Origin of the sequence: Caulobacter sp. BK020 (assembly GCF_004342605.1) — a bacterium.
In the GTDB taxonomy this organism is placed as follows: Bacteria; Pseudomonadota; Alphaproteobacteria; order Caulobacterales; family Caulobacteraceae; genus Caulobacter.
In genome coordinates this window covers 1-45,691 of the sequence record NZ_SLZL01000027.1, presented here as the reverse complement: position 1 = coordinate 45,691, position 45,691 = coordinate 1, and the positions used below count along the sequence as shown (strand labels likewise).

The following is a 45,691-nucleotide window of genomic DNA, read 5'->3' as shown; positions in this document are numbered from 1 at the left end:
CCATCCATGCTGGCCTCCTTCCCAGCCAGCATCTTGAATCAGACGCCAGCTGATTTGGGAATCCCGCGATTCAGCTAAACCTCAACCCGCTCTAGAGTATCGCGCGGAAAAGTGGATGCCGGTTTTCCGCAAAAGCGATGCGAAAACAAAAAGCTAGAGCAAATCGTGCGATTCCTGAATCGCGCGATTTGCTCTAGGCGCGGGGCGAGCAGTTTATGGCAGTTCTCACCGCTTCTTCGCTTGTCACCAGACGGCTAGATGACGCGTTGAGGACTTCTTGTGGGTCCTGCCCTCGGTGGAATCCGCGAGCGCGGGCTGGAAAACGCCCTAAGACGCAACAGGGAAGTCCATAATGTCCGGTTTGACTGCGTCCAGTTCAGCGAATGGAACCGGTGGCTGGACCGACCGTCGCGCGCGGACGAAGAGTTCACGGCCCTGGCCTATCAGCCGTTCGACCGCCGCCGGGATCGCCGTTTCGGCGGAAGGCTGAGACAGGGCGTCGGCCGTCGCGACGTGCTGCTCGAATCGACGTGGGCCTCCGAGCGACTATACGTCACCGCCCGACGCCAAGGCCTTCAGCCTTCGACCCGGATTGGAGGAAAAACGGCCCGCCGTCCGAGGGAAGGCGGGCCGTGTCCTTACCAGAGAATGTCGCTGGCGTGGACGTCAGGGGTCGCGATCAGGATCTGCAGGTCGTTGCCGGTGTTGCCGGCCAGCTGGACGAACAGGTAGGAGGCGTTGGCGTCGGAGACCAGGCTGTAGTGATCGTTGGCGCCGTTGGTGTGCAGGGCGGTCAGGTCGATCTTGTCCACGCCGGTCTGGAAGTCGTGGATGATGTCGGCCGCGCTGGGTGTGGAGTCGGTCTTGGCCAGGAACTTGAAGGTGTCGGCACCGGTCCCGCCAAACAGGGCGTCGGCCGCGCCGCCGCCGATGATCACGTCGTCGCCGGCCCCGCCGACGATGGTCTCGCTGAAGTTCGCCCCCCGCAGGGTGTTGGCCAGTTCGTCGCCGACGATGTAGGCCCCGCCGGTCAGGCCCAGGATGTCGGTGGCGTTGATGTCGTGGATCGAGGCGATCTGGAACACGCCCGAGGCCGAGGCCCCGGCGATGAACGTGCCGCCCTGGTAGTGCAGGATGCTGACGTTGCTGGCGCCCAGGGCCGTCAGGTCCAGCGTGTCCACGCCGGTCTGGAAGTCGTGGATGATGTCCAGCTGGCCGGCGTTGGGGTTGGACTCGGTCGCCGAGCCGTAGACGAAGGTGTCGGCTCCGCCGCGTCCGAACAGGGCGTCGCCGGTGGCGCCGCCGATGATCGTGTCGTTGGCCGAGCCGCCGACGATGGTGTCGTCCTTGGCGCTGCCGATCAGGGTGGCGTTGACGTCCTCGCCCACCAGGTAGACCCCGCCCGTCAGGCCGACGATGTCCGAGCCGTTGATCGCGGTGGTCGAGCCGATCTGCAGGCCGCCGCCCACGCCGCCGCTATTGACGAACGCCCCGCCGTTGTAGCGGAGGATGCTGACGTTCGAGGGCGCCGTCGCCGTCAGGTCGATCTTGTCCACGCCGGTCTTGAAGTCGTGGATGATGTCCAGGTGGGCGTTGTTGGACTCCGCCGCCGACGCATAGCTGAACGTGTTGGTTCCCGCCCCGCCGTACAGGGCGTCGCCGCCGGCCCCGCCGAACAGGGCGTCGTCGCCCGCCCCGCCGACGATGCTGTCGTCGCTTGCGCCGCCGACCAGGGTCATGCCGCTGTCGTCGCCGACGATATAGTAGTTGGTCGCCGTCCCGGTCAGGACATCCGTGGCCCGCACATCGCCGATGGCCGCGATCTGCATGACCCCACCCGACGTCCAGGGGAAGAAGTAGGTCGCCCCCTGATAGTGCAGCATGCTTATATAGGTCGGCTGAAGGGCGGTCAGGTCGATCTTGTCGATGTTCGTCTGGAAGTCCTTGATGATGTCGTAGGCCGACTGGGTTGAGTCGCCATAGGACGTGTACTTGAACACGTCGGGACCACCCGCCCCGGTCAGGCTGTCGCCAGCGCCCTTGCCCCAGATCGTGTCGGCGCCGCTGCCGCCGACGAGCTGGTCGTAGCCGGCCGTGCCGGTCAGGGCCTGGCCGGGAGTCGAAGTGATGACGTCGGACAACACGAAGGCGTTGGTTGACCGCACATAAAGGGTGCCGGCCGTCGTCGTCGCGGCCAGCGTGTAGAAGCCGTTCTCCTGGAGAATCTGGACGCTCTGAGCCTGAACGGCCGAAATGTCGATCTTGTCCACGCCCGACTGGAAGTCGTTGATCTGGGTGGGCGCGATCTGCGGGGTCATCACCGAGTCGGTGGCGGACAAGAAGCGGAAGGTGTCGGCCCCCCCTTCGCCGTGGAGCACCGCCGTGCCCGCCCCCGCGATGATCACGTCGTCGCCGTCGCCGCCCGTGATCAGGTCGCTACCCCCGCCGCCGTAGATCGTGTCGTTGCCGGCGGCGCCCTGGATCACGTTGACATTGGCGTCACCGTAGAAGGTGTCGTTGAAATTCGAGCCCAGGAAGCCCTGGATGTTGGAGAAGGTGTCGCCGGCGGCCTCGCCCGTGTTGGCGCTCGCATTCGTCAGCGAGGCGATCACCCCGACCGTGAGATTGGCGTAGCTGACATAGTTGAAGCCCGTACCGCCATTCAGATGGTCGCCGCCTGGGCCGCCGACCAGGATGTCGTCTCCCGCGCCGCCGTCGATCTGATCGTTGCCGGCCTCACCGAACAGGATGTTGCCGCCCGCGTCGCCGACGATGACGTCGTCGAAGTTCGAGCCGAAGACTCCTTCGATCGCCAAATAGGTGTCGCCGGCCGCTTCGCCGGTGTTGGTTTCCGGGTTGAGAAGCGACACGTGCACTGCGGCGGCCGCAGTGGAATAGGCGGCGTAGTCGAGGCCATTTCCGCCGTCCAGGACATCGGCGCCGAGGTTTCCCTCGATGATGTCGTCACCGTCGCCGCCGTGCAGCTGGTCATTGCCGAAACGGTTTCCGTAGTCGGCTGGAGTGGGGTCGCCGATCAGGTGATTGTTCTGAGCGTCGCCCCACAAGATGTCGGCATAGGGCGTGCCGGCCAGGTCGCCGTTGACCAGGTTGAAATAGGCGTCGCCGGCGGCGTCGCCGGTGTTGATGCCTGGATTCTGCAACGAGGCGGTCAGGCCCGAGGTCGCGGTTTCGTAATCGACCAGGTTCATGCCCACGCCGTTGGCGTAGAGCTTGTCGGCTCCGGCTCCACCGATCAGGACGTTGTAGCCGGAGCCGCCGTGGATTTCGTCGTTTCCGTCCTGCCCCTGCAGCTGGTTGAGGACGCCCTCGTTGCTGCCCCAGATGATGTCGTTGAAATTGCTGCCGATGACGTCCTGGACGTCGACGTAGCTGTCGCCGGCGGCCCAGCCGGTGTTCAGGCTGGGATTGGCCAGCGAGATCGTCAGCCCCGTAGGCGACAGATAGTAGGAGACGGTGTCCTCGTCGCCGCCGCCATCGATCACGTCGATGCCCATGCCGCCCAGGAGGGTGTCCAATCCCGCGCCGCCGTAGAGGTGGGTCACGGAAGTGGTCGTGTAGGCGAAGCCGTAGAGCGCGTCGGCGCCTTCCCTTCCGTAGAGGTCGTTGTTGTTGCCGTCGCCCCAGAGATAGTCGTTGAACGCGCTGCCAACCAGATCCTCGACGCCATGGTAGACGGCGTTCTTGGCCAAGCCGAACGTATCGCTGCTCGAAACAAGATAGGCGCCGACGCCCGCGGTGGCGTTCTCATAGCTGACCGCGGTGGGGCCGGGCCCGCCATTGTAGGTGGCGCCCTGGACCGTGGCGTAGATGACTTCTTCGTCCGAAGGCAGCGGCGTATCGATCATGTCTCACCTGAAACGGGAGGGATTGGGGGGCGCGAAAGCTTGCGAACGAGGCTTTCTAGAACCTATTGATCACCAATTTGTTCACCGCCCCTCTCGGAAGTCGCGACTTTTGGGTGAGAAGCCAAATGCGATCGTGCAACTTGCGCGGATCGGCCGAGCCGCTAAAAGCCGATACCGGACGATGCGCAACGTGTCGCTTCTGTAAAAGACGGATTTCCGGTCATGCTTTCCGAACGTTCCATCACCTTCAGCCGTCCTTACAAGGTGCTTGGCGACGAAGCGGACAGATACTTCCAGATGCTGCCGGAGCACGACCTCTCGGCCCTGTACAATTTTCTGAACCGGAACCGCGACGTGCTCGCCTTGCGGCGGGCCCTGGACGTCGGGGCCAACATCGGCCTGTCTTCGCTGTGCATGATCGACATCTTTCCGGACGTCAGTGTGGTGGCGTTCGAGCCGTCGAAGGAGAACTTCGCTCTCCTGACCCAGAACGTTGCGCTGAACGGTTTCGAGGAGCGGGTTCAGGTCGAGGAATTGGCCGTCGGGGAAGACGACGGCGAGTTCGGCTTCGATTTCAATCCGGACTTCGCGGCTGGCAGCCGCCTCAGCGTGAGCGCCGACGGCAGCAGCTACAAGGTCCATGTCGTGCCGCTCGATGGTCACTTGAAACCTGGGCAGGGGCCCATCGATTTCATCAAGATCGATGTGGAGGGGAACGAGATCGCTGCGCTGCGCGGTGCGCGCCGCATCCTCTCGGAAGACCGGCCCGTGGTGTTCTTTGAATGCAACCCGACGGCCATCGCCGTGGGCGACGACGACCTTGGAGGGTTCCTGGCCAGGGCTATGGAGATCCTGGGCCCGCTGGGCCGCGTGGAGCCGATCAGCGGCGAGCTGTTCGAACTGCCCGGTTCGCCCGACCAGGCGGCCAAGGCGCTGAAGGCCAGGATGACGAGCCAGTATGACGTGTTCGACCTGGTGAACCTGAAGCCAGGCCTGGAGGTACGCGCGCTCTAGCGATCCTGAGGAACGGCCCCGCCGGGACCGGCGGGGCGGGTTCCGCTAGAGCATCGCGCGGAAAAGTGGACGCCGGTTTTCTGCAAAAGCGATGCGAAAACAAAAACCTAGAGCAAATCGTGCGATTCCTATATCGCGCGATTTGCTCTAGATCGCCGCCGCCGCCGCCGCCGCCGCCGCCTCGGCCGTGATCCCGAACTCCTTGTAGAGCCGCTCATAGGGCGCGCTGGCGCCGAAGCCGGTCATCCCGACGAAACGGCCGTCCACGCCGATGAAGCGCTCCCAGCCCATGCGGACGGCGGCCTCGACGGCGATGCGGACCGGGGCCGTCCCGATGACGGAAGCCTGGTACGCGGCGTCCTGCTGCTCGAACAGTTCCCAGCAAGGAGTCGAGACGACGCGGGTGGGCTTGCCCTGGCCCTGCAGGATGTCGCGGGCCGCCACGGCGACCGAGACTTCCGTGCCCGAGGCGAAGATCGTCACCGCCGCCTCGCCGCCATCGGCGGCCAGCAGCTCGTAGGCGCCCTTGGCCGACAGGTTCTCGGCGGCCGTGTCGCGCACGCCCGGGACCTTCTGGCGCGACAGGCACATCACCGAGGGGGTGGCGGCCTGCTGCAGGGCGAGCTTCCAGCACTCGGCGGTCTCGACCGCGTCGGCCGGACGGAAGACCAGCAGGTTGGGGATGGCGCGCAGGGAGGCCACGTGCTCGACCGGCTGGTGGGTGGGGCCGTCCTCGCCCAGGCCGATGGAGTCGTGGGTCATCACGTGGATCACCCGGGCCTGCATCAGGGCGCCCAGGCGGATGGCCGGCCGGCTGTAGTCGGCGAAGGCCAGGAAGGTGCCCGAATAGGGAATGACGCCGCCGTGCAGGGCCATGCCGTTCATCGCCGCGGCCATGCCGAACTCGCGCACGCCGTAGTGTACGTAGCGGCCGGCGTAGTCGGGCGCGTCGAACGGCTTCATGCCCTTGACGAAGGTGTTGTTCGAGCCGGTCAGGTCGGCCGAGCCGCCGACCATGTCGGTGATGGTCGGGATCAGCTGGTCCAGAGCCGCGCCCGAGTGGACGCGGGTGGCGTTGCCCGGCTTGGTGCGGGCGGCTTCGGCGATGTGGGCGTCCAGCGCCTTGAAGGCGTCAGCCGGCAGCTCGCCCTTCATGGCGCGGGCGAAGTCGTCGGCCAGGGGCGAGGCGGCGACGGCCGCCTCCCAGGCCTTGCGGACCTTGGCGCCGCGGCGCCCGACGCTCTTCCAGGCCTTGGCGATGTCTTCCGGCACGGTGAACGGCGCGGCGTCCCAGCCCATGGCCAGGCGCGCGTCGCGGATCTGGTCGTCGAACAGGGTGTAGCCGTGGCTGTGGGGATCGCCTTCCTTGGGGCCCGCGCCCTTGGAGATCAGGGTCTTGCAGGCGATCAGGGTCGGGCGATCCTGCTTGGTCGCCCAGCGCAGGGCGGCGGCGATCTTGCCGTGGTCATGGCCGTCGACGGCCTTGACCGCCCAGCCGGCCGCCTTGAACCGGGCCAGCTGGTCGCCGGTTTCGGCGATGGTGGCCTCGCCGTCGATGGTGGTGTTGTTGTCGTCGAACAGCACCGTCAGCTTGCTGAGCTTCAGGCGGCCGGCCAGGCTGATCGCCTCGTGGCTGACGCCCTCCATCAGGCAGCCGTCGCCGGCGATCACCCAGGTGCGGTGATCGACGACGTCCTGGCCGAACCGCGCGGCCAGATGAGCCTCGGCCATGGCCATGCCGACCGCCGTGGCCAGGCCCTGGCCCAGCGGGCCGGTAGTGGTCTCCACGCCCGGGGTGTGATGCACCTCCGGGTGGCCGGGGGTCAGCGAGCCCCACTGACGGAAGTTCTCGACCTCCTGCATCGTCACGGCCTTGAAGCCGGTCAGGTGCAGCAGGGAATAGAGCAGCATCGAGCCGTGGCCGGCAGACAGCACGAAGCGGTCGCGGTCGGCCCAGTCCGGCTTGGACGCATCGAACTTCAGGAACTTGCCCCACAGCACCGTGGCCACGTCGGCCATGCCCATCGGCATGCCCTGGTGGCCGGACTTGGCCTTGTGGACGGCGTCCATGGAAAGGACGCGGATCGCGTCGGCCATCTTGACGGGCGAAACGGGCATGGGAGTTCCGGGTTGTTCTTGTTCGGCGGGGCTGCGCGAGGCCGCGAGTCGCACGATGACCCCCTGGGGTCAACCCGCGAGCCGGCCCGCGAGCTCCGCCGGAACGCCTGCGTGGGCGCTATGCAACAACGTCCGCACGCGTTATAGCTGGAGACAGGCTTATGCTCATTTTTAGCATAACTTCGAAAGGCCGGGTCTCTTGAGTTCTCCGTCGTTCTTCTCGCCCTATCGCCATGGCTTCGTCCGGGTCGCCACAGCGGTCCCGAAGGTCAAGCTGGCCGACCCGGCCGCCAACGCCCAGGGCGTGCTGGCCCTGGTGCGCCAGGCCCACGAAAGCGGTGTCGCGGTGCTGGTGCTGCCCGAGCTGGGCCTGACCGGCTACACGGTCGACGACCTGGTGCAGCAGGACGCCCTGCTCGACGCGGTCGAGGCGGCGATCGCCACCCTGGCGCAGGAGAGCAAGACCCTGTCGCCGCTGTTCGTGGTCGGCGCGCCGCTGCGTGACGCCGGCCGGCTCTACAACACCGCCGTGGCCATCCAGGCTGGTCGGGTGCGGGCGGTGGTCCCCAAGAGCTTCCTGCCCAACTATCGCGAGTTTTACGAGCGCCGTTGGTTCACGCCCGGCGCGGGCGTTGTCGGCCGCACCCTGGACCTGGCCGGCCAGGCTGCGCCGTTCGGGACGGACGTCCTGCTGCGCAACCTTGGCCCATCCGCCTTCACCGTCGGGATCGAGATCTGCGAGGACGTCTGGACCCCCGCCCCGCCCAGCACCGCCCAGGCCATGGCCGGGGCCGAGATTCTGCTGAACCTGTCGGCCAGCAACATCACCATCGGCAAGTCCGAGACCCGCCGTCTGCTGTGCGCCAGCCAGTCGGCCCGGACGATCGCCGCCTATGTCTATTCGGCGGCCGGCGCGGGCGAGAGCTCGACGGACCTGGCCTGGGACGGCCATGTCGACATCCACGAGATGGGAAACCTGCTGGCCCAGAGCCCGCGATTCTCGACCGGCCCGGTGATGGCCATGGCCGATGTCGATGTCGCCCGGCTGCGGCAGGAGCGGATGCGGGTCGGCAGCTTCGGCGACTCCACCACGCTGAGCTCACCGGAAACGCCGTTCCGCATCGTGCCGCTGGACTTCGCGCCGCCGGCCGGCGACCTGCCGCTCGTCCGGCCAATCGAGCGCTTCCCGTTCACGCCGTCCGACCCGACCAAGTTGGCCGAGAACTGCTACGAGGCCTACAACATCCAGGTTCAGGGCCTGGCGCGCCGCGTCGAGGCCACGGGCTCCCGGAGCCTGGTGATCGGGGTTTCCGGCGGGCTGGACTCGACCCACGCCCTGATCGTCGCCGCCAAGGCCATGGACCAGCTAGGCCGGCCGCGCTCGGACATCCGCGCCTATACCCTGCCGGGCTTCGCCACCTCCGAGGGCACCAAGTCCAACGCCTGGAAGCTGATGACGGCCATGGGCGTCACCGCCGAGGAGCTCGACATCCGCCCGACGGCCCAGCAGATGCTGGCCGATCTCGGCCATCCGTTCGCCAAGGGCGAGCCCGTCTATGACGTGACCTTCGAGAACGTCCAGGCCGGCCTGCGCACCGACTATCTGTTCCGTCTCGCCAACCACCACCACGGCATGGTGGTCGGCACAGGCGATCTTTCGGAGCTGGCGTTGGGCTGGTGCACCTACGGGGTCGGCGACCAGATGAGCCACTACAACCCCAATTCCGGGGTGCCCAAGACCCTGATCCAGCACCTGATCCGCTTCGTCGCGGCCTCGGGCGACGTGGACGCTGAGACCAGCGACCTGCTGGAGGACATCCTGGCCACCGAGATCTCGCCGGAACTGGTGCCGGGCGAGGAAGTCCAGGCGACCGAAAGCTTCGTGGGCCCCTACGCCCTGCAGGATTTCAATCTCTACTACCTGACCCGCTACGGCATGGCGCCGTCGAAGATCGCCTTCCTGGCCTGGACCGCCTGGCATGACGCCGCCGCCGGCGCCTGGCCGGCCGGGATCCCGGAAGCCGCCAAGCGGACCTACGACCTGCCGGAGATCAAGCGCTGGCTGGCGCTGTTCCTGAAGCGGTTCTTCGCCAACCAGTTCAAGCGCTCGGCCATGCCCAACGGCCCGAAGATCTCGTCTGGCGGGGCCCTCTCGCCGCGCGGCGACTGGCGCATGCCGTCGGACGCGACGGCGGACGCCTGGTTGGCCGAGCTCGACGCGGGAACCCCCGCCTGACGCCGAAAAGCGTCGACGTTTTCAATATGTCTCTGGTTCGGGAGGGGCGATGTGCTACCTCACGGGTTGTAACGACTGAGTTTTTTGTTGGGGGGAGTCTTGGCCGCTATCTATCCGGTGATCCTTTGCGGAGGATCGGGAACCCGTCTTTGGCCAGCCTCGCGCGCCGACCGTCCCAAACAGTTCCTGAAGCTGATCGGCGATCGTTCCAGCTTCCAGGACACCATTCTGCGGGTTGCGGACCTGCCGGGCGCAGACGAGATCGTGGTGGTCACGGGCAAGGCCATGGCCGAGTTGGTCGAACGTCAGGCCTTGGAGCTGGGCGCCAAGCTGACGGTGATCATCGAGCCCGAGGCGCGGGACTCCGCGCCGGCGGTCGCCGCCGCCGCGGCCTACGTGCATTCGGTGTCGCCCGATGGGGTGATGCTCATGCTGGCGGCCGACCATCACATCGCCGAACCCGAGATGTTCCGCGAGGCGGCGCTGGTGGCGGTCGAGGCGTCCAAGACCGGCTTGATCGTCACGTTCGGCGTGCAGCCGACCTCGCCCGCGACAGGGTTCGGCTACATCAAGCCGGGCGACGCCCTGCCGGGCGGCGTCAAGGCGGTGGCGGCGTTCGTCGAAAAGCCCGACCTGCCCAGGGCCAAGGCCTATATCGAGGATGGCTACTACTGGAACAGCGGCAACTTCGCCTTCACGGCCAAGACGCTGCTGGACGAGCTGGCGATCTTCGAACCGGCGATCCGCGACGGCGCGATCGAGTCGGTGCGCGACGGCCGGCGCGACGGCGTGCGGCTGCACCTGGATCGAGAGGCCTTCGGCCGGACCACCAAGAAGTCGCTGGACTATGCGGTCATGGAGCGCACCAGCCGCGCCGCGGTGGCGCCGGCCGCCTTTACCTGGTCCGATCTGGGCGCCTGGGACGCGATCTGGGAAGCTTCGATCCGCGACGCCGAAGGCAACGCCGCCAGCGGCGACGTCCATCTGATCCGGTCCAAGGGGGTGCTGGCGCGGTCCACGGGGCCCTTCGTCGGGACGATCGGCGTCGAGGACCTGCTGATCGTCGCCGAGCCCGACGCGGTGCTGGTCTGCAGGCGCGACGACGCCCAGGGCGTCAAGACCCTCGTTGACGTGCTCAAGGCCAGCGGCCGCGATATCGCCCATCGCCACGCCATCGCCATAAGCGGCGGCGTCGAGCGTCAGCCGGTGACAAAGTCGGCCAAGGCCGAGGTCCAGATCTGGCGTCTGGAAGCCGGCGCGGTGGCCAGCCTGCCGTCCAGCTCCATCCAGGTTCTGGATGGAGAGCTGGTCGCGGAAGGTGCGACCTATGCGGCCGGCGCCCGCGAGGACCTGCACTCGCCGACCCTGGTCCGCGCCGCGGCGACCAGCGCTGTGCTGGTCACGATGTGGCTTTGACCGCCTGGTCCAGCTCCAGGACCGCGCAGACGATGTGGTAGAACGAGCTGGCGGGCGCGGCTTCGTCAACGAAGGTCCCGTCCGCCCGCAGCTTGTCGCGCCACAGGCCCTTCACCGGCACGTCGAAATACTTCAGGAGCGCCTCGGCGCCGTTGGCGGCCGTGGCCCACCAGCGTGCGTCGCCGGTGACCCGGGCCGCTAGGACGCCGGCCTTGATCTGTTCGGTCTGGGCCCAGAGGCGGGCGATGTCGTCGTGCACGCTCATGTCGTCCAGCAAGGCGAAGATCGCCACGCCGCGCTTGGGGTCGACGCCGGGGCCCTCGCCGATCTCGATCATCCGCAGCGCCGCCTTCTTCGCATCGTCGCGGCCGGCCAGTTTGCCCCAGCGCAGCAGCAGCCAGGCCCATTCGAACTGGTGGCCGGGCTCGATGATCCGACCGTCGATCCCGGGCGCCGGATTCCAGTCGCCGTCATAATATTCACGAAGACCGCCGCTCTTCGGGTCGATGAACTTGCTCAGCGCCAGTTCCGCGATCTCGTCGGCCATGGCCCGCCACCGGCCATCGCCGCCGGTCTCCACCCAGGCGAGGCTGGCCTCGAACAGGTGCATGTGCGGGTTTGACAGCAGCGGCAGGGTGCGCGGGACGCTTTCCTCGAAACCCGCCACGGGGTGTTTGAGCGTCGCGTAGAGCGCGTCGCGCAAGCCGGTCGCCAGAGCCGGCAGGTCGGCGCGTTCGGGCAGCACCGAGCTGGCCATGGCCAGGCCGAACAGGCCGAAGGCCTGGTCGTAGAGGTCGACCTTGTCGTCCAGCGGCGAGCCGTCGCTGGCCACCAGGGTGCGCATGAAGCCGTCGGGGCGGCGGTACTTGCTCAGATAGAAGTCCAGGCCGTGTTCCAGCGCCTGCTTCCACGGGCCGTCCCAGCCCAGCAGGCCGGCCACCGCGTACGAATAGATCTGCCGGGGCTGGACCCGCGCCCGCCGCGGCGCCTCTACCGGCGTCCCGTCCAGGGCGATCTTCTCGAAGAAGCCGCCGTTGACCCTGTCGGCGCCGACCTCCCACCAGATCGGGAAGGCCTGTTCCAGGGCCCAGGCCTTGAGGTCGTCGCGCAGGCGGACAAGGCGGGCGAAGTCGTCGGTCATCTGCGGTCCTTGGAGGGCGGGGGCGGTTTCGAAAGGTTCGCCGTTCTAGGCCGTCCCGCCGGGGTTCGCCAAGCCCGCCCGCCGCCTTGTCGCGTCGCGAGGCCTGGCGTAAGGCCAGGGCATGTCCGGAAAAGCGCCGCTGAAAGCCGTCTTCCTCGATCGCGACGGGGTGCTGAACCTCGACCACGGCTATGTCTGCGAGCCCGAGCGGCTGGACTGGATCGAAGGGGCCCGGGAGGCGGTCGCGGCGCTGAACGCGGCCGGCGTGAAGGTGCTGGTGGTCACCAACCAGTCCGGCGTGGCGCGCGGCTATTTTACGGAAGCTCAGGTCGACGCTTTCCACGACGCTCTGCAGGCCGGACTGGCCGAGGCGGGCGGGCGGATCGACGCTTTCTATGTCGCGCCCCACCACGCGGACGCCGTCGAGGATCGCTACCGCCATCCCGACCATCCCGACCGCAAGCCCAACCCGGGCATGATCCTGCGCGGGTTGGCCGAGTGGGCGCTGGCGCCGGAAGAAACCGTGCTGATCGGCGACAAGGGCTCGGACGTCGAGGCCGCCCGTCGGGCCGGCGTCGAGGGACTGAAGTTCCCCGGCGGCGACCTGCTGGCCTTCCTGCGCCAAAGCCTCGGCGAGCGTTTTCCGGCCGCCGGCCTTGGCGCGGGATCGCGGGACCGATAAACGAACTCAAACCTCCGGAACAAAGCCCAAACCCATGCAAATCTTCCTCGACAGCACCGACACCAAGGTCATCGCCGACCTGGCCTCCACCGGCCTGGTGGACGGGGTGACCACCAATCCGACCCTGATCGCCAAGGCCGGCCGCCCGATGCTTGAGGTGATCGCCGAGATCTGCGACCTGGTGCCGGGCCCGATCAGCGCCGAGGTCGCCGCGACCACGCACGAGGCGATGATCGCCGAGGGCAAGAAGCTGGCCGCTATCGCCCCGAACGTGGTCGTCAAGATCCCGCTGACCCGCGACGGCCTGATCGCCTGCGCGGCCTTCGCCGGCGAAGGCATCTCGACCAATGTCACCCTGTGCTTCTCGCCGACCCAGGCCCTGCTGGCCGCCAAGGCCGGCGCGACCTACGTCTCGCCGTTCATCGGCCGCCTGGACGACTACGGCTTCGACGGCATGGACCTGATCCGCGACATCCGCGCGATCTACGACAACTACGGCTACGAGACCGAGATCCTGGCCGCCTCGGTGCGCAATGTCGCCCACGTCAAGGACGCGGCCATCGTCGGCGCCGACGTGGTTACCACCCCGCCGGCCGTGTTTGGCGACCTGTTCAAGCATCCCCTGACCGACAAGGGGCTGGAGCAGTTCCTGAAGGACTGGGCGGGGACCGGGCAGTCGATCCTCTAGACGCGGGCGATCCGCCTGATTATCGCGCGACCCCGGATTTGATCCGGGGTCGTTTTATTGTGCAGCTGCGAAGAGCGTTCGCATTTGCGAATTCGTGCGTTAGGCTCCTGGCAATCATCCGGGAGCGCGCCCATGAACGCCGCCGACATCGCCGTCGAGATCTGCATCGCGTCCGCCGAGGAAGCCCTGCGCTTCTCGGCCTTCGTCCAGGCCTTCCTGTCGCGCAACGGCTTTCCGTTCGTGATGATCCACAATGCTCCGGATCTTTCGGGCGAGCGTCGCAAGGTGGTGTTCGAGGACGCCGGGGTCGGCCGCAAGTTCGCCCGCGAATGGCGGCTGGACAGGCTCGCCGCCTGCGGGGCCTGAGGCGGCGCAAGCGCTTGCGGTCAAGCTCGCGTAACGGTGTTTGCGCTTTCGCGAAACGGGCATAGATAGGGAGATCATTTCTCTCTGTCGCCGAGTTGCGCCATGAACGACCCCAAATCCACCCTTCCTCCGGTCGTCGGTTCCGCGCTGGATCTGATCGGCCGCACGCCGATGGTCGAGGTTCGCAACCTCGACACTGGCCCGTGCCGGCTGTTCCTGAAGCTGGAGAACCAGAACCCCGGCGGCTCGATCAAGGATCGCGTGGCCCGCTCGATGATCGATGCGGCCGAGGCCGATGGCAGCCTCAAGCCAGGCGGTACGATCATCGAGGCCACGGCCGGCAATACGGGCCTGGGCCTGGCCCAGGTGGCGACCCTGAAGGGCTACAAGCTGATCCTGGTGGTGCCCGACAAGATGGCGCGGGAGAAGATCCTGCACCTGCGGGCCATGGGCGTGGACGTACGCCTGACCCGCAGCGACGTCGGCAAGGGCCACCCGGAATACTACCAGGACATGGCCCAGACCCTGGCCCAGTCGATCCCCGGCGCGATCTATGTCAACCAGTTCGAGAACCCGGCCAATCCGATGGCCCACGAGACCACGACCGCCCCCGAGATCTTCGAGCAGATGGACGGCGACATCGACGCGGTGGTGGTCGGCGTCGGCTCCGGCGGCACCCTGACGGGCATCGGCCGGTTCATGGCCAAGCATTCGCCGAAGACCCAGATGGTGCTGGCCGATCCCGTTGGGTCGATCCTTTGCGACTACGTGGCGACCGGAACCTATGGCGAGGCCGGCTCGTGGATCGTCGAGGGCATCGGCGAGGACTTCATCCCGGCCAACGCCCAGATGGACTTCGTGCGGAAGGCCTATTCGATCAGCGACCGCGAGAGCGTCGACACCGCCCGCCTGCTGCTGCGCAAGGAAGGCGTGCTGGCGGGCTCGTCCTCGGGCACCCTGCTGGCGGCGGCGCTGCGCTGGTGCCGCGAGCAGACCGAGCCGAAGCGGGTGGTGACCCTGGTCTGCGACACCGGCGCCAAGTACCTGACCAAGATGTTCAACGACATGTGGCTGGCCGCCCACGGCTTCGACCAGCGCGAGCTGCACGGCGACCTGCGCGACCTGATCGCCAAGCGCTACGCCGACGGCGGGGTGGTGGCCATCGGGCCGGACGACACCCTGCTGACCGCCTACAACCGCATGCGCAGCAGCGACATCAGCCAGCTGCCGGTGGTCGACCATGGCAAGCTGGTCGGCATCCTCGACGAGAGCGACATCCTGGCCGCCGTCGAAGGGGCCGACGACGACCGCGGACCCAAGTTCAAGACCCCTGTCGGCAAGGCCATGACCAAGGCGGTCAACACGCTGCAATCGACGCAAGGCGTCGACGCCCTGCCGGAGGTCTTCGACCGCGACGAGGTGGCCCTGGTCTGCGACGGCGACGAGTTCGTCGGGGTGATCACCCGGGTGGACCTGATCAACCATCTGCGGCTCAGCGCGTGAACTCTTGCGTCCCGATCCGAGGAAGCACATTCTATGTCAAGGTTTGACATGAGGTCGCCATGTCCACGAACGTCCATCTGACGCCGGCGCTTGAAAAGTTCGCCAAGGACTGCGTGACGGAGGGTCGCTACAACAATGTCAGCGAAGTTGTGCGTTCAGGTTTGCGCCTGTTACAGGAAGCCGAAGAGCGCCGCCGGTTTATGGCGATGCTGGAAGCGATCGAGGCCGAGATCGATCGGGGCGAGTTCGTCACTCACGACGAGATGATGGCTGAACTGGACGCCATCATCGAAGCCGCCGAATAGATGATCCGGGCGATCCTATCGGTTCCAGCCCAACGTGACGTTGCGGCCGCCGCCCTATTTATCGCCAAGGACAGCAAAGCCGCCGCGCGGACCTTTCAGTTGAAAATGTCGGCGCTGCTGACCCAGCTGGGGAATTTTCCGCAGACTGGAACGGCTCGACCGGAGATTGTCGGCGCCCCCTACCGGTTCGCACCGCTCCTGGGCTTTCCCTATGTCGCCATCTACAACGCCGCGCGCCGACCACCGATCATCATGCGCGTACTTCACGGTTCGCAGGATCTTCCGGCGATCCTTCAGAACTTGCCGCAAAACCAAGCCTAGCCTGAAAGCTCCCGCATGACCGACATCCCCGGCAAGAACCGCCTGGCCTTCGCCACCCGCACGATCCATGGCGGCCAGTTCCCCGATCCGACCACCGGGGCGGTGATGGTGCCGATCTACGCGACCTCGACCTATGTCCAGTCCAGCCCCGGGGAGCACAAGGGCTTCGAATACAGTCGCAGCCACAACCCCACCCGCTTCGCGTTCGAGCGCTGCATCGCCGACCTGGAAAGCGGGACGGCCGGGTTCGCCTTCGCCTCGGGTCTGGCGGCGGCCTCGACGATCCTGGAGATCCTCGACAGCGGCGCCCACGTGATCGCCAGCGACGACCTCTATGGCGGCTCGTTCCGGCTGTTCGACAAGGTGCGCAAGCGTTCGGCCGGCCTGACCTTCAGCTTCGTCGACATGGGCGACCTCTCCGCCATCGAGGCGGCGATCACGCCGGCCACGAGGATGATCTGGGTCGAGACGCCGACCAATCCCATGCTGCGTCTGGCGGATCTGGCGGGCATCGCCGCGCTCGCGAAAAGGCACGGCCTGATCACCGTGGCCGACAACACTTTCGCCAGCCCGTTCGTCCAGCGGCCGCTGGAGCTGGGCTTCGACATCGTCATGCACTCGGCCACCAAGTACCTGAACGGCCACTCCGACGTCGTGGCGGGGGTGGCGGTGGTCGGCGACAACGCCGAGATCGCCGACAAGCTGAGGTTCCTGCAGAACGCCGTCGGGGCGGTGCTGGGGCCGTTCGACAGCTTCCTGGTCCTGCGTGGGGTCAAGACCCTGGCCCTGCGCATGCAGCGGGCCTGCGACAGCGCCTTGACCATCGCCAAGTGGCTGTCGACCCGCAAGGACGTGGCCCGGGTGATCTATCCCGGCCTGCCCAGCCATCCGCAGCACGACCTGGCCCGCCGCCAGATGCAGGGCGGGTTCGGCGGGATCATCTCGGTCGAGCTGAAGGGCGACGTGAACACCGCCCGGCGGGTTCTGGAGCGCACACGCCTGTTCACCCTGGCCGAAAGCCTGGGCGGGGTGGAGAGCCTGATCGAGCATCCGGCCATCATGACTCACGCCTCGATCCCCGCCGATCAGCGCGCGGCCCTCGGCATCTCCGACACCCTGATCAGGCTTTCGGTGGGGATCGAGGACTGCGAGGACCTGATCGCCGACCTTTCAGAGGCCCTAGGCGGGGGTGGGGCAGCCTGAACAGGTGATGTTCGGCGTCGCCGGGCATGGCCGGCGACGGATCGGGCGCCTTCGAGGGCCTCGGCGGGGGCAGCACGCGGGTCGGGTCCTCGGCCCACAGGTGGGCGGCCAGCATCAGGTCGGTCTTGACCGGGCCGTAGTCCTCCTTGGCGGTCCAGACGCGGATGGCGGCCTGGGCGAAGGCTTCGCTGAGGTCGACCACCTCGATCATCGGCGCGGGGTCCTTGCGCACCCGCGGATCGCCTTCGGCCCGTTCGCGCATCTTCTGCAGCACCGTGACCAGGTCGGTCTTCAGCGGCACCTTGAACACCACGTCCGCCCGGCGATGGCGGTGGGTCGAGTAGTTGAGGATGACGTCGCCGAACACCTTGCTGTTGGGGATCATCACCTTGACGTTGTCGGGCGTGGCGATCTCGGTGAACAGAAGGTCCAGCGACTTGACCGTGCCGTTGCGGGTCGAGGTCTCGATCACGTCGCCCACCTTGTAGGGCCGAAACAGCAGGATCATCACCCCGGCGGCTACGTTCGACAGCGCGCCCTGCAAGGCCAGGCCGATGGCCAGGGACGCCGCGCCCAGCACGGCGAGGATAGACGTGGCCTGCACGCCCAGCTGCTGCAGCACCGCCACCAGGCCGACGGCGACGATGGCGTAGCGGACCAAGGAGGAGACGAAGCTTTCCAGGGTCGGGTCGGGATTGTTGCGATGCATCCGGCCCAGGCCGCGCTTGGCCACGCCCGCCAGCCAGCCGGCCACCCAGAAGGTGACCACCAGGATCAGGGTGGCCACGACCAGGTTCACCGCCAGCCTGCCCAGCCAGTCGAGGAAATGGCCGAACATCGTCTCGTCGGCCTTCACATTGGCCAGGGAGGGCAGGGACGTGTCGGCGGGGATCAGGCTGGGCTTGGTCTGCATGAAACTCTCGATGGCGCCCCCGCCCCGAACCGTCAACGACGAGCCGTCAACGAACCAGGGTCCGCCGCGTTCCGCCAAAGGCGCCGCTTCGCTCCGGGGAAACACTCGGTTACATCAATTGGCTCGAACCTCGATCGATCCGCCTCTAAGAGCGCCGCCATGAGCATGTCCTTCATCGACCTCGCCGCGCAGCAGCGCCGTATCCGCGCCAGGATCGACGCCGCCATCGCCGTCGTCCTCGACAGCGGCGCCTATGTCATGGGCCCGCAGGTCCGCGAGTTTGAGGCCAGGCTGGCGGCGTTCGGCCAGGCCCAGCTGGCCCTGTCGTGCGCCAACGGCACCGACGCCATCGCCCTGCCGCTGATGGCCTGGGACGTGGGCCCCGGCGACGCGGTGTTCTGCCCGTCCTTCACCTTCGCGGCGACACCCGAGGTCGTGCCGTGGGTCGGCGCCACGCCGGTGTTCGTCGACGTGCTGCCCGACACCTTCAACCTGGATCCCGTCAGGCTCGAAGCCGCGATCGCCGGGGTGAAGGCCGAGGGAAGGCTGACGCCGAGAGTGGTGATCGCCGTCGACCTGTTCGGCCAGCCCGCCGACTATCCAGCCATCAAGGCCATCTGCGACCGCGAGGGTCTGAAGCTGATCGCCGACAGCGCCCAGGGCTTCGGCTGCACCCTGGACGGCAAGCATCCTCTGCACTGGGCCGACGTGGCCACCACCAGCTTCTTCCCAGCCAAGCCGCTGGGCTGCTACGGCGACGGCGGGGCGGTGCTGACCGACGACCAGGGCCTATGGGACCTGATGGACAGCTTCCGGGTGCACGGCAAGGCCGTGGCGCCTGACCTGGTCGGCCGCACGTTTGACCACGACACCAAATACCTGAACACCCGCATCGGCATGAATTCGCGGCTGGACACCCTCCAGGCGGCGATCCTGATCGAGAAGCTGGCGATCTTCGCCGAGGAGATCGCGCTGCGCCAGATCGTGGCCGACCGTTACGCCGAAGGCCTGAAGGGCGCGGTGATCGCCACGCCCAAGGTCATCGACGGCGGCGTGTCGGTCTGGGCCCAGTACGTGATCGAGCACGAGAACCGCGACGGCCTGGCCGCCCACCTGAAGACCCAAGGAATCCCGACGGCGGTCTACTATCCTGTCCCGATGCACGTGCAGGCCCCGTATTCCGGCTTCCCGCGCGGGGCCGGCGGCCTGCCGGTGACCGAGGCCAAGGCCGAGACAGTGCTGGCCCTGCCGATGCACCCGTACCTGCCGCAGGCCGATCAGCAGCGCATCATCGACGCGATCCGCACCTTCAACGGCTAAGCTGCGCCCCATTCGCGCCTCACCCGGGGGTAATGTGGCTTCGAAGTGGATTCGAAGGTTCAGATGCACGATCCGGTAACGTCGTTCGTGGTCGCGGTGTTCGGCATGCCCGGCGCCGCCCTGTTGATGGCGGCGGCCATCCTGGTCTTCGCCGTCGCGCTGATCTTCCAGTCGGGCCACTTCGAATACGTGCCGCTGATGGACGACCTGCGCCGTCGCGCCGACCTGCTGAACGACCTGCGGGACGATCGCCAAAAGGCGTTCGCCGAGGCCTTCGAGGCGATCGACAAGCGGCTGGGCGGCGTAGCCCATCCCGTGCTGGAACTCGGCTGGGCCCACTACCGTAGTCAGTTGACGCCGACTGAAGATGGACGTCTGGCCGCTTCCATCCACGCGGCCGACGCCTTCGACTTGGCCGACACCCCAGCCCGCACCCTGGAATGGTGGGCCAACATCATGGTCGCCATCGGCCTGGTCATCACCTTCATGGGCATCGTGGCGGCCCTGACCGAGGCGACCTCGGCCATGACCGGCGGCGGCGCGGCCATGCAGGGCGCCCTGATCAATCTGCTGACCATCGCCGCCACCAAATTCTGGACCTCGATCGCCGGCGTCCTGGCCTCGATCATCCTGCGCCTGGCGGCGCGGCGACGGCGCCAGGCCATCGAGGCCCAGGAGGCCCACTTCTTCGCCCTGCTGGACGCCTGCGTCCGCTTCGCGCCGCCGGAAAAGGTGATGCTGGAGCAGCTGACGGTGCTGGGCCGCATCGAGGCGGCCCTGACCCGGGTCGCAGCCACGCCCCGGGGCGTGGCCTGATGCGGCGCAAGCGCGGCCGGACGGTCGATGTCGAAGAGGGGGAAAGCTACTACGTCTCGATGACCGACATGATGGTGGGGGTGATCTTCATCTTCATCATCATGCTCAGCTATTTCGCCTTCGAGTTTCGCTCGACCACCGCCAAGCTGACCACGGCCAAGCACCCGGAGACGGCGGCCCTGTTGCAGACGGCCGCCAATCTGACGCCCAAGAGCGCCGACATCGAGATCGACTACAAGGCCCAGGTGCTGTGCGTGCCCGAGACGACCTTGTCGGAGACCGGGCAGGGCGCGGCCGGCCAGCGACGCTGCTTCGCCTTCTCCCCCCCGACCCAGGCCTCGACCCAGACGGCCTCGGCGGTCGATGCGCAGAAGCTGCTCATGCAGGGGCTGGACGCGGACCTGCGCGACGCCAACGCCCCGATCACCGGCGATCCCGCGAGCGGTTCGCTCAATTTCCGCGCCGACCAGCTCTTCGTCGCGGGCTCGGCCGATCTTTCGCCCGGCGGCCAGCGGATCGCCGGCGCGGTCGCTCAGACCCTCATGCGCCGGCTGCCCTGCCTGGGCTTCGGCGTGCCGGCCGGCGCCGACTGTGCCGGCGGCGCGAAGCTGACGGTGGTCAACGTCACCAGCCAGACCAATCTCGACGCCTTCAGCGCCGAGGGGCAGCAGGCCGCCGCCCTGGCCCTGCAGCGCGCCGCGGCCTTCCACCGGGCCCTGACGGCCGCCCAGCCCGGCCTGGCCGCCCTGCGCAACGCCCCGCCCGGACAGCCCGGCTCGCAACCCCTGCTGCGGGTGGCCAGCGTGGGCCAGTCGCAGGAGGGCGCGTCCAAGGTCGGCGACGATCAGACGGTGAGCATCCAGTTCCAGATGGCCCCCTGAGGCGAAGTCCGTTTGGCGAGCGGGCGAGCCTGACCTATATCGCGACCACAGCGTCTCGCGCCCGCCGGCGCTTCGGCGTCCCGGCCCGTGAAGAAGAGCGTCATGTCGTCCCGTCCCCTTGCCGCCGCGCCAAGCCCTGATTCCGGTCCGCATCCCGGCATGGGCTTTGGCCAGTTCGTCGCCTTGATCGCCGCGATGATGGCCACCAACGCCCTGGCCATCGACTCGATGCTGCCCGCCATGCCCCAGATCGGCCACGCTCTGGGCGTGACCGCCGACAACGATCGGCAGTGGATCCTGACCGCCTACCTGCTGGGCTTCGGCGCGGCCCAGATCGCCTACGGACCGCTGGCCGACCGCTATGGCCGCAAGCCGGTGCTGCTGGTTGGCCTGTCGCTTTACGTCGTTTTCGCGGCCGCCTGCGCCTTCGCCGCGTCGTTCGAGATGCTGCTGGCCGCCCGCGCCCTGTGCGGGGTCGGGGCGGCGGCCACCCGGGTGCTGTCCGTGTCGATCGTCCGTGACTGCTACAGCGGCCGGCAGATGGCGAGGGTGATGTCGCTGTCGTTCATCGTCTTCCTGGGCGTGCCGATCATCGCCCCATCGGTGGGCCAGGCCATCCTCCTGGTCGCGCCCTGGCCCTGGGTGTTCGGCGTCCTGTCGATCTTCGGCCTGGCGGTGATCGCCTGGTCGTGGCTCAAGCTGCCGGAAACCCTGCACCCGCAGGACCGCGTGCCCCTGGAGGTCGCGCCGGTGCTGGCGGCGTTCAAGGAGTGCCTGACCAACCGGATCGCCGTCGGCTACACCCTGGCCGCCACCCTGGTGCTGGGCGGGCTGTTCGGCTTCCTCAACTCGGCCCAGCAGGTGTTCGTCGACGTGCTGGGGGCGGGCAAGGCGTTCCCGCTGATCTTTGCCGGCATCGCCGCCGGCATCGCGATCTCGTCCCTGATCAACTCGCGCATCGTCGGCCGCCTGGGCATGCGGCTGGTCTCGCACGTCGCCTTGCTGGGCTATATCGGCTTCGCGGCGGTCCACGCCCTGGTCGCGCTGAGCGGCCATGAGACCCTGTGGACCTTCTCGCTGCTGCAGGCGGGCATGATGTTCTGCTTTGGCCTGGTGATGTCGAACTTCGGCTCAATCGCCATGGAGCCGCTGGGCCACCTGGCCGGCACCGCCGCCTCGGTGCAAGGTTTCATCACCACGATCGGGGGGGCGCTGTTCGGCTTCTGGATCGGCCAGCTGTTCGACGGCACCACCGTGCCCCTGACGCTGGGCTTCGCGGGCTTCGGCGTCGCGGGGCTCCTGGCCGTGCTGATCACCGAGAAGGGCCGGATGTTCCATGCCGGGGCGGGCGCGGCGACCGAGAGCGCCGCAGTCCACTAAGGCGGCCCTCGTCGGTCCCAGGGGCCCGGCGCGGCGATCAGGCCGGGCGGCCGCTGGACAGGGCCGTGTAGAACTCCGGCCGGCGGTCGCGGAAGAAGCCCCAGGCCGCGCGGTGGGTCTGCAGGAAGTCCAGGTCGAAGGTCGCCTCGACGATTCCCTCGTCGGCCCGGCCCAGCTCGCTGACCAGGTCGCCGCGATGGTCGGCGACGAACGATGAGCCGTAGAAGGTCTGGCCGCCGTTGGGATAGCCGTCCCAGCGCTCGAAGCCGATGCGGTTGGCGCCGACCACCGGGATCACGTTGCTGACCGCGTGCCCCTGCATGGCCCGCCGCCACGGCAGGGCGGTGTCCAGGCTGGGGTCATGCGGCTCGCTGCCGATGGCGGTGGGGTAGAACAGGCACTCGGCGCCCATCAGGGCCATGGCGCGGGCGGCTTCGGGGTACCACTGGTCCCAGCAGATGCCGACGCCCAGGCGACCGAAGCGCGTGTCCCAGACCTTGAAGCCCGTGTCGCCCGGCCGGAAGTAGTACTTTTCCATATAGCCGGGGCCGTCGGGGATGTGGCTCTTGCGATAGAGGCCCAGCAGGCTTCCGTCGGCGTCGGCCATGACCAGGCTGTTGAAATAGTGCGGGCCTTCCTTCTCGAAGATCGAGATCGGGATCACCACGCTCAGCTCGCCGGCCAGGGGAGCGATGGCCTTGACCACCGGGTGCTCGCGCCACGGATGGGCTTCCGCGAACCACCGCTCCTCCTGGGCGACGCAGAAATACGGCCCCTGGAACAGCTCGGACGGCAGGATCACCTGGGCGCCCTTGGCGGCGGCCTCGCGGATGAAATGCTCGGTCTTCTTGATATTCTCCGCCAGGTCCATCCCGTACGCGGTCTGGATCGCGGCGACGCTGAGGGTGCGGCTCATTCGCCGGGCTCCTGCTGGCTGATGCAATGGAACGAGCCGCCGCCGGTCAGGATGGCGGTGGAGGCCAGGCCGATCACATCGCGTTCGGGGAACAGGCCGCGGATCACCTCGACGGCGAAGGCGCCAGACTCCTCGGCGTAGATCGGCACGATCACCGCCTCGTTGGCGATCAGGAAGTTCATGTGCGAGGCGGGGATGATCTCGCCGTCCTCATCGATGATGCGGCCGGGCGAGGGGATGCGCACCACCTGCAGGGGCGAGCCGCGGCTGTCGGTCATCGAGGCCAGAGCCCGGGCGGTCTCGGCATAGACCTCGGCGTTGGGGTCGTCGGTTCCGAACGCCATCGGGCAGGCGACCACGCCCGGCGCGACGAAGCGGGCCAGGTTGTCGACATGGCCGTCGGTGTGGTCGTTCAGCAGGCCGTCGCCCAGCCACAGCACCTTTTTGGCGCCCAGGGCGGCGGCCAGGGCGGCGCTGGCCCTGGCCTCGTCCCAGTCGCCGTTGCGGTTTTCGTTCAGCAGGCACTGGCGGGTGGTCAGGACCGTGCCGGCCCCGTCATGGTCCAGCGCCCCGCCCTCCAGGACGAAGGCGTTGCGGGCCAGGGGGGCGCCGCTGGCCGCGGCGATCTGCTCGGCGACGATGTCGTCGCCCTCCAGCTGGTACTTGCCGCCCCAGCCGTTGAATTTGAAGCCGGCCGCCACCGCGCCGCCGGCGGTCTCGACGAAGATCGGGCCGGTGTCGCGCAGCCAGATGTCGCCGAACTGGCCGCGGACGATCTCGACGGAGGTGTCGGACAGGCGGGCGCGGGCCGCGGCCTCGGCCTCGTCGCCGACCACCATCAGGCGCACGCGCTCGCCGCCGGGACCGGCCAGGGCGCGCGCCAGGGCGGCGACCTCGTTCTGGGCCTGGTCGAGATCTTCCTGCCAGAGCTCGGCATGGCTGGGGAAACCCACCCACATGGCGCGGTGCGGAGCCCACTCGGCGGGAACGGTCGGGGTCATGGCGAAAACCTGGATCGAAACGGGAGGCGCAAATGGGCCGGGACGGCCCCGGGGTCAAGCCGCCCTTCTAGCAAGAAGGTGCGACAAAAGAAAAAGGGCGGCCCGTTTCCAGGCCGCCCCCGTTCTCAAGTCCGCCGTACGCCGCGCTTAGAACGCGGCGTGCAGGGTGATGCTGGCCGTGCGCGGATAGCCCGGCTGGCCCAGGCCCGTGCCCGACGGGTTCACAGCCAGGTCGCCGAGGTACTTCTCGTTGGCCAGGTTCTTCACGTTGATCTGGACGTAGGTGTCCTTCAGGCCGAAGCCGTCCAGCTTGTAGCGGGCGTCCATGTCCAGCAGGGCGTAGTGCGGCACCTTTTCGGTGTTGACCAGGTTGGTCCAGCGCTCGCCGACGTACTTGGCCTGAACGCCGAGGCTGAGCGCCTCGGTGATGTCCCAGTCCACGCGACCGACGGCTTGGTACTTCGGCGCTTCGTAGAGCTCCTTGCCCTTGGTCAGCAGCAGGGTGCCCAGCGCGGTGCCGGGGATGTTTTCCTGCAGTTCCGAGTCCGCATACGAGAACGAGGCGTAGAAGCTGATGTAGTCTTCCGGCTTGAAGCCGAACTGGGCGTCGAAGCCCTTCAGCTTGACGTCGCCGACATTGACCGAGAAGGCGATGTTGTCCTGCTCGTTGAAGGCGCGCTCGATGCGGTTCTGGAAGCTGGTGTAGTAGACCGAAGCGGCCAGCATGACGGTCGGCGACTGGAAGCGATAACCGACGTCGTAAGCCTGGGTGGTTTCGGCTTTCGGGCTGGTCAGCTTCTTGTCGTACAGGTCGTCGGTGCGCGGCGCCGACAGGGTCTCGGCGTAGCTGGCGTAGACCGACTGGTGGTCGGTCAGGTTGTAGCTGGCGGCGATGTTCGGCAGGACCTTGTCGTACTTGCGGGTGAACTCGCGCGGACGACCATATTGGGTCGCGCCTTGACCCGGCAGGGTGACCAGGGTCTGGCCGGCGCCGTCGTTGCTGCCCGCCACGGCCGTCGGGGTCTGGTTGGTGCAGTAGGCCGTGAAGGTGTCGGCCTGATAGCAGAAGTTATGCAATTCGCGCTTGAGGAACGGCGCCCGCAGGCCGACGTTCAGCAGGACCTTGTCGTCCATGAACTTGCCGCGATATTCGGCCGAGATCTGGTTCAAGGTGGCGACCGAGACGCGGTCGCGCTTGCGCAGGATGCTGCCGTCCGACAGCTTGATCGACTTGCCGTAGCCGTCCTTGCCGCCGAACACGTCGTTCGGCGTCGTGTCGCCGCTGAACGTCGTATATTCGCCGGTCTGGCGGTGGTGGGCTTCGTCGAAGGTGTAGGCGACGCGGAAGCTCTGATTGTCGGCGAACTTCCAGATCAGCGACGACGTCAGGCCGTAGCGGCGGGTGTTGGTCGTGTTCGGCGCGTACAGCAGGACGGTGTCGAGGATGTCGCCGTCGCCGTTCAGGTCCAGGCCCCCGGTCAGGGCGCTGCCGCGGATGATGCCGCTGCCCGTGCCGTTGCCGCTCTCGTTGAACAGGCCGCGACCGCCGCCGTTGGCCAGCACATACTGGAACGACGGGTCGACGGTCAGGATGAAGTTGTCGCCGATGTGGAACAGCGACTGGCCGCGGATGTTGCCCGTGTTCGACGGGTTGATGTTGTACTTGTAGCAGGTGCCCGCGTTGACATCGATCTGGGCCGTGCCGGCCACCGGGGTCGGACGGGCGCAGGTGGCGCGGCTGTAGCCGACGCCGGTGCCGGCCTGGAAGGCGGCCAGCGACATGCGGTTGATGAAGTTGTTGCGGTTTTCGTTGTAGTTGAAGATCAGGCTGACGAAGTCGCCGTTGTCGCCGATCGGCTGATAGATCCGCGCGTTGTACTGTTTCTTGTGGATCTTGCCCGGGCCGTTGAACACGTCGTTGATCGCGTCGGCGTAGCTGAACCAGGCGCTGGTGCCGAACGGGCCGACCTTGCCGGTGTCGATTACGCCGAAGAAGCGGCGGAAGTTGCCGTCGCCGGCCTGGGCTTCGATCACGCCGCCGAACTCCTCGGCGGGCTTGCGCGTCACGTAGTTGATGGTGCCGCCGGCCGCCGCGGCCGTGGGGCTGTCGACGTCGGTGGTGCCGGTGTTGACGTCGACCTTGGCGATCAGCTCCGAATCCAGCTGCTGGTTCGGATAGATGGCGTAGTTGCCGCTGTCGTTCAGCGGAACGCCGTCCTGCAGCAGGGCGATGCGTTGCGAGTCGAAGCCGCGGATGGTGATGTCGCCGCCGGCCGAGCCATAGGCGTCATTGTTGGTGAAGTTGACGCCGGGCAGCAGGTTCAGCGAGTCCAGAATCGTCTGGCCTGGCACCTGGCGGGCGATGAATTCCTGGGTGATGGTCGAACGCGATTTCGGCACGACTTGCTGAACAATCGCGCCGTTCTGGTTCCGCTGACCCGCGGCGGTGACCACGACCTGTTCGACGGCGTCCGTACCGGTCGACTGGGCCATGGCGGCGGTGGCGCTGAGCAGGCAGCCGACCAGGGCGGTCGACGCCAGGCAGGCGAGCTTTTTCGTCATCATTTTAATCTAGTCCCCTCGTTCGGATCGCGACGGGGCGCATGAACCCCGTCGGACCACTCATTGTGGGGTTGTTTAGCGACCTATTTAGAAGGTTTGGTGACGGAAAGGCCACGATCGCCGATAAACCCGCCACAGCGACGCCGCTTGCGGAAGATTTAGTCAGCGTCCTCTTACTTATGCGGGAGAAATCAGCGTGGCCCTTGATGAAACGGCGCAGGCGTCGCGGGCGCGAATCTGGCGGCTGACGCTGATCTTGGTCGGGGTTCTGACGGTTCTGCGGGTTGTGGCCCTGTTCGTCACCCCGCTGGAGCTGTACCCGGACGAAGCCCAGTACTGGCTGTGGTCGCGTCACCTGGCTTTCGGCTATTTCTCCAAGCCGCCCGTGATCGCCTGGCTGATCTGGGCGACCACCCATATCGGCGGCGACGCCGAGGCCTGGCTGCGCATCGGCTCGCCGCTGATCAACGCCGGCACGGCCCTGGTGATCGCGCGCATCGCCACGCGGCTCTACGGCGCCGAGTGGGGCGGAAGCTGGGTCGGGGCGGCGGCGGCGGCGATCTTCAGCCTGATGCCGGGGATCCAGCTGTCGTCGGTGCTGATCACCACCGACACCCCGCTGCTGTTCTTCCTGGCCTTGATGATCTGGGCCTGCGTCGCCCTGCCCGACGCCTCGCCCCGCGCCCGGATCTGGGTGGCGGCCGGTATGGGGGCGGCCCTGGGCCTGGCGTTCCTGTCCAAGTACGCGGCGATCTACGCCCTGGCCAGCCTGGGGGCGCACCTGGTCCTGTCGCGCGAGGCCCGGCGGGCCTGGACCCCGGCCATGGCGGTCGCCTTCTTCGCCACCCTGCTGGCGGTCTTCGCCCCCAATATGATCTGGAACTACCAGCACCACTTCTCCACGCTGGAGCATACGGCCGCCAACGCCAACTGGAAGGCCGGCAAGCTGTTCAACCCGATGGAGCTGGTCCAGTTCGTCGGTTCGCAGTTCGGGGTGTTCGGTCCCGTGCCGTTCGGCGTGCTGGGCGGCGGCGCGGTGCTGCTGGCGGTGCGTAGGCGGCTGGCCCCGGCCGACGTCATGCTGCTGTGCTTCGCCTTGCCGCCCCTGGCCACGGTGGCGGCCCAGGCCTTCGTGTCGCGGGCCAACGCCAACTGGGCCGGCGCGGCCTATGTCGCCGGCTCGGCGCTGGTCGCCGCCTGGCTGCTGCGCTGGGAGGCCCGCCGCTGGCTGGTCGGCGGACTGGCCCTGCAGGCGGTGCTGGCGGCGGTGTTCCTGGCCTGGGTGATCTCGCCGCGCACGGCCGAGGCCATGGGCATGGCCAACGCCTTCAAGCGGGCCCGCGGCTGGGACCAGACGGTGCAGGCGATCATCGACCGCTCGCGCGAGGAGCAGGCCCTGCGCGGCGGCCTGACCGCCGTCGCCGTCGATGACCGCTTCCTCTACAACGTGGCCGCCTACTACGGCCGCGACTATTTCGGCACGCCGGCCGCGCCGCCGCTGCGGATGTGGGTGCACGAGATCGCGCCTCGCAACCAGGCCGAGGTCGAGGCTCCCCTGGACGCCGTCCTGGGCCGCCGGGCCCTGATCGCCAGCCTGGACGGCGTCTATCGCGGCAAGATCCAGCAGGACTTCCGGGCGACGTCCGACCTGCAGATCGTCAGCGTACGGCTGGATCGGAAGCGCTCGCGCAGGACCGACCTGTTCATCGCCCAGGGCTTCGCGCCCGTGCCGCGCGACCCGGTGACGGGTCTGCCGCCGGACACGCCGTGGAAGGATCCGGGGAGGTGAGCGACGGCGAACACTTGCCCCCTACTGGCCTTCGGCCGTCTTCCCCCGGAGGGGGAAGAGCGTGAGCCGCCTAAACCCCCACCTCAAACGCCGCCTCGGTCTTGGCCCTGACCTCGTCCACGGTCACGCCGGGGGCCAGCTCAACCAGCCGGACCGGCGTCTTGCCGCGGTTGATCTCGAACACGCCCAGCTCGGTGATCAGCAGGTCGACCACGCCCGCCCCGGTCAGCGGCAGCGAGCATCGCTTCAGCAGCTTGGGGGCGCCGGACTTTTCGCAGTGGTCCATGACCACCACCACCCGCTTGACGCCGGCCACCAGGTCCATGGCCCCGCCCATGCCCTTGACCATCTTGCCGGGCACCATCCAGTTGGCGAGATCGCCGTTTTCGGCCACCTGCATGCCGCCCAGGATCGACAGGGCGATGTGGCCGCCGCGGATCATGGCGAAGCTGTCGGCCGACGAGAAGTACGAGCTCGAATCCAGCTCGGTGATCGTCTGCTTGCCGGCGTTGATCAGGTCGGCGTCTTCCTCGCCCTCATAGGGGAAGGGGCCCATGCCCAGCATGCCGTTCTCGCTCTGCAGCGTCACGCTCATGCCCTCTGGGATGTAGTTGGCCACCAGGGTCGGGATGCCGATGCCCAGGTTCACGTAGAAGCCGTCCCGCAGCTCCCGGGCCGCCCGTTCGGCCATCTGGTCGCGCGTCCAGGCCATCATGCTTGCTCCCCAATCTTCTCGTCTCGAGGACGGGTGGTGACGCGCTCGATCCGCTTCTCGAATTTCGCGCCCTTGATCAGGCGGTCGACATAGATGCCGGGCGTGTGAATAGCGTCCTTGTCGAGCGCCCCGATCGGCACGATCTCCTCCACCTCGACGACCGTGGCCTTGCCGGCCGTGGCCATCATTGGATTGAAGTTGCGGGCGGTCTTGCGGTAGACGAGGTTGCCTTCGGCGTCGGCCTTCCAGGCCTTGACGATCGCCAGGTCGGCGGTCAGGCCGCGCTCCATCACGTACATCTCGCCGTCGAACTCGCGGGTCTCCTTGCCCTCGGACACCAGGGTGCCGTAGCCGGTGCGGGTGAAGAAGGCGGGGATGCCGGCGCCGCCGGCCCGGATGCGCTCGGCCAGGGTGCCCTGCGGATTGAACTCCAGTTCCAGCTCGCCGCTGAGGTAGAGCTGTTCGAACAGCTTGTTCTCGCCCACATAGGACGAGACCATCTTCTTGATCTGGCGGTTCTCCAGCAAGATCCCCAGGCCGAAGCCGTCGACGCCGCAATTGTTGGAGATGACCGTGAGGTCCTTCGTCCCCGTCTCGCGGATCGCCGCGATCAGGTTCTCGGGAATGCCGCACAGGCCGAAACCGCCGGCCATGATGGTCATGCCATCGAATAAAAGACCCGCCAGCGCCTCGGCGGCTGTGGACTTGACCTTGTCGACCATGGTTCCTCCCGGAGCGACGTTCGCCGACTGCTCTGAGCCGCCGGCCGGAGAAATTCAACCCTTGATGAATAAAATTTCGATGCGTGGAGCAGCGGCGTGACCGATCAGACTGACGCAGGGGAAGCTACCACCGGGACCGAGGCGCCCGCCACCTCGGGCGTGCTGCTGACCCTGGCCCATCCCGCGCTTGAACGCTCGCGCGCCAACCGCGCCCTGGCCAAGGCGGCCAAGGGGCTGGACGGGGTCACCTTCCACGACCTCTACGAGACCTATCCGGACTTCGCGATCGACATCGAGGCCGAGCAGGAGAAGCTGCTGGCCCACGACGTGATCGCCGTGCAGTTCCCGCTCTACTGGTACTCGACCCCGGCCCTGCTGAAGGAATGGTTCGACCTGGTCTGGCTGCACGGTTTCGCCTACGGCCTGGAAGGCAACGCCCTGGCCGGCAAGCGCCTGTTCGCCGCCTGCACCACCGGCGGGGCGGCCAAGGCCTATCACGCCCATGGCTACAACCGCTTTTCGATGGACGAATTCCTGCGCCCGCTGGAGCAGACCGCCTATCTGTGCGGCATGGTCTGGGAGACGCCCTTCGTGGTCCACGGGGCGGCGACCAAGGACGACGAGGAGCTGAAGGCCGAGGCCCAGCGCTACCGCGCCCGCATCGCCTCGCTGCTGGCCGCCCCGGCCGACGCCGAGCTGGGGGCGTGAGGATGAACGGGCAAAATGACAAGACCGCCGCGCCGATCGAGGGAATGACCGACTGATGCCTTTCCTGCTGCAAGCCCTGGTCTATCTCGGCGCCGCCGTCATCTCCGTGCCGATCGCCAAGCGCCTGGGCCTGGGCTCGGTGCTGGGCTACCTGATCGCCGGGGTGGTGATCGGGCCGTTCGCCCTGTCGCTGGTCGGCCAGCAGACCGACGTGATGAAGTTCGCCGAGTTCGGCGTGGTGATCCTGCTGTTCCTGATCGGGCTGGAGGTCCAGCCCTCCACCCTGTGGGACATGCGCAAGGCGATCTTCGGCTTCGGCGGCGCCCAGGTGGTCGGCACCTCGCTGGCCATCGCCGGCGTCTCGATGCTGCTGGGCCTGCCCTGGCAGACGGCCCTGGCCGTCGGCATGGTGCTGGCCATGTCGTCCACAGCCATCGTGCTGCAGACTCTCGACGAAAAGGGCCTCCGGCAAGGGCCCGTCGGGCGCGCGGCGTTCGGGATCCTGCTGCTGCAAGACCTGGCGGTGATCCCGATGTTCGCCCTGCTGCCGACCCTGGCGACCATTGCTCCGCCGGTCCACGCCGAGGCCGCCGGCCATGGCGGCCCCAGCCTGGTCGCCCACCTGCCGCCCTGGGCCCAGGGCCTGGCGGTGCTCGTCGCCGTCGGCGCGGTGGTCGGCGGCGGCCGCTACCTGGTGCGGCCGATCTTCCGCTTCATCGCCGAGGCCCGCCTGCGCGAGATCTTCACCGCCGCGGCCCTGCTGATCGTGGTCGGGGTGGCCAGCATCATGCAGACCGTCGGCCTGTCGCCGGCCCTCGGCGCCTTCCTGGCCGGGGTGGTGCTGGCCGAGAGCGAGTTCCGCCGCGAACTGGAAACCGACATCGAGCCGTTCCGCGGCCTGCTGCTGGGCCTGTTCTTCATTACCGTCGGGGCCGGCATCGACCTGAAGCTGGTGGCCAGCCAGCCCCTGGTGCTGATCGGCCTGGTGCTGGGACTGATGGTGCTGAAGTTCGCGGTGATGTTCGGCCTGGCGCGGCTGTTCGGGGCTCCGGCCCGGGGCGCGGCCGCCGTCGCCACGGCTCTGGCCCAGGGCGGGGAGTTCGCCTTCGTTCTGCTCAGCTTCACGGTCGGGGCCGGGGTGATCGGCGCGACCCTGGCGGCGCTGCTGACCGCCGCCGTCGCCGTCTCCATGGCCCTGACCCCGGTGGCGATGATCCTCTACGAGCGGATCGCCCAGATGTTCGACGCGGCCATTCCCAAGCAGGTCCCCGACACCGGCGACTTCGAGGATGGCGAGCCGGACATCATCATCGCCGGCTTCGGCCGCTTCGGCCAGATCACCGGCCGCCTGCTGACCGCCAACGGCTTCCGCTCGACCGTGCTGGACAGCGACATCGAGCAGATCGACCTGCTGCGCCGCTTCGGCCGCCGGGTGCACTATGGCGACGCCACGCGGATGGACCTGCTGCGGGCCGCCGGCATCGAGCGGGCCCGGATGCTGATCGTCGCCCTGGATGACCGAGAGAAGACCGTCGAGCTGGTCGAGACCGCCCGCAAGGCCTTCCCCGACCTGGTGATCCTGGCCCGGGCCTGGGACCGCCGCCACGCCTACGACCTGCTGGCCAACGGCGCTGACGCGGTCGAGCGCGAGACCTTCGAGGCCGCCCTGGCCCTGGGGACCACCGCCCTGCAGAAGCTGGGCTACCGCGCCCACCGGGCCCACCGCGCCGCCGGCATCTTCCGCCGCCACGATCGCAAGTCGTTCGAGGACCTGCGTCCCGTCTGGGGCCAGGAGGAGGCCTATATCCTGGCCTCGCGCGACGCGGCCCAGACCATGGATAAGCTGCTCAACGCCGACCTGGCCCGCCTGCGTCCCGGCGACGCCGCCGGATCCTGGGACACCGCCAGCCTCGACGAGGAGCTGAAGGAGCGGGCCGAACGCGAGGGCCAGCGTCGCGAGGGGGCGACGTAGCCGGGTCGCGATCTCGGAACCGTCGGCCGGTCAATGGGATTCCTTGGGAAAGGAGAATCCCCATGGCCGACAATCTGCAGGACCGCGGCCCCCAGGACCGGGCGCGGATCAATGTCAACGAGCCGCATGAGCTGGCCTACTGGACCGGCAAGTTCGGCGTCAGCGCCGACCAGCTGCGCAACACGGTGACCGAGGTGGGCGTCTCGGCCGAGGCCGTCGAGCAGGCCCTGAGGTCGCGCCGCGACACGATGTGAGGCCGGGCCGGTGCGCTACTTCTTCCAGCTCAGCGATGGTCAGGTCCTGACCGACGACGAGGGCGAGGTGTTCGACGACCTGGACGCCGCCAAGATCGAGGCGGCGCGGATCGCCGGCGAGTGGCTGCGCGACAACGCCGACGAGTTCGCCCAGGACGGGACCCTGCTGGTCGAGGTGCTGGACGAGCGCCGCGCCGTGCTGGCCACGGTCGCCGTTGAAGCCAGCGCCCCGACCGGCATGGTGCACTGACGGCGCCGCCCTGGTCGGGACGGCGCCGCTCGCTCACTGCGCCAGGATCAGAAGATGAAGTCCGACGAGGTCAGGCCGTGGTGGCCGGCCAGTTCGAAGATCGAGGCGGCTTGCCCGCTGTTGTCGGTGTAGAGCAGCACCACCGTACGGTCGCCCTGCGCGTCGTAGAACACCGCCATGTCGCCGGCATGGCCGGTCTGGTTGTTCAGGGTGAAGCCCTGGTCGCCGGCCAGGCCGGTGTTGGCGTCGATCGCCGACAGATCGATGCGGTCGCCCGCCCCGAAGTCGAGGATGACGTCCCGGCCCGCCGGCGCGGAGTCCGTGGCGGCGGTGAACACGAAGGTGTCGGCGCCTAGCCCACCGGCCAGCAGGTCCGCGCCGCCGCCGCCCGAGATCACGTCCGCCCCCGCCCCGCCGGCCAGGCTGTTGGCGAACTGCGAGCCGGTCAGGGTGACGCCCGCGCTCGCCCCCGAGGCGTCGACGTTCTCGAAGCTGGAGACATAGGTTCCGCCGGCGATCTGGCTGCTGGACAGGTTGGCCAGGTTGACCACGGCCGCCACGTTGAGGACCAGGGTGTCGCGGCCCGACCCGCCGTCGATCACGTAGTCAGCCGCGTCGTAGACGATCCGGTCGTCGCCCTCGCCGCCGCGCTGGTAGTCACTGTCGGCGCCGCCGTCGAGGACGTCATTGCCCGCTCCGCCAGCCAGGGTGTCGAAGCCCGCCCCGCCGACCAGAACGTCCGCTCCCGCCCCGCCGATCAGGCTGTTGTTGTAGGCCGAGCCGTTCAGGACCACACCGGCCGTCGCGCCCGAGGCGTCGACATCCTCGAAGCCCGCCACATAGGCCCCGCCCGCGACTTGGCTGGTCGACATGTTGGCCAGGGTCACGGTCGCGCCGACGTTCAGGATCAGCGTATCGCGGTCCGCGCCGCCGTCGATCACATAGTCGGCCGCGTCATAGACGATCCGGTCGGCGCCGGCCCCGCCGCGCTGGTAGTCGCCGTCCAGCCCGCCATCCAGGAAGTCGGCTCCAGCCCCGCCGGTCAGCGTGTCGTAGCCCGCCAGGCCCCTCAGCGTGTCGGCGCCGTCGCCGCCGTCGATCACGTCCTTCAGCAGCCCGCCGGTATAGGTAGTGTCCTTGCCGGCGATGTCGGTGAAGCTGTTGGTCTGCCACAAGCCGCCCGACAGGCTGCGATTGTCGCCGGCCTCGCCCACCGTGACGCTGACCGTGATCGGGCCGGTGAGGCCGCCGTGGCCGTCCGAGGCGGTGTAGGTGAAGCTGTCGACCACCGACTGGCCGGCGGCCAGCTGATCGAAGGCGTCGGCGTCAGCCACGTAGCGGACCTGGCCGTTCTCGATGCTGATCGAGGCGCCCAGGGCCGACTTGGCGCCCGACAGCGTCGCGACGACCAGGCCGTCCAGGTCGACATCGTGATCGTTGGCCAGGACGTCGACCAGGATCGCGGCGTCCTCGGCCACCGAGGCCGTGTCGGCCGCGCCGATCGGGGCGTCGTTGACCGCCGTGACGCCCAGCTGGACCGTCACCACGCCCGACACGCCGCCGAACGCGTCGTGCGCCGTGTAGGTGAAGCTGTCGCCGCCGTTGTAGTCGGCGCCGGCCGTATAGACGAACGAGCCGTCGGCGTTCAGCACCAGGGTCCCGTAGGTCGGCCCCTGGCCGAGCACGGCGCTCAGGGCGTCGCTGTTGGCGTCGCTGTCGTTGGCCAGCACGCCATGGGCCGCGTCGACGGTCAGGACCGTATCCTCGGCGACGGTGAAGACGCCGTCCAGCGTCGCCACCGGGGCGGTGTTGACCGACAGCAGGGCCAGGATGGCGTCGTGGTCGGTGGGCTGGTCGATCGCCGCCTGGCCGGTGTTGAGGTGGACGTTGTCGAACACCGCCCCGTCCTTCAGGCTTTGCGAGACCAGCAGGTTGTCGATCTGCTGGGCGTTGCCCTCGAAGATGTAGGAATAGCGCTCCTCGGGGGTCAGGGTCCGGGCCAGGTTGTAGAGGTCGCCATTGGCCTCCAGCAGGGTCAGGGTCTGTTCGTAATAATAGCCGTTGAAGTCGCCCATCACCGTCACGTGGGCGTCTGGATCGGCGGCTAGCAGGCCCTGGACATAGTCGCGCACGGCCGTGGTCTGGTCGACGCGGCGGTCGTCGCCGTTGGTGACCGCCGGCTGGTTGGCGCCGAACAGCGGGTCGCTGCCGCCGCGCGAATAGTTGTGAACGTCGATGGCGGTGATCGTCTCGCCGTGGAACACGAACTCGGCCGCCAGCGGGTTGCGGCTGTTGTGGAAGGCGTCGGTCGTGCCCGTGGTGTCCTGGATCAGCCGGGCCGAGCCCTCGACATAGTCCACCCGGTCGGCGCGATACAGGAAGGCGCTGCGGATGTTGCCGTTGCTCTGGCCGCCGGTGCTGTTCGGCGTGGTCGGGGCCACCTCGACCCAGCTGTAATGCGGGCCGCCGGCCGCCTCGATGGCCGCCACCAGCTTGTTCAGGGTCGCCGCGCCGCTGAGGTCGGAACCCGTCCCGATCCCGTCGGAGTCCTGGATCTCCTCGACGCCCAGGATGTCGGGCGCGCCCAGGTTATGGGCGATGTCGGCGGCCAGGGCCGCGAACTTGGCGTCGGGGTCCAGCGGCGAGATGTTTTCCAGGTTGTAGGCGCCGATCGCCAGGTGGCTGGCGTCGCCGGCCAGGCTGGTGGTCTCCAGCGGCACGGGGCCGTTGCTGGTGGTGTTCTGGACCGAGGTCGCCAGCACCTCGTACTCGCCGCCGAAATAGCTGATCACGCCGGTCACGTCGCCCAGGTGGTCGCCCAGCACGTAACCGGCCGAGAAGCCCGGGTTCACGCCGCTGTCGGCATAGACCAGGATCCGCTCGGGATTGTTGTCGCCGTCCGAGACCGTGACGCCGCCGCGGTCGTTCAGGCCGGTGGCGTTCGCCCCGTTGTCGGCCACCACCCAGGTCTGGCCCTGGTAGGTGGCGCCCGTCGCCTGGGCGCTGTGGACGGTGACCAGCATGCCCTCGACCGACTCGTAGAAGTCGACGCCGTCCGTGGCCGGATCGAAGCTTCCCAGGTGGTCGTCGTCGATCACCGTGTTGGGGATGGCGCGGCCGCCGGCGCCCAGCACGGTGGGGGCGACCGTCCCTGTGCCGATCACGCTGACGGTCGGAGCGGCGATTTCGGTGATCGACAGGTTGGTGGCGACGCCGCCGGTGTACTCGTCGACCGTGCCGCTGACCTGCACCAGGTCGCCGACATGGACGGTCGGAATGGCGTTGGTGAATACGAAGATGGCGTCCGAGGTGGCGTCGTTCCCGTCGCCCGCGACGTCCTGGATCCAGAAGCCCCGCGAGCCGGTGGTGTCGATGGCCGTCACCACGCCCCGGGTCGAGACGGTCTGGCCGTCATAGGCCGAGACGTGGCCGGCGCCCTGGATGTCGTAGATCGCCACGGGGGCGAAGTCGTCGTTGACGATGGCGCCCTGGCCGACCGCGTCGATCAGGGCCGCCGCGCCGCTGGTCACCACCAGGTTGGAAAGATTGACCGTGAACGTCTCGTTCGGCTCGGGCGTCGCGTCGCCGTGCAGGGTCACCGACACGGTCTGGCTGGCCGGGCCGCCGGCCGCGAAGTTCAGGGTCCCGTGGGTCTCGTCGTAGTCGCTGCCGGCCTGGGCCGAACCGTCGTGGGTGGCGAAATCGACCGTGAAGGCGCCGGTGGTGTTGGTGCGGGTGACCGTGAAGGTCATCACCTGGTCGCCGGAATCCCCTTCGGTCAGGGTGACGTCGCTGATCGAGACATTGGCGCTGGGCGTACCGCCGTCGGTGACGGTGAAGCCGGTCTTGTAGGGAACCGGAACGCCGTCATCGAGCGACCAGTTGGCCGAATTGCCGATGGCCGACAGGATCTCGGCCTTGGTCCCGGTGGTGGTCCCGACATAGGCGCCGTTGTCGGTCCCGAAGGCCAGGGCCGTGCTGCCGGTCGCCAGGCCGGTCGGAATGGCCGAGGTGTTGGAATTGGTCGCGTCGCCGGCGTAGGTCGTGTTGCCGTCGGCGAAGTCCAGGGCGAACAGCGGCGTCGCCGACGGACCCGAGCCCTGATAGGCGATGATCTGGTCGCCCGAGGTCGAGGGGTTCAGCGAGCCGGTCAGGCCCGTGACAGTGATCACCGTGCCCGCCGGCGCCCCGCCGGCCCCGGCGGTGTAGGTGTAGACGCCCTCGCCGGCCCGGAACCCGCCCGCCGCCAGCCAGCCGTTGTCGGTGAAGCTGATCACCGTGCCGGCCTCGACCGCCGTCAGCAGCACGAACGAGAACGACTTGCCGCCGGTGTCGGCGCTGTAGCCGATCAGGGCGAGATCGCCCACGGTCAGGGTGGTCATGGGTTTCCTCCGAAGGGGGTCTTGTTCTGGACGGTCGCCGCGGGGTCTTGGGTGGGCCGAGTGTTCTAGGCGCTTCCAGCACGGTCGCGATCTTGATTCAGCCTAGAGGCGCTCGATGACAGGACGATGTCGAAGTTTTCAGCATTTCGCAATCGAGAGCGTGCGTATCAGCTGCGGAAGTCAGTTCCGTGGGCGATGGTAGATTTCGATTGTCGAAGTATTATTCCACTCGCTCAGTGCACGGCTCGTTTTAGATCTTCATTTTGCTGAATTGAGCAAGATCTGTTGTCAGCGGTGGAAGCTCAAAATATCCACGATATACCAAGCGGAGGGACGACTGACGACTGCCGGTGAAATGCCTCAAGACCGCCGCGAAGATTGCATCCCGGGGCGTTCAATCTCAAATATGAAACAAATTCTTACTTACTTGATCAACACGGACGCCGATCGGCGGCCGGGGACGCGCACTCACGGCAGGGTGCCGGATTGTTTACAGGGCGCCTGCCGTGAGTGCGTGTCCCCAACGTCGGGCAGGGCGATTCCAGCAAACACACCATCCCTCCCCGTGCGGTGAGGGTGGTCAGCGCAGCGGGTCGGGCGGGGGACCGGTGCGGGGCGGCGGTCGGGGCTTGGCCTCTCCCTGAATCCACTCGTCCCGGCGAACGCCGGGGCCCGGATCCCATGGCGGTGGGGTTGGTTGGAGAGGCTCTGCGCTTTCTGGCGTCGGCCTCCCAGCTAGGCCATCTGGCTACCGGCATTGGCCGGGAGGAGCGGAGCTACTCAACCTAAAACCGCTTGGCCACGCCCACCGCCACTTCCAGGTCCGGCGTGTCGCGGTTCAGGCCGACATAGGCCGAGGCGTCCAGCTGCAGGTCCCTGACCGAGGCCGAGGTCCAGGCCGCCGTCAGGTCGAAGCTGGCCGAGGTGACATGGCCCGACGGATCCTCGTCGCGGTCGGCCCACAGCTCGACGCCCAGGGCCACCGGGCCGAAGGACCGCCCCACGCCGACCGCGCCGCCGAACCCGGCGTGACGGCCCGCGCCGTCGGCGTCGGCCCGCACGTCCAGCTCCGGCGACAGGGCCAGCGACCAGTCGGCGCTCAGCGGCAGGGACACCGGGACGATCACCCCGCCCTGCCAGGCGTCGCCGCCGATCCCTTCCGCCCCGGTCGGCGCGGTGACGAACGGCTGCACGGCGACCGAGACGCCGTCGCCGGCCGGATTGCTTAGCGACCAGCGCAGGGCGAGGCTGAGGTCGCCGATCCCGTCCACGGTCGAGGTCGCGCCGGAGGCCCGATCCTTCTGGCGGATCCGTTCGTGCGCCGTCCAGCTGAGCTGGCCCTCGACGGTCGGCGTCAGGCCCAGGCGCAGCTCGACCGCCCCGAAGGCCAGGTCGTCAGTCGAGACCCCGCCGCCCCGGCTCCAGGCGCCGTCGGCCACCCCAAGTTCGGCCTGGAAGCGTCCGGCGTCGAGCACGCAGGGCGGCGAGCCCTTGCCCGGCCGGTCGGCGCAAAAGTCGCGCCCGGCGTCCTGGGCCTGGGCCGTCGAGATCCAGGCCATGGCGACGAGGCCGGCGACGCCCGCGATCCTGATCCTGCCTCTGACCCCGCCCATGTGTCCGCCCCTTGAAAGCGCTACAGCGCGCCGTACGCCGCCTGGATCAGCCGCACGGCGCGGGGATCGCCGATCAGTTCGGTCCCCTGCCTGTTCATCACATAGGCCCCGGACACGCCGCGCGACGGGTCGGCGAAGGCGCACGAGCCGCCCCAGCCGCTGTGGCCGAAGGCGTCGGCCGTCGGGCCGTAGAAGAAGTTGGGCGTGTTGCGCATGAAGCCCGCGCCCCAGCTGATCACATAGGGCAGGACGAGGTCCTGACCGACGATCCGCTCGGCGCTGGCCTGGGCGATCACCGCCGGCGACAGCACCGGCGCGCCGTCCAGCTCGCCGCCCGAGGCCAGGGCCCCCATCAGCCGCGCCAGGGCCGGGGCGGTGGCGTGGCCGTTGGCCGACGGGATCTCGGCCCGCCGCCAGTCGGCCGTGCCGCGCCCGCCCGGGGCCGCCCATTTGGTCATGAAGGCGGCTTTCACCGCCTCGTTCATCGTCCCGAACTTGGGCATGGCGGTCGGCCGCATCAGCTCGGCGCAACGGGCGTGCTCGCTGTCGGGCAGGCCGATCCAGATGTCCAGGTCGAGCGGCTCGGCCAGGTCCTCGCGCAGGGCGGTCCCCATGGTCCGGCCGTCGACCCGGCGGAAGATCTCGCCGGCGGTGAAGCCGAAGGTCACCGGGTGATAGCCGCTGGCCGAGCCGATCGGCCAAAGCGGCGCCATCGCGGCCAGCTTGGCGGTGGTCGCCTCCCAGTCGAACCAGATGGCGGGATCGGTCTCGTCGGGAAAGCCCGACAGGCCGTCCTGGTGCGACATCATCTGGCCGACGGTGACGTCCTGCTTGCCGGCCTGGGCGAACGCCGGCCAGACCGAGGCCACCGTCTGGTCGTAGGTCAGCCTGCCCTGGTCCACCAGCCGGGCGATCAGCAGGGCGGCCACGGCCTTGGTGGTCGAGAACAGCGGCGTCAGGGTGTCGGGGCCGAAGGCGACCCCGCGCTTGCGGTCGGCGAACCCGCCCATCAGGTCGACCACCACCTCGCCATGGATCGCCAGGCTGAACCGAGCGCCCAGCTCGCCGCCGTCCTCGAAATTGGCGGCGAAGGCGTCACGGACGGCGGAGAAGCGATCGGGGCAGAAGCCGGTGATGTCGACGGTCATGGCGTGGCTCTACACCCTGCTCAAAGCGGTTGTCATCCACCGTGGGCGATCCTCCGCCTCTGGGGGAGCAGCCCGTTAGGCCAGCCGTTCGACCCGCACGCCGGGCGAGGTCTGCTTGACCCGGGGCCCCATGGCCACGATCGGCAGTTCGGGGGCATTCCAGAGGTTGGCGGCGGTCACCGTCTCGGCCACGCCGCCGACCGCCCGGGCCAGGCCGTACGACAGGGTCTGGCCCTCCAGCAGCGAGGCGGCGAACAGGGCGGTCAGCAGGTCGCCCGTGCCGTTGGGCGCGCGCTCGGCCTTGGCGTGGGCCGCCAGCCAGGCTTCCTGGTCGTCGACATAGACCACGCCGATCTCGCCGCCGTTCTGAACGGACGACACCAGGGTCGGCTTGTCCAGCCGCCGGCCGGCCAGCACCGCCGCCTGCGGATCGCCGGCCTCCAGGCCGGTCAGGCGCCGAAGCTCCCAGGCGTTGCAGGCGACAAGGTCGGCGCGCGGGATCAGGTCGGCGGCGATGGCCTCGGCCACCTCGACGGGAACGTACAGCCCCTTGCCGGCATCGCCCATGGTCGGGTCGACGATCACCGTCGGCGTGCGGGCGAAGGCGCTGTGGGGCGGGTCGCCGCGCGGCGCGGCGCGGACGGCGTCGATGGCCCGGGCCGTGGCGCGCACTTGGGCGGCGCTGGCGAAATAGCCGGTGATCACCAGGTCGGTCAGCCCCAGCAGGCCGTTGGCCTCGACGCCCGCGAGCATGCCGTCCACCACCTCGATCGGCGTCGGCGCCCCGCCTGGAGGGCCCCAGCCGGGATGCCGGCCATAGAGCACGGTCGGCACCACCATCGAGTCGATGGAGAACTGCGCCAGCGCCGCAGCCTGGGCCGTCGCGCCGACCTGGCTGCCCGCGACATGGCTGGAAAGGATCAGGGCCATCGGCATGACCACCGGCTTAGCCGAGCCTCGCGGCCTTGAACAGGGCGAGTGGTCCTGATGAACTCAATTGCACAGCGAAAAGGCCCGCCGCGTCTCCGCGGCGGGCCCTTCGGTTCGCGTCGAGGCGAAAGCCTAGTAGCGGTAGTGGTCCGGCTTGAACGGACCCTTTTCCGGCACGCCGATGTAGTCGGCCTGGTCCTTGCGCAGGGTCGACAGCTTGGCGCCCAGCTTCTCCAAGTGGAGGAAGGCGACCTTTTCATCGAGGTGCTTGGGCAGGGTGTAGACCTGGTTCTGGTAGGCGGCCTTGTTGGTCCACAGCTCGATCTGGGCCAGGGTCTGGTTGGTGAAGCTGGCGCTCATCACGAACGAGGGGTGGCCCGTCGCGTTGCCCAGGTTCACCAGCCGGCCTTCCGACAGCACGATGATCTTCTTGCCGTCCGGGAACTCCACATGGTGGACCTGCGGCTTGATCTCGTCCCACTTGAAGTTGCGCAGGCCGGCGATCTGGATCTCGGAATCGAAGTGACCGATGTTGCAGACGATGGCGTTGTTCTTCATCCGGCGCATGTCGTCGACCGTGATGACGTCCTTGTTGCCCGTCGCCGTGACGAAGATGTCGGCCTTGTCGGCGACGTCCTGCAGGGTCTGGACCTCATAGCCTTCCATCGCCGCCTGCAGGGCGCAGATCGGGTCGATCTCGGTGACGATCACCCGGGCGCCGCCCTGGCGCAGCGAGGCGGCCGAGCCCTTGCCCACGTCGCCGTAGCCGCAGACCACCGCGACCTTGCCCGACAGCATCACGTCGGTGCCGCGGCGGATGGCGTCGACCAGCGATTCCCGGCAGCCGTACAGGTTGTCGAACTTGCTCTTGGTGACGCTGTCGTTGACGTTGATGGCCGGGAACGGCAGGTCGCCCTTGGCGGCCATCTGGTACAGGCGGTGCACGCCCGTGGTGGTCTCTTCCGACACGCCGCCGATGGCGTCGCGGATCGCCGAATAGAAGCCCGGCTTTTCGGCCAGGTAGCGCTTCATCACGGTGTAGAGCGCTTCTTCTTCCTCGTTGGTCGGGTTGTTGAGGATCGAGGGATCCTTCTCGGCCTTGGGGCCCAGCACGCAGAGCAGGGTCGCGTCGCCGCCGTCGTCGAGGATCAGGTTCGGATAGCCGCCGTCGGCCCATTCGAAGATCTTGTGGGCGTATTCCCAGTACTCGACCAGGTTCTCGCCCTTGAAGGCGAACACCGGCACGCCGGAAGCGGCGATGGCGGCGGCGGCGTGGTCCTGGGTCGAGAAGATGTTGCACGAGGCCCAGCGGACCTCGGCGCCCAGCGCCGTCAGGGTCTCGATCAGCACGGCGGTCTGGATGGTCATGTGCAGGCTGCCGGCGATGCGGGCGCCCTTCAGGACCTGCCTGGGGCCATATTCGGCGCGGGTGGCCATCAGGCCGGGCATTTCAGTCTCGGCGATGGCGATTTCCTTGCGGCCGAAATCGGCGAGCGAGATGTCCTTGACGATGTAGTCGGCCACGGTCGGCTCCTGCGGTCGGGGGATGGTCTTGGGGCGGTCTATACCGCGCCGCGCCCCTTCTCGCAATTAAGGCATAAGGATTTCTTTATATGCCCAGCTACCGGACCTCGGCGCGGAACACGACGGGCCAGTCATAGCCGTAGCCGCGGCAGACCGGCATGGTCGCCATCAGGGACAGGGCGAAAGCCTCGCCAGTCCACACCCACTCGCTGGACTCTCCGCAATCGCCAATCCCCCGACCCTTGCCGTAGGCGGTCAGGGTCCGGGTCTTGGGATCGTAGTCGGCGTTGGTGGCCAAGCCGTCCTCGACGCCCTCCAGCGACGCCAGGGCGGCGCGGCCAGCCTTGTCGACCACGACGAACAGCTCGTTGAAATTATAGGCTCCGCCGCCACAGGGAATTTGCCACAGCACCTTGTCGGCCGACAGGCGCCAGGCTCGCGGCTCGCCTTGCGACCCCGGCTCGGTGTCGCATTCCGCCTTGCGGCCCAGGGCCAGGACCGCCGCCGGCGGCTTGGACGGCAGGCCGGTCTGGGCGATGGCCGGAGCGGCGCGGATCACAGGCGCGACCGGCGGCGCGGGGACGCTGGCGGCCGACGCCGCGCCCTTGGCGACCATGGCTGTCACCGTGCCGGCCCGCTTCTGCTGGTCGTCGGCGTAGCGCAGGGCCGCGACCATGCCGGCCAGCGACACCCGGCCCACGTCCTTGTCGCCGGCCCGGATCGTCAGCAGCGTCCCGTTCCGCGCCGCGCCCAGCAGCGGCCCGACCTGGGCGTCGTCGAGCACGACGGTGACGCCCCCGGCCTCGCTTGAGCGCTTGGCGCGGGCGGTCAGCACCACCCGGTCGTCGACCAGCAGGGTCGGCGGCTTGCCACCGAGATCGACCTCGCTGTCGATCAGGTCGATCTCTACGCTGGCCGGCGCGCTCGGCGAGCCGCCGCGGCTCAGGCGCAGCACCGCTGGCAGCTCGCTGTCGTCGGACGAAAAGCCGGCGACCTCACAGGTCCGCAGGTTGTCGCAGACCACCGTCCAGTCCTTGAAGCTGTTGGCGTCGGCGGCGGCCGGGACAGGCGCCAGGATGACGGCGGTCGCCAGGGCCAGGATCGAGATCTTCGTTTTCATGTCGCGCCCCTCCGGAAAGGAGACGTTACCAGAATCGCCTGGCTTCGGCGAAGCTGACATAGGCGCCCTGGGCCTGGGCCAGCAGTTCGGCCTCGTGCTCGGCCCCGCCGGCGGCCAGCCGGCCGGCGGCGAAGGCGGCCTCGGGATCGTCGCAGGACAGCGCCACCTCGCGGGCCAGGGCTTCGCGGCCGGCCTGGTCGTTGAGCAGGCCCAGGGCGTCCTGCAGGTCTTTGACCGCCGCGACGAAGCGGTCCCGGCGCTTGGGATGGTCCGGGAACAGCCCGCCCAGGTCCTCGACGGCGTAGCGCAGCTTCTTGCCCCGGATGCGCAGATGGTGGCGGTCTTCGGGGCTGAGCGCGGCCAGGTCGCGACCGTCCTTGCGGATCCGGCGGCGAGCCTTGTCCAGCGCCTTGGCGGCGAAGTCGGCGGCGGGTCTGGCGCGGCGTTTTTCCAGGCGTTTGTCGGTGGTCCAGGCGCCGGCCTCCAGCCAGGCGGCGGCGTCGATGGCTAGGGCGCGGAAGCGGGCGCCGTCCACGGCCTCGCCGGCCTTGGCGTAGGCGTCCGTCTGGGCGGCCAGCAGCGCCTTGCCGAACGCCGCCAGGGCCCGGGCCTCGTCCTGGGCTTCGGCCTCGAGCGGATCCTGCCCCGGCCCGCTCTGGTCGTTGGCCGGTCGGCTCTCGACAGCTGGCCGCCAGACGTCGGCGATGAACACGTCCAGGTTCCGCGCCGCGCCCAGGGCGTCGGCCAGCCACTTCAGCTCGGCCTTCACATGCCGCGCGTCGGGACCGCCGGCCAGGATCTTGAACGTCGACAGCAGGGCCCGGAAACGCCGCGCCGCCACCCGCAGCTTGTGCACCCGCTCGGGACCCGGACGGGCCCGCAGGGCCTCGGCGGCCGTGCACAGCCGATCCAGGGCCGCGCGGCCCAGGGTCTGCAGCGCCTCGCCGGTGGAGGCCTCGGCCGCCAGGGCCGCCTCGGCGCCCGGCCGGTCCGCCTCGCCCAGGGCCAGGGCGTAGCCGCGCTCGGCCTTGCTGACCAGGGACAGCCGCAACGGAACGTGCGCGGCCAGGTCGCGCGCCAGGTCGAACAGCACGCGCGGCGCGCCGGCCTTCAGCTCCAGCTCCAGTTCGCTGACCTCCGCCCGCCGGTCGTCGGCCCGCAGTTCGCCCCGGTCGAAGGCCGCCTCGATGGTCGCCCCATCGCGCTCGACCAGCCGGATCACGCGCTTGACGTTGGTGGTGAACACCGGAACCAGAGCGTCGCCATTGACCGCCTTGGCGGCGGGGGTGCGGGCCAACAGGTCGCGGTCGGGCTCGGGCCCGTCCACCGCGCTCTCCCATTCGCCGCGGGCGAAGACGCCGCCGGACGAGGCCGATTTCAGGGTCTGCTTGCGGCCGTTCTCGCCGTCGCGGATGCGCAGGCCAAAGCCCGCCTTGCGCAGGGCGTGGTCGACGGTGTCGAAATAGGTGGCGTCGAGCTGCCGGACGGCCTCGCGTCCCTCGAGCCGGGCCAGGACCCCGTTCGAAGCTTCCGGGGCGATCAGGAACTTCAGCTCGATTTCGTGATCCATGCGACCCTTATAACCGGGCGAACCGGCTTTGGCTCCATCGGCTCTTGGCGACCCTGCACGCGGGACGTGCTTGCCAATCAAACTGGCGGAGTCCAAACCTGCGCGCCATGACCCAGATCAACCCCGCCCCGTCGCGTCACGACCCCCGCTACGACTGGACCCTCGCCGAGGTCGAGGCGCTGTTCGACCGGCCGTTCATGGAGCTGGTGTTCCAGGCCGCCGCCGTGCACCGGGCCGGCTTCGACCCGTCCGAGGTGCAGCTGTCGCAGCTGCTGTCGGTCAAGACCGGCGGCTGCGCCGAGAACTGCGGCTATTGCAGCCAGAGCGCCCACTTCAAGACCGGGCT

35 protein-coding genes and 1 pseudogene are annotated in these 45,691 nt (G+C 68.3%); 20 read left to right on the top strand and 16 right to left on the bottom strand.

Translation table 11 applies throughout. The features are described from left to right. Nucleotides 1-638: 638 nt before the first annotated feature. Entirely contained in the window at nt 639-3,866 is a 3,228-nt protein-coding gene (locus tag EV278_RS22200; RefSeq protein WP_132096137.1) for a calcium-binding protein, read from the bottom strand. Between the two features lie 222 nt (nt 3,867-4,088). Between EV278_RS22200 and EV278_RS22195 the strand changes: the two genes are divergently transcribed. Beyond that, on the top strand, nt 4,089-4,880 hold the full coding sequence (locus EV278_RS22195; RefSeq protein WP_132096135.1) for an FkbM family methyltransferase: 792 nt from the start codon (nt 4,089-4,091) through the stop codon (nt 4,878-4,880). A 147-nt stretch (nt 4,881-5,027) separates the two neighbouring features. On the opposite strand, the gene tkt is transcribed toward EV278_RS22195, so the two are convergent. Next, entirely contained in the window at nt 5,028-6,998 is a 1,971-nt protein-coding gene (gene tkt / locus EV278_RS22190; protein ID WP_132096133.1) for a transketolase, read from the bottom strand. A gap of 199 nt (nt 6,999-7,197) precedes the next feature. On the opposite strand from tkt, the gene EV278_RS22185 reads away from it, so the two are divergent. Together EV278_RS22185 and EV278_RS22180 are read left to right on the top strand one after the other, a co-directional pair. After that, nucleotides 7,198-9,234, top strand: a complete 2,037-nt coding sequence (locus EV278_RS22185; RefSeq protein WP_132096131.1) for an NAD(+) synthase — start codon at nt 7,198-7,200, stop codon at nt 9,232-9,234. Between the two features lie 99 nt (nt 9,235-9,333). Next, nucleotides 9,334-10,650 (top strand): mannose-1-phosphate guanylyltransferase, encoded by a 1,317-nt coding sequence (locus EV278_RS22180; protein ID WP_132096129.1) that lies wholly within the window; start codon nt 9,334-9,336, stop codon nt 10,648-10,650. Here the strand turns inward: EV278_RS22180 and EV278_RS22175 are convergent. Beyond that, on the bottom strand, nt 10,634-11,791 hold the full coding sequence (locus EV278_RS22175; RefSeq protein WP_132096127.1) for an AGE family epimerase/isomerase: 1,158 nt from the start codon (nt 11,789-11,791) through the stop codon (nt 10,634-10,636). The genes EV278_RS22180 and EV278_RS22175 overlap by 17 nt on opposite strands. 121 nt (nt 11,792-11,912) lie before the next feature. Between EV278_RS22175 and EV278_RS22170 the strand changes: the two genes are divergently transcribed. From EV278_RS22170 to EV278_RS22140, 7 genes are all read left to right on the top strand, one after another. Then, entirely contained in the window at nt 11,913-12,473 is a 561-nt protein-coding gene (locus EV278_RS22170; RefSeq protein ID WP_132096125.1) for an HAD family hydrolase, read from the top strand. Nucleotides 12,474-12,507: 34 nt separating this feature from the next. Continuing rightward, nucleotides 12,508-13,161 carry a fructose-6-phosphate aldolase gene (gene fsa / locus EV278_RS22165; RefSeq protein WP_132096123.1) on the top strand — a complete coding sequence of 218 codons (654 nt, stop codon included), beginning with the start codon at nt 12,508-12,510 and terminating at the stop codon, nt 13,159-13,161. A 132-nt stretch (nt 13,162-13,293) separates the two neighbouring features. Continuing rightward, entirely contained in the window at nt 13,294-13,527 is a 234-nt protein-coding gene (locus EV278_RS22160) for a hypothetical protein (protein WP_132096121.1), read from the top strand. Nucleotides 13,528-13,629: 102 nt separating this feature from the next. Continuing rightward, complete coding sequence (locus EV278_RS22155; protein WP_132096119.1) at nt 13,630-15,030, top strand: cystathionine beta-synthase; 1,401 nt, start codon at nt 13,630-13,632, stop codon at nt 15,028-15,030. Nucleotides 15,031-15,089: 59 nt separating this feature from the next. Then, nucleotides 15,090-15,335, top strand: coding sequence for a type II toxin-antitoxin system ParD family antitoxin (locus EV278_RS22150; protein WP_132096117.1), 246 nt, complete (start codon nt 15,090-15,092; stop codon nt 15,333-15,335). Continuing rightward, entirely contained in the window at nt 15,336-15,656 is a 321-nt protein-coding gene (locus EV278_RS22145; protein WP_132096115.1) for a type II toxin-antitoxin system RelE/ParE family toxin, read from the top strand. Nucleotides 15,657-15,671: 15 nt separating this feature from the next. Then, on the top strand, nt 15,672-16,859 hold the full coding sequence (locus EV278_RS22140) for a PLP-dependent aspartate aminotransferase family protein (RefSeq protein WP_132096113.1): 1,188 nt from the start codon (nt 15,672-15,674) through the stop codon (nt 16,857-16,859). On the opposite strand, the gene EV278_RS22135 is transcribed toward EV278_RS22140, so the two are convergent. Then, nucleotides 16,777-17,772, bottom strand: coding sequence for a mechanosensitive ion channel family protein (locus EV278_RS22135; protein WP_132096111.1), 996 nt, complete (start codon nt 17,770-17,772; stop codon nt 16,777-16,779). The genes EV278_RS22140 and EV278_RS22135 overlap by 83 nt on opposite strands. A gap of 159 nt (nt 17,773-17,931) precedes the next feature. Here EV278_RS22135 and EV278_RS22130 point away from each other — a divergent pair, with 159 nt between their 5' ends. From EV278_RS22130 to EV278_RS22115, 4 genes are all read left to right on the top strand, one after another. Continuing rightward, nucleotides 17,932-19,092: a DegT/DnrJ/EryC1/StrS aminotransferase family protein gene (locus EV278_RS22130; RefSeq protein ID WP_132096109.1), complete on the top strand. Its 1,161-nt coding sequence runs from the start codon at nt 17,932-17,934 to the stop codon at nt 19,090-19,092. Nucleotides 19,093-19,155: 63 nt separating this feature from the next. Beyond that, nucleotides 19,156-19,908 carry a hypothetical protein gene (locus EV278_RS22125; protein ID WP_132096107.1) on the top strand — a complete coding sequence of 251 codons (753 nt, stop codon included), beginning with the start codon at nt 19,156-19,158 and terminating at the stop codon, nt 19,906-19,908. Continuing rightward, complete coding sequence (locus EV278_RS22120; protein ID WP_132096105.1) at nt 19,908-20,789, top strand: hypothetical protein; 882 nt, start codon at nt 19,908-19,910, stop codon at nt 20,787-20,789. Before EV278_RS22125 ends, EV278_RS22120 begins: the two co-directional genes overlap by 1 nt. A gap of 159 nt (nt 20,790-20,948) precedes the next feature. Further along, nucleotides 20,949-22,169, top strand: a complete 1,221-nt coding sequence (locus tag EV278_RS22115; RefSeq protein ID WP_132096141.1) for a multidrug effflux MFS transporter — start codon at nt 20,949-20,951, stop codon at nt 22,167-22,169. A gap of 37 nt (nt 22,170-22,206) precedes the next feature. Here EV278_RS22115 and aguB read toward each other — a convergent pair whose 3' ends face one another. The 3 genes from aguB to EV278_RS22100 all read right to left on the bottom strand — a co-directional run bounded on the left by aguB (nt 22,207) and on the right by EV278_RS22100 (nt 26,648). After that, complete coding sequence (gene aguB, locus EV278_RS22110; RefSeq protein ID WP_132096103.1) at nt 22,207-23,085, bottom strand: N-carbamoylputrescine amidase; 879 nt, start codon at nt 23,083-23,085, stop codon at nt 22,207-22,209. Further along, the gene (locus EV278_RS22105; RefSeq protein WP_132096101.1) at nt 23,082-24,086 is read right to left on the bottom strand and encodes an agmatine deiminase family protein; all 1,005 of its coding nucleotides are present in this window, start codon (nt 24,084-24,086) and stop codon (nt 23,082-23,084) included. The genes aguB and EV278_RS22105 overlap by 4 nt, the downstream gene beginning before the upstream one ends. Nucleotides 24,087-24,233: 147 nt before the next feature. Continuing rightward, the gene (locus EV278_RS22100) at nt 24,234-26,648 is read right to left on the bottom strand and encodes a TonB-dependent receptor (protein WP_132096099.1); all 2,415 of its coding nucleotides are present in this window, start codon (nt 26,646-26,648) and stop codon (nt 24,234-24,236) included. Nucleotides 26,649-26,844: 196 nt separating this feature from the next. Between EV278_RS22100 and EV278_RS22095 the strand changes: the two genes are divergently transcribed. Then, nucleotides 26,845-28,437 (top strand): glycosyltransferase family 39 protein, encoded by a 1,593-nt coding sequence (locus tag EV278_RS22095; protein ID WP_132096097.1) that lies wholly within the window; start codon nt 26,845-26,847, stop codon nt 28,435-28,437. A gap of 70 nt (nt 28,438-28,507) precedes the next feature. On the opposite strand, the gene EV278_RS22090 is transcribed toward EV278_RS22095, so the two are convergent. Together EV278_RS22090 and EV278_RS22085 are read right to left on the bottom strand one after the other, a co-directional pair. Next, a complete protein-coding gene (locus EV278_RS22090; protein ID WP_132096139.1) occupies nt 28,508-29,149 on the bottom strand; it encodes a 3-oxoacid CoA-transferase subunit B in 642 nt (213 codons plus the stop codon). Next, complete coding sequence (locus EV278_RS22085; RefSeq protein ID WP_132096095.1) at nt 29,149-29,874, bottom strand: CoA transferase subunit A; 726 nt, start codon at nt 29,872-29,874, stop codon at nt 29,149-29,151. The genes EV278_RS22090 and EV278_RS22085 overlap by 1 nt, the downstream gene beginning before the upstream one ends. Before the next feature lie 96 nt (nt 29,875-29,970). On the opposite strand from EV278_RS22085, the gene EV278_RS22080 reads away from it, so the two are divergent. The 4 genes from EV278_RS22080 (at nt 29,971) to EV278_RS22065 (ending at nt 33,058) form a co-directional block, all read left to right on the top strand. Further along, the gene (locus EV278_RS22080; protein WP_132096093.1) at nt 29,971-30,582 is read left to right on the top strand and encodes an NAD(P)H-dependent oxidoreductase; all 612 of its coding nucleotides are present in this window, start codon (nt 29,971-29,973) and stop codon (nt 30,580-30,582) included. A gap of 55 nt (nt 30,583-30,637) precedes the next feature. After that, a complete protein-coding gene (locus EV278_RS22075) occupies nt 30,638-32,554 on the top strand; it encodes a monovalent cation:proton antiporter-2 (CPA2) family protein (protein ID WP_132096090.1) in 1,917 nt (638 codons plus the stop codon). 62 nt (nt 32,555-32,616) lie between these two features. Further along, entirely contained in the window at nt 32,617-32,808 is a 192-nt protein-coding gene (locus EV278_RS22070; protein ID WP_132096088.1) for a DUF3606 domain-containing protein, read from the top strand. Between the two features lie 10 nt (nt 32,809-32,818). Continuing rightward, nucleotides 32,819-33,058 (top strand): hypothetical protein, encoded by a 240-nt coding sequence (locus tag EV278_RS22065; RefSeq protein ID WP_132096086.1) that lies wholly within the window; start codon nt 32,819-32,821, stop codon nt 33,056-33,058. A 47-nt stretch (nt 33,059-33,105) separates the two neighbouring features. Here the strand turns inward: EV278_RS22065 and EV278_RS22060 are convergent, their stop codons facing one another. The 7 genes from EV278_RS22060 to EV278_RS22030 form a co-directional block, all read right to left on the bottom strand. Continuing rightward, a complete protein-coding gene (locus EV278_RS22060; protein WP_132096084.1) occupies nt 33,106-37,440 on the bottom strand; it encodes an Ig-like domain-containing protein in 4,335 nt (1,444 codons plus the stop codon). Nucleotides 37,441-38,225: 785 nt separating this feature from the next. Beyond that, a complete protein-coding gene (locus EV278_RS22055; protein WP_132096082.1) occupies nt 38,226-39,053 on the bottom strand; it encodes a transporter in 828 nt (275 codons plus the stop codon). A 20-nt stretch (nt 39,054-39,073) separates the two neighbouring features. Further along, nucleotides 39,074-40,201: a serine hydrolase domain-containing protein gene (locus EV278_RS22050; RefSeq protein ID WP_132096080.1), complete on the bottom strand. Its 1,128-nt coding sequence runs from the start codon at nt 40,199-40,201 to the stop codon at nt 39,074-39,076. Between the two features lie 75 nt (nt 40,202-40,276). Beyond that, on the bottom strand, nt 40,277-41,137 hold the full coding sequence (locus EV278_RS22045; RefSeq protein WP_132096078.1) for a bifunctional hydroxymethylpyrimidine kinase/phosphomethylpyrimidine kinase: 861 nt from the start codon (nt 41,135-41,137) through the stop codon (nt 40,277-40,279). Between the two features lie 126 nt (nt 41,138-41,263). After that, a complete protein-coding gene (gene ahcY / locus EV278_RS22040; RefSeq protein WP_132096076.1) occupies nt 41,264-42,655 on the bottom strand; it encodes an adenosylhomocysteinase in 1,392 nt (463 codons plus the stop codon). 97 nt (nt 42,656-42,752) lie between these two features. Continuing rightward, nucleotides 42,753-43,775, bottom strand: a complete 1,023-nt coding sequence (locus EV278_RS22035) for a DUF1176 domain-containing protein (protein WP_165916744.1) — start codon at nt 43,773-43,775, stop codon at nt 42,753-42,755. A gap of 25 nt (nt 43,776-43,800) precedes the next feature. Continuing rightward, the gene (locus EV278_RS22030) at nt 43,801-45,345 is read right to left on the bottom strand and encodes a CHAD domain-containing protein (RefSeq protein ID WP_132096073.1); all 1,545 of its coding nucleotides are present in this window, start codon (nt 45,343-45,345) and stop codon (nt 43,801-43,803) included. Nucleotides 45,346-45,452: 107 nt separating this feature from the next. On the opposite strand from EV278_RS22030, the pseudogene EV278_RS22025 reads away from it, so the two are divergent. Further along, nucleotides 45,453-45,691 (top strand): annotated as a pseudogene (locus EV278_RS22025) (biotin synthase); the annotation flags it as partial.

Bases quoted from the DNA above. Each gene is read 5' to 3' on its own strand.
- EV278_RS22200 (WP_132096137.1), bottom strand. From the start codon at position 3,866: ATGATCGATACGCCGCTGCCTTCGGACGAAGAAGTCATCTACGCCACG.
- EV278_RS22195 (WP_132096135.1), top strand. From the start codon at position 4,089: ATGCTTTCCGAACGTTCCATCACCTTCAGCCGTCCTTACAAGGTGCTT.
- tkt (WP_132096133.1), bottom strand. From the start codon at position 6,998: ATGCCCGTTTCGCCCGTCAAGATGGCCGACGCGATCCGCGTCCTTTCC.
- EV278_RS22175 (WP_132096127.1), bottom strand. From the start codon at position 11,791: ATGACCGACGACTTCGCCCGCCTTGTCCGCCTGCGCGACGACCTCAAG.
- EV278_RS22170 (WP_132096125.1), top strand. From the start codon at position 11,913: ATGTCCGGAAAAGCGCCGCTGAAAGCCGTCTTCCTCGATCGCGACGGG.
- fsa (WP_132096123.1), top strand. From the start codon at position 12,508: ATGCAAATCTTCCTCGACAGCACCGACACCAAGGTCATCGCCGACCTG.
- EV278_RS22160 (WP_132096121.1), top strand. From the start codon at position 13,294: ATGAACGCCGCCGACATCGCCGTCGAGATCTGCATCGCGTCCGCCGAG.
- EV278_RS22155 (WP_132096119.1), top strand. From the start codon at position 13,630: ATGAACGACCCCAAATCCACCCTTCCTCCGGTCGTCGGTTCCGCGCTG.
- EV278_RS22150 (WP_132096117.1), top strand. From the start codon at position 15,090: ATGTCCACGAACGTCCATCTGACGCCGGCGCTTGAAAAGTTCGCCAAG.
- EV278_RS22145 (WP_132096115.1), top strand. From the start codon at position 15,336: ATGATCCGGGCGATCCTATCGGTTCCAGCCCAACGTGACGTTGCGGCC.
- EV278_RS22140 (WP_132096113.1), top strand. From the start codon at position 15,672: ATGACCGACATCCCCGGCAAGAACCGCCTGGCCTTCGCCACCCGCACG.
- EV278_RS22135 (WP_132096111.1), bottom strand. From the start codon at position 17,772: ATGCAGACCAAGCCCAGCCTGATCCCCGCCGACACGTCCCTGCCCTCC.
- EV278_RS22130 (WP_132096109.1), top strand. From the start codon at position 17,932: ATGAGCATGTCCTTCATCGACCTCGCCGCGCAGCAGCGCCGTATCCGC.
- EV278_RS22125 (WP_132096107.1), top strand. From the start codon at position 19,156: ATGCACGATCCGGTAACGTCGTTCGTGGTCGCGGTGTTCGGCATGCCC.
- EV278_RS22120 (WP_132096105.1), top strand. From the start codon at position 19,908: ATGCGGCGCAAGCGCGGCCGGACGGTCGATGTCGAAGAGGGGGAAAGC.
- EV278_RS22115 (WP_132096141.1), top strand. From the start codon at position 20,949: ATGGGCTTTGGCCAGTTCGTCGCCTTGATCGCCGCGATGATGGCCACC.
- aguB (WP_132096103.1), bottom strand. From the start codon at position 23,085: ATGAGCCGCACCCTCAGCGTCGCCGCGATCCAGACCGCGTACGGGATG.
- EV278_RS22105 (WP_132096101.1), bottom strand. From the start codon at position 24,086: ATGACCCCGACCGTTCCCGCCGAGTGGGCTCCGCACCGCGCCATGTGG.
- EV278_RS22100 (WP_132096099.1), bottom strand. From the start codon at position 26,648: ATGACGAAAAAGCTCGCCTGCCTGGCGTCGACCGCCCTGGTCGGCTGC.
- EV278_RS22090 (WP_132096139.1), bottom strand. From the start codon at position 29,149: ATGGCCTGGACGCGCGACCAGATGGCCGAACGGGCGGCCCGGGAGCTG.
- EV278_RS22085 (WP_132096095.1), bottom strand. From the start codon at position 29,874: ATGGTCGACAAGGTCAAGTCCACAGCCGCCGAGGCGCTGGCGGGTCTT.
- EV278_RS22075 (WP_132096090.1), top strand. From the start codon at position 30,638: ATGCCTTTCCTGCTGCAAGCCCTGGTCTATCTCGGCGCCGCCGTCATC.
- EV278_RS22070 (WP_132096088.1), top strand. From the start codon at position 32,617: ATGGCCGACAATCTGCAGGACCGCGGCCCCCAGGACCGGGCGCGGATC.
- EV278_RS22060 (WP_132096084.1), bottom strand. From the start codon at position 37,440: ATGACCACCCTGACCGTGGGCGATCTCGCCCTGATCGGCTACAGCGCC.
- EV278_RS22055 (WP_132096082.1), bottom strand. From the start codon at position 39,053: ATGGGCGGGGTCAGAGGCAGGATCAGGATCGCGGGCGTCGCCGGCCTC.
- EV278_RS22050 (WP_132096080.1), bottom strand. From the start codon at position 40,201: ATGACCGTCGACATCACCGGCTTCTGCCCCGATCGCTTCTCCGCCGTC.
- EV278_RS22045 (WP_132096078.1), bottom strand. From the start codon at position 41,137: ATGCCGATGGCCCTGATCCTTTCCAGCCATGTCGCGGGCAGCCAGGTC.
- EV278_RS22035 (WP_165916744.1), bottom strand. From the start codon at position 43,775: ATGAAAACGAAGATCTCGATCCTGGCCCTGGCGACCGCCGTCATCCTG.
- EV278_RS22030 (WP_132096073.1), bottom strand. From the start codon at position 45,345: ATGGATCACGAAATCGAGCTGAAGTTCCTGATCGCCCCGGAAGCTTCG.